This is a genomic window from Pseudomonas sp. NFX1 (genome assembly GCF_051123555.1).
GTDB lineage: Bacteria > Pseudomonadota > Gammaproteobacteria > Pseudomonadales > Pseudomonadaceae > Aquipseudomonas > Aquipseudomonas capeferrum.
The window spans coordinates 3,127,683-3,181,346 of sequence record NZ_CP169366.1; the positions used below are offsets into that span (position 1 = coordinate 3,127,683).

Here is a 53,664-nt window from a genome sequence, read left to right on the forward strand (position 1 = left end):
GCCAGCAACAGCAGCCTGAGCCAGTCCAATCAAGAGCTCGAAGAAGCCCGCCGCCGCGCCCTGGACATGGCTCAGGCACGGGCGGCCTTCCTGGCCAACATGAGCCACGAGATCCGCACCCCGCTCAACGGCATGCTCGGCATGATCGCCCTGGCCCTGGACAGCCCGCTGCCCAGCGAGCAGCGCCAGCAGATGACCATCGCCCACGACTCGGGCAAGGTGCTGGTGGAGCTGCTCAACGATATTCTCGACCTGTCCAAGTTCGATGCCGGCCAGCTGGAACTCGAGCGTATCCCCTTCGACATGGGCTCGATGGTCGAGGACACCGCCAACCTGCTGTCGCAGAACACCGCGCAAAGCGTCGAACTGACCTGCCTGATCGCCCGCAACTTCCCCAGTAGCGTGCTCGGCGACCCGACACGGGTGCGCCAGGTGGTCAGCAACTTGTTGTCCAACGCACTCAAGTTCACCCGTTTCGGCCGCGTCGACATACGCTTGGTAACGATTGTCGGCGGCGTGCGCCTGGAGGTCCGCGATACCGGCATAGGTATCCCGGAAGAGGCCCAGGCGCGGATCTTTCAGCCGTTCACCCAGGCAGGCGCCGGCATTACCCGCCAGTACGGCGGCACCGGCCTGGGCCTGGCCCTGACGCGCAACCTGTGCAAGGCCATGCACGGCCATCTGCATATTCAGTCCGAGCCGGGCTTTGGCAGCCGGTTCAGCGCAGAGTTGCCGCTGACCGTTCACACCGAGGCTATCCCGCCCGCGCCGCTGCAGGGGCGTGTGGTGGCCTTGAGCAATGCCGGCAGCGGGCTGCATGAACTGTTGCAAGACCTGCTACCTGCCTGGGGCCTGGCGTACCAGCGGCATGACAGCAGGGCAGGCCTGGATGCCACGCAGATCGACCTGCTGATCACCGATGATCTGGAGCATCTGTTTGAGCTGCGCCCGGCAATGAAAACGCCCATCCTGCTGGTGACGGCCTATGGCAATTTCCTCTCCAGCGAGCAGTCCGTCAGCCTGGCGCCCTTGCATCAACTGGCCCGGCCACTCGCGCGCAACGCCCTGTACCAGACCCTGCGGCGCACCCTGCAAGGCCATGAGCCCGAGCACCCGCTGGCCAACCCGAGCATGGCCGCGGAACAAGGCCGCGCGCGGATTCTGCTGGTGGAGGACAACCCCGTGAACCAGCTGGTGGCCAAGGGCATGCTGGCCAAGCTCGGCTGCCAGGTGCAAGTGGCCAGCCAGGGTGCCGAGGCCTTGGAATGCCTGGAGCAGGACGATTTCGACCTGGTGCTGATGGACTGCAACATGCCGGTGATGGATGGCTACGAAGCCAGCCGGCGCATTCGCCAGAGCGGCCGCTGGCCTGAACTGCCGATCGTCGCGCTGACCGCCAATGCCATGCCCGAGGAGCGTGAGCGCTGCCGCGCCGCAGGCATGAACGACTACCTGGCCAAGCCGTTTCGCCGCGAAGAGCTACTGGCACTGGTCGATCACTGGGTGCCTGTCAGCGGCTGAGCAGGCGCTCGATATCCGCTTCCAGGGCCTGCGGCTTGGTGGTCGGCGCATAGCGCGTGACTTGGCCGCTGGCCGGGTCGAGCAGGAACTTGGTGAAGTTCCACTTGATCTTCTGGCTGCCCAGCAGGCCAGGGGCACGCTGCTTGAGTTCGACGAACAGCGGGTGCGCACCCGGCCCGTTGACCTCGACCTTGCGAAACAACGGAAAGCTCACGCCGAAATTGCGCTCGCAGAACTGCGCGATTTCCCGCGCTTCGCCCGGCTCCTGCTTGCCGAACTGGTTGCAGGGAAAGCCCAGCACCACCAGGCCACGCTCGCGATAGTGCTGCCACAACTGCTCCAGGCCCTTGTATTGAGGGGTGAAGCCGCACTGGCTGGCGGTATTGACCACCAGCAGGGCCTTGCCTGGGAAGTCACCGAGTTTCTTGTGCTCGCCGCCCAATGTCACGCAGGGGATATCCAGCATCGATCCAGCCATGTTCGGGCTCCGGTCAGTCGCGCGGTTGTAAGTCGATGCACACCGAGTTGATGCAGTAACGCAGGCCGGTCGGCGGTGGGCCGTCGGGGAACACGTGGCCCAGGTGGGCGTCACAGCGGGCGCAGGTGACTTCGGTGCGGATCATGCCGTGGGTAGTGTCGCGGATTTCGATCATCGCGCGGTCTTCGATCGGCGCGTAGAAGCTCGGCCAGCCGCAGCCGGAATCGAACTTGGTCTGGGCATCGAACAGCGGCAGGTTGCAGCAGATGCAGTGGTAGATGCCGTCGCGGCGCTCGCTGTTGTACTTGCCACTGAACGGGCGCTCGGTACCTTTCAGGCGGCACACCTGGTACTGCTCGGGGTCGAGCATCGACTGCCATTGTTCAAGTGTCTTGTCGATCTTTTGCATGTAGGGACCTCGGCAGGCTTAATTTCACCCCGCGCCGTCTTTTCCGTAACGCGGGTGGCACGTATATTAGTTGGCTTCGTGTGCCAGGCGTTCAGTCTGGCACCCGCGCCCTGCCCTTTCAAACCTTTCGACGGGGCGTTGCGCGTATTCTCAACCGGGACCCCATCATGCAGTTCAGCAAATCGAACAAGCTCGCCAATGTCTGCTACGACATTCGCGGCCCAGTGCTCAAGCACGCCAAACGCCTGGAGGAGGAAGGCCACCGCATCCTCAAGCTGAACATCGGCAACCCGGCGCCGTTTGGCTTCGAGGCGCCGGACGAAATCCTTCAAGATGTGATCCGCAACCTGCCCACCGCTCAGGGCTACAGCGACTCCAAGGGGTTGTTCAGCGCGCGCAAGGCGGTGATGCAGTACTGCCAGCAAAAAGAGATCGAAAGCGTCACCATCGAGGACATCTACCTGGGCAACGGTGTGTCCGAGCTGATCGTCATGTCGATGCAGGCACTGCTCAACAACGGCGACGAAGTGCTGATTCCGGCCCCGGACTACCCACTGTGGACCGCTGCGGTGAGCCTGGCTGGCGGCAAGCCGGTGCACTACCTGTGCGACGAGCAGGCCGACTGGTTCCCTGACCTTGAGGACATCAAGGCCAAGATCACGCCGAACACCAAGGCCCTGGTGATCATCAACCCGAACAACCCGACCGGCGCGGTTTACTCCAAAGAGCTGCTGCTGGGCATGCTGGAGCTGGCACGCCAGCACAACCTGGTGGTGTTCTCCGACGAGATCTACGACAAGATCCTCTACGACGAAGCCGTGCACATCAGCACCGCCTCGCTGGCACCAGACCTGCTGTGCCTGACCTTCAACGGCCTGTCCAAATCGTACCGGGTGGCGGGCTTCCGCTCCGGCTGGCTGATCATTTCGGGGCCCAAGCACCACGCCCAGAGCTACATCGAAGGCATCGACATGCTGGCCAACATGCGCCTGTGCGCCAACGTGCCGGCCCAGCACGCCATCCAGACCGCCCTGGGCGGCTACCAGAGCATCAATGACCTGGTTCTGCCACAAGGCCGCCTGCTGGAGCAGCGCAACCGCACTTACGAGCTGCTCAATTCGATCCCCGGCGTGAGCTGCGTAAAGCCGATGGGCGCCCTGTATGCGTTCCCGAAGATCGACCCCAAAGTGTGCCCGATTCACAACGACGAGAAGTTCGTGCTCGACCTGCTGCTGTCAGAGAAGCTGCTGATCGTGCAGGGCACGGCGTTCAACTGGCCGTGGCCGGACCACTTCCGCGTGGTGACCTTGCCGCGGGTAGATGACCTGGAGCAGGCAATCGGGCGGATCGGGAACTTCCTCAAGGGTTATTCGCAGTAAATTCCGGCGCGTTCGCGGGGCAAGCCCGCTCCCACAGATGCAACCCCGTACCTGAGGGTTGTGGAATTCCGGTGGGAGCGGCGGTGCGGCGATCCGACTTGCCCCGCGAATGGGCTGCAAAGCAGCCCCCACAATCCCATATGATGTCTCTTACATCCTGCAACGCTCTGCCTCACAGCCCCTGCCTTTTCCTCTGCCATACTCCGCCGTACACAGTTTGAAATAGTCGCCCGATTGAATCGGCACGGCTTGCCCCTTATATACCCCGCAGTAAGCAACACACTCATCCGTCAGGAGAACGTAACAACCATGATGCGCATTCTGTTGTTTGTAGCCACCAACCTCGCGGTGGTGCTGGTTGCAAGCATTACCCTGAGCCTGTTCGGTTTCAACGGGTTCATGGCCGCCAACGGGGTCGACCTCAACCTCAGCAGCCTGCTGGTGTTCTGCGCCGTGTTCGGTTTTGCCGGCTCCCTCGTCTCGCTGTTCATCTCCAAGTGGATGGCGAAAATGAGCACCGGTACTCAGATCATCTCCCAGCCGCGCACCCGCCACGAGCAGTGGCTGTTGCAAACGGTCGAAGAGCTGTCGCGCGAGGCCGGCATCAAGATGCCCGAGGTGGGTATCTTCCCGGCGTACGAGGCCAATGCCTTCGCCACCGGCTGGAACCGCAACGACGCGCTGGTAGCCGTATCCCAGGGCCTGCTGGAGCGTTTCTCGCCCGATGAAGTGCGCGCCGTGCTGGCCCACGAGATCGGCCACGTGGCCAACGGTGACATGGTCACCCTGGCACTGGTGCAGGGCGTGGTGAACACCTTCGTGATGTTCTTCGCCCGCATCATCGGCAACTTCGTCGACAAGGTCATCTTCAAGAACGAAGAAGGTCAAGGCATCGCCTACTACGTGGCGACGATCGTTGCCGAACTGATCCTGGGCATCCTGGCCAGCATGATCGTCATGTGGTTCTCGCGCCGCCGCGAGTACCGCGCCGATGAAGCCGGTGCGCAACTGGCCGGCACGGCCGCGATGATCGGCGCCCTGCAGCGCCTGCGCGTGGAGCAAGGCCTGCCGGTGCACATGCCGGACACCATGAAGGCCTTTGGCATCAATGGCGGCCTCAAGCACGGCCTGGCAGGCCTGCTGATGAGCCACCCGCCACTGGAAGACCGCATCGAGGCGCTGCGTCGCCGCGGTTGATCCACCCGCTAAAAACAAAGGGCGACTTCGGTCGCCCTTTTTTTACACGGCTACCCATCAGAGCTGTATGCGATACACCCGCTCAAGCAGGCTCGTGGCACCCGCCTGAACGAACTTTGCGCTCTGCTCGATAATCTCCACGGCCTCCAGCGCCTGCACCTCGCAACCCGCAAACCCCTGCCGAACTTCAGCGTCCGCCACTGAAAACGGCGGGCCGGGCAACAGCGCCTGGTCATAATCCAGCGTCACCAACAGCCCTTGGCTTCCCGACGGCAACCCTTCAGCCAGCAACTGCATGTACCGCAAGCGCATCTCCGGCGGCAAGGCAATCAACGCCGCGCGGTCATAGAACCCCGCGCAATCGGCCAGGTCCTGCGCCTGCAGGGCGAAGAAATCGCCGCACCACACTTCTACCCCGCCACTGCGCCAAACCTCGAAGGCGCCCCTGTGCAGCACCTCGGCCTCAAGCCCGTGCTCACGGAAAAAGCCCTTCACCGCCCGCCGCGACAGCTCCACCCCCAGCACGCGATAGCCCTGCCCTGCCAACCAGGCCAGGTCCAGGCTCTTGCCGCACAACGGCACCAGCACCTGGCTGCCAGGCGCCAACGCCAGCGCTGGCCAGTGCGACAGCAAGTAGGGATTGACCTGCGCTTGATGGAAGCCGATCTGGTTGTCGGCCCACCGCTTGTGCCAGAACGCTGGCTCCATGACTGCTCCTATACTGATCGAGCGCTTCGATAGAAAGCGCAGAAAACTTGGTTTGGATTTCGATCGGTAACTGATCGAAGATGACAGCATCTTAACCCTCAGGACCTCACCATGCTGCCCAGCCTGTTCATTTCCCATGGCTCCCCCATGCTTGCCCTGCACCCGGGCGCCAGCGGGCCGGCGTTGACCGGGCTGGCCAATGCCTTGGCGCAGCCCAAGGCAATCGTGGTGGTGTCGGCGCATTGGGAAAGCCGCGAGCTGCGGGTGACCGGCAGCAAGCAGCCCGAGACTTGGCACGACTTCCACGGCTTCCCGCCGGCGCTGTACGCCGTGCAGTACCCAGCACCGGGCGAGCCTGCACTGGCCGAACAAGTGTGTGCGTTACTGGGCGCTGCCGGCCTGCCGGCACGTACCGATACGCACCGCCCCTTCGACCATGGCGCCTGGGTACCGCTGAGCTTGATGTACCCGAGCGCCAACATCCCGGTGATTCAGGTTTCGCTGCCCAGCCAACAGGGGCCTGCCTTGCAGTTAAAGGTCGGCCAGGTGTTGGCCGAGTTGCGCCGGCAGGGCGTACTGCTGATTGGCTCGGGCAGCATCACCCACAACCTCGGCGAGCTGGACTGGCATGCCGGGCCGGACGTGATCGAACCTTGGGCATTGGCGTTTCGGGATTGGATAGTGCAGCGGCTGGCCGAGGATGACCGTGCGGCGTTGCTGGATTACCGACGCCAGGCGCCATTTGCGGTGCGTAACCACCCCAGCGACGAGCATTTGTTGCCGCTGTTTTTTGCGCTGGGGGCTGGGGGCGGGTTCGGCGTGGTGCACCAGGGGTTCACCTTGGGCGCACTGGGGATGGATATCTATCGGTTCGATTGACGAGTCTCTTCGCGGGGCAAGCCCGCTCCCAAAGATGGATAGTGCTTTCAAGCCCAATGCCATACCTGTGGGGCTTGCCCCGCGAAGCAGCCGGTACAGGCAAAAAAAATCCCCAGCGCATGCCGGGGATTTTTTTATTACGCCAGGATCAATCCTCGCGGTAGCGACGCAGCTTCAGCTGCTTGCCAGCCACACGGGTATCCTTGAGCTTGGTCAGCAAACGCTCCAGGCCGTCTTCCGGCAGCTCGACCAGGCTGAAGCTGTCGCGTACCTGGATACGGCCGATAGCGTCACGGGCCAGGCCGCCTTCGTTGAGGATCGCACCCAACAGGTTCTTGGCAGCGATGCCGTCACGGGCACCCAAGGCAGTACGGCAACGCACGCGGCCTTCGGCCAGCGGCATTGGCGCGCGACGCTCACGGTCACCGCGGTCACCACGATCGCTGCGCTCGGCACGTTCACCAGTACGCTCACGCGGAGCACCAACGCCCGGTACCAGCGGCTGTTCACGCTCTACCGCAGCCAGGTCCAGCGCCTGACCATTGGTTGCTTTGCGCAGCAAGGCCGAAGCCAGGGCACGCGGGCTGCAACCCAGGTCGGCGGTCAGACGGTCGAGCAGGTCGCCATGAGTGGCTTCCGATTCGGCCACCAGCGGCGCCAGGCTCGAAGTCAGCTTCTTGATGCGTGCATCCAGAACGGCCTGGCCATTCGGCAGGCGAGCTTCGGCAACCTTCTGCCCGGTAACACGCTCGATCACCTGCAGCATGCGGCGCTCACGCGGGGTGACCAGCAGCAGCGCACGGCCTTCGCGACCGGCACGGCCAGTACGGCCAATACGGTGTACGTAGGACTCTGGGTCGTACGGCATGTCGACGTTGAACACGTGAGTGATGCGCGGTACGTCCAGGCCACGGGCAGCGACGTCGGTTGCGACGACGATGTCCAGGCGGCCATCCTTGAGCGAGTCGATGACGCGCTCACGCTGGTTCTGGGCGATGTCACCGTTCAGCGCAGCAGCCTTGTAGCCTTTGGCTTCCAGCGCGGCGGCCAGGTCCAGGGTGGCTTGCTTGGTACGCACGAAGGCGATCAGCGCGTCGAACTCTTCGACTTCCAGCAGACGCAGCACAGCCGGGATCTTCTGGTCGGCATGCACCATCAGGTGAGCCTGGTCGATCGCGGTAACGGTCTGGGTCTTGCTCTGGATCTTGACGTGCTTGGGTTCGCGCAGGTGACGCTCGGCAATCGAACGGATCGACGACGGCAGGGTTGCGGAGAACAGTACGGTCTGACGGCTGGCCGGGATGGCATCGAAGATCACTTCGAGGTCGTCCATGAAGCCCAGCTTGAGCATCTCGTCGGCTTCGTCCAGTACCAGGTACTGTACGGTCGACAGGACTTTTTCGTCGCGACGCAGGTGGTCGCACAGACGGCCCGGGGTAGCAACGACGATTTGTGCGCCGTTACGGATGGCACGCAACTGTGGGCCCATCGGGGCACCACCGTAAACAGCGACCACGTTAACGCCCGGCATCTGCTTGGCGTAGGTTTCGAAAGCGGTAGCAACTTGCAGCGCCAACTCACGGGTTGGCGCCAGGATCAGGGCTTGCGGTTCGCGCTTGCTCACGTCGATCTTGTTGAGGATCGGCAGGGCGAAGGCAGCGGTCTTGCCGGTGCCAGTCTGCGCCTGGCCGATCATGTCGTGACCGGCGAGGATGATCGGGATCGACTGATGCTGGATGGCGGACGGCTCTTCATAGCCGGTAGCCAGCACAGCAGCAACAATATTCGGATTGAGTTCGAGAGCGGCGAATCCGCCGGTTTCCTGGGTCATGGGTCTGCCTCTAGGTGCATCCGCAAAGACCCATGCTCCAAAGCTGCACATGCCTTGAAAGACCGAAAGGTCACCCAGGCAGCTTTGGCGGCGGGGATTTGCGAAAACGATTGAAAAAGAAAAACTTGGGAAGGTCCGCCTAGCGGACGAACAGCCGAAGCTGGACTCGGAGGATTTGCACCACCTGATTTTGAGGTCCGCTAAAAGACCGGCGCGTACTATACCCGAATTAACGGGTTACGTGAGGAAAATTTTCGCGGGCAAGGGCCAGTATCGCGCCATCAGCCAACCGCAGGCTGAATCGATTCCTGCCTGCCCTACGCGACCGGCCTTCAGGTCGCCGACCGGATCTCACGGATCAGGCTGGCCAGGCTATACCCCAACTGCGGCGCCAGCGCCTCGGCCCGCGCCCGCAGCCCGTCCAGGTCCAGCATCTGTTCCAGGTCCGCGGGCACCAGCAGGATCACATTGCCCTCCTTCACCGGCAGCTCCCAGTAATGGCGGTGGTACAACCCGCGCAACAGCGCCGCGCCCAGCGGCTTGCCGTCATCGCAGGCCCATTGGTTGATCACCAGCCAACCGCCCGGGTTGAGCTGCTTCTGGCAGTTTTCCAGGAATGTCCAGGCCAGGTGCCCGACACCCGGGCCGTGGTCGGTGTAGAGGTCGACGAAGATCAGGTCGGCCTTTTCGGCGCTGGGCAGCAGCTCGAGGGCATCTCCCACCCGCACGTAAAGGCGCGGGTCATCGTCCAGGCCCAGGTATTCCATGGCCAGGCGCGGCACGTCCGCGCGCAGCTCGATGGCCTCGATGTCCTCCAGCGGCAGGAACTTCATGCACGCCTGGGTCAGCGTACCGGCGCCAAGGCCCAGAAACAGTGCACTCTCAGGCTGCTCATGGCACAGCGCACCGACCAGCATGGCGCGGGTGTAGTCATATTCCAGCCAGCTCGGGTCGGCGGTGAACACGCAGCTCTGCTCGATGGCATCGCCGAATTCGAGAAAACGGTAGTCGTCCACCTCGTACACGCTGATGACGCCAAAGGCATCTTCGACCCGTGCCAGTAGCCGCTCTTCCCGTTCCGCCGTCATGTTCGCCACTCGCCCGTGCAAAAACGCGCATTGTCCGCCAACACCCCCGATGCAACAAGCACGACGGCAACTGTTACCATGGCCAAAAGCCTATAACCGACAACATCGAGCCCGAGATGAACGCACCGTGGAGCCCTGACAGCTGGCGTGCCCTGCCGATCCAGCAGCAACCGACCTACCCCGACGCCGCGCACTTGCTCAAGGTCGAGCAGACCCTGGCCAGCTACCCGCCACTGGTGTTCGCAGGCGAGGCGCGCGAGCTGCGCCGGCAGTTTGCCGAGGTGACCGAAGGCCGCGCCTTCCTGCTGCAGGGCGGCGACTGCGCCGAGAGCTTTGCCGAGTTTTCGGCGGCGAAGATCCGCGACACCTTCAAGGTGCTGCTGCAGATGGCCATTGTCATGACCTTTGCTGCCGGCTGCCCGGTGGTCAAGGTCGGGCGCATGGCGGGGCAATTTGCCAAGCCACGCTCCTCGGGCGACGAGACCATTGGCAACGTCACCCTGCCCGCCTACCGTGGCGACATCGTCAACGGCATCGGTTTCGACGATAAAAGCCGCATCCCCGACCCGGACCGCCTGCTGCAGGCCTACCACCAGGCCACCGCCAGCCTCAACCTGTTACGCGCCTTTGCCCAGGGCGGCTTTGCCGACCTGCACCAGGTGCACAAATGGAACCTGGACTTCATCGCCAACTCGGCGCTGGCCGACAAGTACCATCAGTTGGCCAACCGCATCGACGAGACCCTGGCCTTCATGCGGGCCTGCGGGCTGGACAGCGCGCCGCAACTGCGCGAGACCAGCTTCTTCACCGCCCACGAAGCGTTGCTGCTCAATTATGAGGAAGCGTTCGTGCGCCAGGACAGCCTGACCGGCGACTACTACGACTGCTCGGCGCACATGCTGTGGATCGGCGACCGCACGCGCCAGCTCGATGGCGCCCATGTGGAGTTCCTGCGTGGCGTGCATAACCCGATCGGGGTCAAGGTTGGCCCAAGCATGAACCCCGAGGAGTTGATCCGCCTGATCGATACCCTGAACCCGAGCAACGACCCTGGCCGCCTGAACCTGATCGTGCGCATGGGGGCCAACAAGGTTGGCGACCATCTGCCGGGGTTGATCCGCACCGTCGAGCGCGAAGGCCGCAAGGTGCTGTGGAGCTCCGACCCGATGCACGGCAACACCATCAAGGCCAGCAGCGGCTACAAGACCCGCGACTTCGCGCAGATTCTCGATGAGGTGAAGCAGTTCTTCCAGGTGCACCAGGCTGAAGGCAGCCATGCCGGTGGTATCCATATCGAAATGACCGGGCAGAACGTCACCGAGTGCATCGGTGGTGCCCGGCCGATTACCGAGGATGGCTTGTCGGACCGCTACCATACCCATTGCGACCCGCGGATGAACGCCGACCAGTCGTTGGAATTGGCGTTTCTGATTGCCGAAACCCTCAAGCAGGTTCGGCGCTGAGGTTCGGGCGCCGTCATTTACGCAGCGGATCATCCCAGAAATGCCGTTCGGCCTCTTGCTGGATATCCGCCCGGCTCAACCCCAGATCGTGCAATGTCGCATCGCTGAGCCGGGCCAGTTCCCGACGCTGACGGTACAGCTCGAGCCAGCGCGCCGGGCGCTGCAGCGCTGCATGCCACAGGTGGTTCAGTGAGACGACCGGTTGCTGAATGCTGCTGATATGACCTTTCATCGTGAAGCCCTCCGTGTTGATGGCTCCAGTCTCACGCCGGGCTTAAGATCAATCCAACGAATGTTTCTGATGCCATGCATCTCGGAGATTGATGCTATGTCACAGTATCAAAGCCTCGATGCCGACGTATTGCGCACTTTCGTCGCCATTGCCGAACAAGGCGGCTTCACCCGCGCCGGAGAAGTGGTCAACCGCACCCAGTCGGCGGTGAGCATGCAGATGAAACGCCTGGAGGAAGATATCCTGCAGCGCCAGCTGTTCGAGCGCGATGGCCGCCAGGTACGCCTTACCGCCGAGGGGCAGGTACTGCTCGGCTACGCCAGGCGCATCCTCAAGCTGCACGGGGAGGTGTTCAACACCTTGCGTATGCCGCACATGGTCGGGGTAGTGCGCATCGGCACGCCGGACGACTACGCCATGCGCTTCCTGCCGACCATCCTGTCGAGTTTTGCCCAGGCCTACCCGCTGGTGCAGGTGGAGGTGCATTGCGACTCGTCGAAGCAGTTGATGCTGCGCCAGGACCTGGACCTGACCATCGTCACCCGCGAGCCGGGCAACGAAGTCGGCCAGTTGCTGCGCCAGGAGCGCCTGGTGTGGGCCGCGGCCGAAGGGTTTTGCCCACAGGAGCAACGGCCCATGCCGGTGGCGCTGTTCAATACCGACTGCTTCTGCCGCGCCTGGACCTGCAATGCGCTGGAGGCACAGGGCATCGACTACCGCATTGCCTATACCAGCCCCAGCCTGGCGGCGATCTTTGCCATCGTCACGGCGGGGTTGGCGGTAACGGCGCAGTTGCAGAGCCTGGTGGGCGGCAATATCCGGATTCTTGGCAAAAACGATGGGTTGCCGCAGTTACCGGTGGCCAATGTGATGCTGGTGCGCAGTACGCAGAACCCTTCGCCGATCACCGATTGCATGGCCGATTACATCGTCGAAGGTTTCAAGTAAGCCCAGGCTGCTCCAAGGTATCGCGCAACCCTGTAGGAGCGGCCTTGCGTCGCGAAAGGGCCGCAAAGCGGCCCCCAAAGCCCAAAGCTCAAAGCTCAAACCCCAGCATCACCGCGCACACCACCAGAAACACACAAAACATCGCCCGCAGCACTTTCTCTGGCAAGGCATGCGCCAGCCTCACCCCCCAGCTGATGCTGAGCAACCCTCCCACCGCCAAGGGTATCCCCACTGCCCAATCGACACTCTGGTGCACGCCATATGTCAGCAGAGTCACCGCCGTACTGGGCGCCGCCAATGCCAGCGAGAGCCCTTGCGCCACCACCTGCGTAGTGCCGAACACACTGGTCAGTATCGGCGTCGCAACCACCGCGCCCCCCACCCCGAACAGCCCGCCCATGGTCCCGGCAAAGCTGCCCAGCACCCCGAGCCATGGCCAGGCATAGCGCATTTCAGGGCTTGGCGGCGCAACCCTCAAGAACATCCGCGCCACGTTCCAGATGGCCAGCGCCACCAGAAAGCCGACAAACCCCAGGCGCATGGCCTGGGCATCGATGCCCACCGCCCAGATCGAACCCAGCCAGGCGAACAGCAAACTGCACAACGCCAACGGCAGCGCATGGCGCAGTTCGATGCGATTGCGCTGGTGGTAGCGCCACAGCGCCAGCAACACATTCGGTACCACCATGACCAACGCAGTGCCCTGCGCCAGCTGTTGGTCCAGCCCGAACAACACGCCCAGAGCCGGGATGGCAATCAGCCCACCGCCGATGCCGAACAAACCGCCCATGGTGCCCAGGGCTGCGCCCAGCACGATATACAACAACCACTCGATCATCAGGGCCTCTTCTGCCGTTCTTTAGCAATGGCCGCATGCTACCGAGTCGGGGCTGGTGGGGAAACGCACAGCAGCGCACAATGGCTGTGCGTTTTTTGCAAAGCCGAGCCGCCATGAGCCCTGACGTCCTCACTGACCAACTCAGCCTGTTCCTCGATGTGCTGGAAACCGGCAGTTTTTCCGCCGCCGCACGGCGCCACCCGCTGACGCCCTCGGCCGTGGCCCGGCGCATCGACAACCTGGAAAACGCGGTGGGCAGCCGCCTGTTCACCCGCAGTACTCACGCGGTGCGTGCCACACCGGCCGGCAATGCCTTTGCCGAGCGCGCACGACGCATCATCGAGGAGCTGCGCCTGGCCCGCGCCGAAGCCGTGTCACTGAGCAGCGCCCCGGAAGGTTTGATCCGCATCGACGCCCCCGCCGCGTTCGGCCGCCGCCACCTGGCCCCGGCCATCGCCGATTTTCTGGTGGCGTACCCCGGGCTGGACGTGCAACTGCGCCTGATCGACAGCTTCGTCGACCTGCACGGCAGCCATCTGGGCGAGGTCGACCTGGTGTTGCGCGCTGGCCCCCTGGCCGACACTCGCCTGGTGGCCACGCCGCTGGCGTACATGGTGCGCATCGCCTGCGCCAGCCCAGCCTACTTGGCCAGCCGTGGCGTACCGGCGTGCCCCAGCGAACTGCCTGAGCACGACGGCCTCGACTGGGACGGCCTGGCACCGCCTTTCGCCTGGCGCTTCAACGTGGCGGGCCAGGCCCGACTGTATCGGCCAACACGCATGCGCATGGCCGCCAACAACGCCGAAACCCTGCTGTTTGGCGCCCTGGCCGGTTTAGGCGTCGCCCACCTGCCCACCTGGCTGATCAGCGAATACCTGCTGCGCGGCGAACTGATTGCGCTGTTCTGCGACGGCGGCCTGCCGGCAGCCGAGAGCAGCGGTATTTATGCGCTACGCCTTGCACATGAAACGAACTCTCGCAGCCGTTTGCTGCTCGAATTTCTCAAGAGCCGTTTCAGCCCCATTCCACCCTGGGACCTGGCGCTGCGCAGTGAACTGCGCTGGCAGTGAACGCACTGATGATCAGCGTGCTAGATTTTCCCATTGATGACTCCAAGGACCTGCATGAACGCCGACACCCAAGCCTCCTGTGACGAGCTGCTGCTGGACAACCAGGTCTGCTTCGCCCTGCATTCGACCTCGTTGCTGATGACCAAGGTCTACAAACCGCTGCTGCAGGCGCTGGGCCTGACCTACCCGCAATACTTGGCGATGCTGGTGCTATGGGAGCGGGACGGCCTGACCGTGGGCGAGATCAGCCAGCACCTGCTCACCGACCCTGGCTCGCTGACCCCGCTGCTCAAGCGCCTGGAAAGCGAAGGCCTGCTCAAGCGCACCCGCAGCCGCGAGGACGAACGGGTGGTATTGGTGCAGTTGACCGACAAGGGCCGCGACCTGCAGCAACAGGCCAAACAGGTGCCACCGTGCATCCTCAAGGCCAGCGGGCGCAGCTTGCAACGCCTGCAACAACTGCAAGCCGACCTGCTGGACCTGCGCGACAACCTGCAGAAAAACCTCTGAGCGCTATGCTGTGAGATGGCCGTTCGGATGAGCGGTGATTATTTATCTTGCGCGCAAACTAATTGCGCGCTAATTTAAATCCCACACCCACCCAGCGCCACCTCAACCCAGGTCGCGCGCAGCAGATTAGCGAGGCTCAAGATGCAAAAGGTCACTCCGCTGTACATCGCCGAAGCCACCTCCACCGGCGGGCGCGACGGCAAATCCCACTCCAGCGACGGCAAGCTGGAGGTCAAGCTGAGCACCCCCAAGGAATTGGGCGGCGCGGGGGGTGAAGGCACCAACCCAGAGCAGCTGTTCGCTGCCGGCTACTCGGCCTGCTTCATCGGTGCCCTGAAGTTTGTTGCCGGGCAAGAGAAGAAAGCCCTGCCAGCAGATGCCTCGATCACTGCCAAGGTGGGCATTGGCCAGATTGAGGGTGGTTTCGGCCTGGACATCGACCTGCACATCAACCTGCCAGGCCTGGCCCAGGCCGATGCCGAAGGGCTGGTGGAGAAGGCGCACAAGGTCTGCCCTTACTCCAATGCCACCCGCGGCAATGTGGATGTAAGGCTGCATGTGACGGTCTGAACACAGGCATAAAAAAACCCGGCCGAGGCCGGGTTTTTTGCTGCTCTCAAGAACACTTACTTCTTGGCGCGGCCTTTGTACGAACCGCCTTCGCGGGTATCGATCTCGATCAGGTCGCCGATTTCGATGAAGTCAGCAACGCTCAGCTCAGTACCGTTCTTCAGCTTGGCAGGTTTCATGACCTTGCCCGAAGTGTCGCCGCGCGCGGAACCTTCGGTGTAGTCAACCTGACGCACGATGGTGGTCGGCAGTTCTACCGACACCAGGCGGCCTTCGAAGAAGACGGCTTCGCAGATGTCTTCCATGCCTTCTTCGATGAACGGCAGAACGGCTTCGATATCCTCGGCGTTCAGCTCGTACATGGAATAGTCGGTGGTGTCCATGAAGGTGTACGTGTCACCGCTGATGAACGACAGGGTCGCTTCTTTGCGATCCAGGATCACGTCGTCCAGCTTGTCGTCCGCACCGTATACGGTTTCGGTCTTGTAGCCGGTCAGCAGGTTCTTCAGCTTGGTCTTCATGATCGCGCTGTTACGGCCCGATTTGGTGAACTCAGCTTTTTGCACCAGCCACGGGTCGTTGTCGATCCGCAGTACGGTACCGGGTTTCAGTTCTTTACCAGTTTTCATTGCGAAGTATCCGAATCTGGATGGATTTATAAAAATCGAGGCCGCATATCATAGCCAATTTCGGTAAAACTGTACCAGCGCCATGGCAAGGTCTGGCCGAGCGGCCTGACGGGCCGCCCAATCGCGGGCATGCTGCTGCAGTTCTGGCCAGTGTTGCTGGGCCGCTTGCCACGCCTGGCCGACGTCACGGTCCATGTTCCAGGCACGCCACAATGCCACCAGTGCGGCAGAGGCATCGGCTGACAGGCCGTGTCGATAAAGCTCAAGGAACGCTTCGAGTTTTTCCCAATGGGCGTTCTCGTCCTGCACGTAGATGTGCCACAGCATCGGGCGCCCGGCCCATTGCGCACGCACGAACGAGTCTTCGCCGCGTACGGCGTTGAAATCGCAGCTCCACAGCAGCCGATCATAATCGTCCTGGCTGACGAACGGCAAAATCTGCACAGTCAGCGCACCACGTACGCGCACATCGCCCACCTCCAGCCGGGCATGGCCCAGCCAGGTGCCGACGTCGGCCAGAATGCGCCCTTGCGGCACCAGCAGGTGGGTCGGCTGGCTACCTGCCGCCAACGCATCCAGCCAATTGCCCAGCTGGGTGTTTTCATAGGCGAACAGCGAGATCAGCCGCGCCTGCACTTCGGGGTACACACCAAGCCGTTGCAAGAACGCCTGGCGGGCCACGGCGGACTGTTCGAAGGCCTGGCGCCGCGCCAACAACGTGCCCTCGCGCAACAGGCCGCCGGTTTTCTCGGTAAAGCCGGGGAAAAAGAACACCTTGCGCAAGCCGTTGGCCTGGGGGGACGGCAAGCCGTGGCAGCCTTCCACCCAGTGCTCGGCGCTGAGGTATTCGAGGTTCAACCACAGCGGCGGCTTCGCCCGGGCGCGCATGGCCTCGACATAGTGCACCGGCAACTGGCAGGCGAAGGCGCCGATCACCACCTCTGCGGGCTCAATCGGCACCCATTCGGCCGGCCACTGGCGCACATCGACGCCCTGCTGCCACTGTTGCAACGCTGCGGCATCGGCCCCGGGGCACATCGGCACGAAGGCATTCAGGTCGTCCACCCACAGGCGCACTGCGATTTCGTGCTCGTCCACCAGTTGCCGCGCCAGGCGCCAGGTCACGCCGATATCGCCATAATTGTCGACGACGGTGCAAAAGATGTCCCAGGTGGCCTTCATGTGCCCTCCCCCTCATGGTGCGGAAAACCGCGGATTCTGCGGATAAATTGTCGTCGACAAAAGCACCTGCGGGTAAAATTCGCCAGCAGCGTGCGACAATGCACGCCGCCCCACCCTGCCAGGAGGCCGCCATGCCCCGCCACCGCGAACTGAAGATCACCCTCAAGCCGTTGCAACTGACCCTGTGCGTGGCCATTGGCCTGTGGCTGGGCGCCGTGGCTATCGCCGTGAGCCTGTGGCTGGCGGTGCAACTGTGGCCCGAGCAGGTGCAGCCGGTTGCTCAGGCCCTGGCCCCTGCCCTCGGCCAACCCGCCGCGCCCCCGGTGGATGCGCAGGGTGAGATGTTCGAGCGCTACAAGGGCATCTTGCAACAACAGGAACGGCAACAGGCCGCCGAGGCCGCCCAGGGTAACCCGCGCAACCTCAACAGCCCCAAGTGCCAGTTCTGGCTGCAGCAGAACCGCACCGCACCTACCGATAAAAGCCAGGCCAATGTGCTGGAGTTCTGTTACTGAAGATGGATAAGCCCCTGCTTCTCACGCGCATCGTCGCGACCCTCGAACATGACGTGGACGTACTGAGCCGCGCGGCGCAGACCGCGTACGAAGCCGCCACCGCCGAAGAGAACATCGCCGAGAACAAGTACGACACGCTAGGCCTGGAAGCCTCGTACCTCGCCACCGGCCAGGCGCGCCGCACGGCCGAGATTCGCCAGGCGCTGCAGATCTACCAGCAACTGCTGCTGCGCGACTACGACCCGCTGCGGGGTATACAGGTGAGCAACCTGGTGACCCTTGAGGATGAGGATGGCCAACAGCGCCGGCTGTTTCTCGGGCCCGAGGCGGCGGGGTTGAAGATTGGCGCCGGGGACGAGCTGGTGACGGTGATTACACCGCGCTCGCCGCTGGGGCAGCAGCTGATGGGCAAGCGGGTCGATGATGAGGTGAGCCTGGGGGCACAGGTACTGTTCATCAGTGAGGTCGTCTGAGCTTGCCCCGCGAAAAGGCCGGGCTAGGCGACATTCATCTAAAGGCGCTGCAACGCATCGAATTGCCCCGCCAACCCCTGCTGCGCAAACTGCTCCACGACAAAATCGATGAACGCCCGCGTCTTCCTCGGCAACAGTTTGTGCTCGGCGTAATACAAGCTGATATGCCCATCGTCCACATACCAGTCCGGCAACACCCGCTGCAGTCGCCCTGCCTGCAGGTAAGGTACCGCAAACGGCAAACTGACCAATGCGATGCCCAAACCCTGCTGCGCAACCGCACAAGCCGCATCCGAATCACTCATGGTCATGGCCTGACGCAGCAGCAACGGCTGCTGCTCCTGCCAGCGGCTGGTCAGCGGCCAGGAGCGCACCCGGCCGGTCTGGGGTGAGCGAATCAGGATTCCGTCATGGCGCTGCAACGCCTGCGGGCCATCGATGGGTGGGCGCTGGTCCAGATAGCCAGGCGCCGCCACCAGCACCCGATGGGCGGGGGTCAACTTGCGCGCCACCACGCCCAGTGGCAGCTCGAAACCACCGCCAATGGCCGCATCGAAACCCTGGCCGATCAAATCGACCTGGCGATTGTCGAAATGCCAGTCCGGGGTAATGGCGGGGTAACGACGCAAGAACTCCCCCAGCAGCGGCAACACATAGAGCCGCCCAAACACCGTGCCCATGCTCACCCGCAGCAACCCGGCCGGCTGGCCTTCGGCACTGGCCAGGTTGGCCACGGCATACTGGATGGTGCGAAAGCTGTCACTCACCTCCCCCAGAAAGCGCTGGCCCGCTTCGGTCAGGGTCAGCTTGCGGGTACTACGCTGGAACAGGCGCACGCCCAACCGGGCCTCCAGCTGGGCCACATGCTTGCCGACTGCGGCAGGCGTGAGGCTCAGACGGCGGGCAGCCTCGGCAAAACTGCCAACCTCGGCGCTGCGGATAAAGCACTCGAGGGCGTTGAAAGACTCCATGGCCATAATTCACAACCAAAGGTTTACTCTGCTGATAGTGATTGCCATCTTATCAGCAGGTAATTAGCCACCGATACTGCGCCCATCCAAGGCATTCGGCCTTGCTTCCCAGCAGGAGATCAGCATGTCCAAACAACTTCCACTCGACGGTAAAGTAGCCCTGGTCCAAGGCGGTTCCCGCGGCATTGGCGCGGCCATCGTCCGCCGCCTGGCCCGCGAAGGCGCAGGGGTTGCCTTCACCTACGTGAGCTCGGCAGGCCCGGCCGAACAGCTGGCACAGGAAATCATCGGCAACGGCGGCCAGGCCCTGGCCCTGCGGGCCGACAGCGCAGACGCGGCAGCCGTGCAGTTGGCGGTGGATGACACCGCCAAGGCCTTCGGTGGGCTCGACATCCTGGTCAACAACGCCGGCGTGCTGACCGTGGCGCCGATTGCCGAGTTCGACCTGGCCGATTTCGACCGCATGCTGGCGGTGAACGTGCGCAGTGTGTTCGTCGCTAGCCAGGCGGCCGTGCGCTACATGGGCCAGGGTGGACGCATCATCAATATTGGCAGCACCAACGCCGAGCGCATGCCGTTTGCGGGTGGCGCACCCTATGCCATGAGCAAGTCGGCACTGGTGGGGCTGACCCGGGGCATGGCCCGCGACCTTGGCCCGCAGGGGATCACTGTCAATAACGTGCAGCCCGGGCCGGTGGATACCGACATGAACCCGGCCAGCGGCGAGTTTGCCGAAAGCCTGATACCGCTGATGGCCATCGGGCGTTATGGGCAGGTGGATGAGATTGCCAGTTTTGTGGCCTACCTGGCGGGGCCAGAGGCGGGGTATATCACAGGGGCCAGTTTGACGGCCGATGGTGGCTTTGCGGCTTGATGTGGTGAAGGCGGCGGGGTGCAGGGCGCTAAAAATCAACTGCCCTACCCCTACCGGCCCTAGAATAAAGCTCCCTGCCCCTCGAGACCCCCATGAACACCCCAACCCTCAGTCGCGCCCTGATCCTGCTGATGGCCACCGCCACCGGCCTGGCCGTGGCCAGCAACTACTATGCCCAGCCGTTGCTGCACAGCATCGCCCAGCAATTCGGGCTGAGTACCGCCAGTGCCGGCAGCATCGTCATCGCCGCCCAGCTCAGCTACGGCGCCGGCCTGCTGTTGCTGGCACCGCTGGGCGACCTGTTCGAACAGCGCCGCCTGATCACTGTGATGACCGCCATCGCCACCCTCGGCCTGGTCATCAGCGCCTGCGCGCCGAACCTGCCGTGGTTGCTGCTGGGCACCGCGCTGACCGGCCTGTTCTCGGTGGTGGCGCAGATCCTGGTACCCATGGCCGCGACCTTGAGTGAGCCGCATCAGCGCGGACGCGCGATCGGCACCCTGATGAGCGGCTTGTTGCTGGGTATCCTGTTGGCCCGCACGGCGGCCGGCTTCATGGCTGAACTGGGGGGCTGGCGCAGCATCTACGTACTGGCCGCCGTGCTGATGGCCATCACCGCCCTGGCCCTTTACCGCAGCTTGCCGCAGCATCACAACCCTGCCGGGCTGAAATATCCGGCGCTGATCGGTTCGGTATTCCGCCTGTTCTTTGAAGAACCGGTGCTGCGCCTGCGGGCGCTGCTTGGCCTGTTGGCGTTCAGCCTGTTCGCGCTGTTCTGGACACCGCTGGCATTTTTGCTGGCACAAGAGCCTTACTTTTACTCGGATGCGGTAATCGGCCTGTTCGGCCTGGCCGGCGCGGCGGGGGCATTGTCGGCCAACTGGGCCGGGCGCCTCGCTGACCGCGGCAAGGGCTCGCTGGGCACCACGGTAGGGTTGGTGGTACTGCTGCTGTCGTGGGTGCCGCTGGGCTTTGCCGAATACTCGCTGCCGGCCCTGCTGCTGGGGGTGCTGATGCTCGACCTGGCAGTGCAACTGGTGCACGTCAGCAACCAGAATGCGGTGATCGCGCTGCGGCCAGAGGCACGCACGCGGCTCAATGCCGGCTACATCACCTGTTACTTCATCGGCGGTGCGCTGGGGTCGCTGCTGGGCACGCAACTGTTCCAGCGCCAAGGCTGGATCGGCATCGTCGTTGCCGGGCTGGTGATCGGTACAGTGGCGCTGCTGGCCTGGGCGCTGGCCGAGCGCAAGCGCTTGAGCCGCGACACTGCAACGCACTACCCTCCGTCGCTTGGCCGTTGACTTGCCAGGGCGGGCAGCGCTCAGTAGGCGCTGGACAATGCCCTTCTGACAGGACGACCCAATGACAAGACTCACGGTGCAATCCGGCGATTTCTTGCAAGGTGAAGGCGAGTATCGCAACGGATCGCTCACACTCAAGACCCCGCGCAGCCCTTCGCCAGGCGAGCGGATCTCCCTCACGCGCATCAGCGACCTCAGGTTGGCCAGCCTGGAGTCCAGCCGCAGCCTGGGCACAGCCCTCGGCTGGGGTGTAGCGGGTGCCCTGGTGGCCGGCCCGGTGGGGCTGCTGGCCGGGCTCTGGCTGGGCGGCAAGGAGCAAGAAGCCACCTTCCTTGCCACCTTCAAGGATGGGCGCAAACTGTTGGCCGTCACCGATGGCAAGACGTGGTCGAAGATCGACGACAGTTGGCGTCAGCACAAGCGCCCGGCCAGCAACCACTGAATATCGCGGGGCCCTGATCGTTTCAGGGTGAAGGCGGCTGTTAAGATGCCGCCTTTTTCACGGCCTGTACCGGCCTCCAGGAGCCCCCGCATGCCCCCGCTTCGCCCTCGCCTGCCCCTGAGCTTGCTCAGCCTGGGCTTGGCCTTGCATTGCCCTCATGGTCTTGCCGAAGACGGCATCGTGCTGGACCCACTGCAGGTTTCCGACCGCTATGGCGACGACGGCTATCAGGTACGCGAGGCGTCGGTAGCAGGCTTGCAGGCCGCGCCACTGCTCGACACCCCGGCCTCGGTCAGCGTGTTCAGCCAGCAACTGCTGGAGGACCGCCAGGTGCGCAAGCTCAGCGAAGTGCTGCAAAGCGATGCTTCGGTGGGTGAAAGCTATGCGCCCATCGGCTATTACGAAAACTTCAACGTACGCGGCTTCGCGCTCAATGCCGCCAGCAGCTACCGGATCAATGGCCAGACCCTCGCCGGCGAGCAGAACGTGGCCCTGGAAAACAAACAGCAAGTGGAGCTGCTCAAGGGCTTGTCCGGGCTGCAGAGTGGCGTTTCGGAGCCTGGCGGGCTGATCAACTACGTGACCAAGCGCGCCGAAGACGTGCGTAGCGTGACGGTGTCGACCAACGAACAGGGCGAGCGCTACCTGGCCACCGACCTGGGCGGCTGGTTCGGCAGTGAGCGGCAGTTCGGCCTGCGCGCCAACCTGGCCCATGAGGACATCCGCAGCTATGTCGACCATGCCGACGGCAAGCGCGACTTCGCCTCGCTGGCCTTTGACTGGCAGATCAGCCCGGATGCTACCTTGCAGCTGGACGCCGAGTACCAGCACCGCGAGCAGCGCTCGGTTCCCGGTTACCAGTTGCTCGGCGGCACGCAGGTGCCCCACGGTATCGACCCGGATGATCGCCTGGCCTACCAACAGTGGGCCAAGCCGGTGCAGAACGATTCGCTGAACCTGGGCGGGCGCTTCGAATACCGCTTCAATGAGGCATGGACCGGGACGTTGAGTGCGTCGCGCAGCAAGGTGGTGATCGACGATTACAGCGCGTTTGCGTGGGGCTCGAGCGAGGGCGCGTTCTTCGCCAGCAATGGCGACTACGACATCTATGACTACCGCAGCCCGGATGACACGCGCCGCACCGATGAGGCACAAGCCACGCTCAATGGCCGCTTCGATGCCTTGGGCGTGGGGCACGACCTGACAGTCGGCAGCAGCGCCCAACGCCGTACCGTGGATCAACGGCCCTATTACAACGAGTGGCTGGGCACCGGCAACATCTACACCGGCGCGCCAGCCCTCGCCCCCTCCGACAAGCCGATCGGCTCAAGCGAGCGACGCCTGGACAGCCGCCAGTACGGCCTGTTCGTCAATGATCGCATCAGCTTCAACGAACAGTGGCAGACCGTGATCGGCGCTCGCGAAGTGCGCCTGGACGAAAAAACCTGGGACGAAACCGGTGTTGCCGGGCGCCATACCCGTCAGTACCAATTGCTGCCCAATGCCGCGCTGATCTACAAGCCGAGCCCGGACACCACGCTGTACGCAAGCTACTCAAAAGGCTTGTCGGCCGGTGGCACCGCCCCCTGGTTCGCCAGCAACGCTGCCGAGATCCTCGCCCCGACCTTGTCGCGCCAACTGGAGCTGGGCATCAAGCGTGACTGGCAGGGCTTAAGCTTCACTGCCGCGCTGTTCCAGATCCGCCAGGCGTACCAATACGCACGGCCGGATGGCGAGGGTAACTTCACCTACGTCCAGCAAGGCCAACAGAAGAACACCGGCCTGGAGCTGGGTGCCAGCGGCTGGGTGACCTCGAACCTGCAGGTTCAGGCCAGCGCCGCCGCCATCCGCGCGCGGGTAAAAAACAGCGGGACCGATGCTTACGAAGGCCACCAGGCCATCAACGTGCCCAAGCTGCGTGCGGCCCTGCAGGCCGAATACAGCCTGCCGGTACCGGGCCTGGCATTACTCGGAGGTGCGCGCTACAGCGCCAGCAAATATGCCAGCCAGGCGGGCAATGTCGAGGTGGGAGGTTATACCGTCTTTGATGTGGGTAGCCGTTACCGCACGCGCATCGGGGGGTATGACACGGTGCTGCGGTTGACCGTGGATAACGTGTTCGACAAACGCTACTGGCGCGATGTGGGGGATTACCTGGGGGACAACTACCTGTTCCAGGGCGCGCCGCGTACGGCACGCTTGTCGGCATCCGTGAGCTTCTGATCAATCGTCTGTGGGGGCGGGGTTACTCGCCCCCACAGAGTGACAAGGGGCCACGGAGCAGCGCCGTTAGCGCTGTGAAAACAAAAAGCCCCCGAACTTTTCAGCGCGGGGGCTTTTTGTAGAATGTGGCGGTGAAGAAGGGATTTGAACCCTTGATACGATTTCTCGTATACACACTTTCCAGGCGTGCTCCTTCGACCACTCGGACACTTCACCGTTTCTCTTCAAGCCTTTCAGCCTGTCGAGGCGCGCTAATTTAGTGGAAGAGCTTTTCTTTGGCAAGCATTTTTTTCAGAAATTTCATGCGTTTATGCAAATTCACTGAAAACCCGAGGCCGCCAGGGCAATGCTGCCAATCTCGCCTGCGCTTTTACCGCCTGCATAGGCCCTGCCCCGGCGCGCCAAGGCATGCCGGGCAAACGCTGACCGGCCAGTCAGCCTTGCTGCTTTACCTGGCAGGCAGTGCTGGGTAACGTCGCAAGCACGCCACCCAAAGGACTCTGCCATGAGCGAGCTGATTACCTACCATGCCGAAGACGGCATCGCCACCCTGACCCTGAACAACGGCAAGGTCAACGCCATCTCGCCGGATGTCATCATCGCCTTCAACGCCGCCCTCGACCGCGCCGAGCAGGAACGTGCAGTGGTCATCATCACCGGGCAGCCGGGCATACTCTCTGGCGGCTACGACCTCAAGGTCATGACCGCCGGCCCCAAAGAAGCGATCAGCCTGGTGACCGCCGGCTCCACCCTCGCCCGCCGCCTGTTGTCGCACCCGTTCCCGGTGATCGTCGCCTGCCCCGGCAATGCCGTGGCCAAAGGTGCCTTCCTGCTGCTGTCGGCCGACTACCGCATCGGCGTCGAAGGGCCGTACAAGGTCTGCCTGAACGAAGTGCAGATCGGCATGACCATGCACCATGCCGGCATCGAGCTGGCCCGCGACCGCCTGCGCCGCTCGGCCTTCCACCGCTCGGTGATCAATGCCGAGATCTTCGACCCGCAAGGGGCGCTGGACGCCGGCTTCCTCGACAAAGTGGTGCCGGCCGAGCAACTGCACGAAGCGGCGCTGGCCGCTGCCCGTGAATTGAAGAAGCTGAACATGCTGGCGCACAAGAACACCAAGCTCAAGGTGCGCAAGGGGCTGCTCGATGCCCTGGATAAAGCCATCGAGCTGGACCAGAACCCGATGGGTTAAGCCCAAGACCCACGCCGACATTTGCCTCTTCCAGTGTACAGTCGTACACTGGAATTCGACTGTCTGGTGTGAGTCTCGTCATGCTTTATTCGTTGCGCATGCTCCTGTTAGGCCTGCATTTTCTGCTGGTGGGCGGCATAGGCCTGGTGATCGGCCTGTGCCGCCCCTTCAACCCCGACAACAGCCGGCTCTTCGCCCGGCTCTATAGCGTGCCGGCCACCTGGCTGATGCGTATCCGGCTAAAGGCCGAAGTCGGCCCGCTGTTCGATCACCCTCCCGGGTGCGTCATCGTCGCCAACCACCAGTCCAATTTCGACCTGTTCGTGATCGGCCAGGTGGTGCCGAAGCGCACCGTGGCCATCGGCAAGAAGAGCCTGGGCTGGATCCCGTTGTTCGGCCAGCTGTTCTGGTTGGGCGGCAACGTATTGGTCGACCGCAAGAACCCCTACCAGGCGCGCAAGGCACTGCAAAAGACCACCCACGTTCTGCACAACGACACCTCGATCTGGATCTTCCCGGAGGGCACCCGCAACCCGGACGAGCACCTGCTGGCCTTCAAGAAAGGCGCCTTCCACATGGCCATCGAAGCCGGCGTGCCGATCGTGCCAGTGTGCGTCAGCCGCTATGCCCGGCGCCTGAGCCTGAACAGCTGGCGGCGGCGAACGGTGATCGTGCGCTCGCTGCCACCGATTGCCACGGCAGGCATGAGCCAGCGGGACATCCCCGCACTGATCGAGCAGTGCCGCAGCCAGATGCAGCACTGCATCGACCGCATGGAAGCTGAACTGGCGAGCCACTAGGTTGCCCTCAAGCGCCTTACAGCCCAAGCTGTAAACCGTGTTCAACCGAATAAGTGGACAACCATGGGTCGAGTCGTGGCATCGGCGGTGTACAGCGCCGGCAGAAAAGTCACCAATATCAGCATCGACGAAGGCAGCGAATGGGCATGCAAGCCTGGCCACTTCGTCTGGATCGGCCTGGAGGAGCCCAACGCCGAGGAGTTGGCCACCCTGCAGCGCCAGTTCAACCTGCACGAGCTGGCCATCGAAGATGCCCTGGAAAAACACAGCCGGCCCAAGCTTGAAACCTTCGGCGACGCGCTGTTCATCGTCACCTATTCGCCGGTGCGTCATGAGGGCAAGCTGGAGTTCATCGAAACCCACATCTTCGCCGGCAATGGCTACATCATCACCTGCCGCAACGGCCACTCCAAATCCTATGCCCTGGTGCGCCAACGCTGCGAGGCGCGGCCTTTGCTGCTGGAACACGGCGAGGACTTCGTGCTGTACGCGCTATTGGATTTCGTGACCGAGAACTACCAACCGGTCAGCGAAGCCATTCATGGCGAGATCGAGGAGCTGGAGCAGAGCGTGCTCGGTGGCTCGCTGCAGGAGGATGACATCCGCCGCTTGCACAGCCTGCGCCGCGATATTTTGCGCTTACGCCGCTACGTGGCGCCGATGGTGGAGGTGAGCGAGGAACTGCAGCGTTTGAGCTTCCCGTTCATCGACAAGAACATGCGCCCTTACTTTCGCGACGTGCAGATTCACGTTACGCGGCAGATGGAGGACCTGGCTGGCATTCGCGATATCGCCAGCCAGACCATCGAGATCGGCATGTTGCTGGAGTCGTCGCGCCAGAGCATCGTGCAGCGCAAATTCGCGGCCTGGGCAGCGATACTGGCCTTCCCCACGGCGATTGCCGGGATCTATGGGATGAACTTTCAGAACATGCCGGAACTGGGGTGGCAGTACGGGTATTTTGGCGTGCTGGGGGTGATTGGGCTGGGGTGCACGGGGTTGTATGCCAGCTTCAAGAAATCGGGTTGGTTGTGAGATTGCCGGGGCCGCTTGGCGACCCCAAACCCTCACGCCAGGTTACCCTTGTTCACCGGCTGTTCGATAAACCGCAACATCCACTCCCCCACCAGATCGCCCTGATGCTCGGTGGCCAGGCTGGCCACGGCCTTGTGGTAAACCTCATCGCCCAGATACGCCTGGCGCGCATCCAGTAATGCCCTGGAGTAATCGTGCACGAACTCCGGATGCCCCTGGAAGCACAGTACCTGGTCACCAATGTGGTAGGCGGCGTTCGGGCAGAAGTCGCTGGAGGCAATTACGGTAGCGCCTTCCGGCAACTCGGTCACCTGGTCCTGGTGGCTGATCAGCAAGGTCAGCTCGGACACCTTCGGGTCCATCCACGGCGCATGTGCCGCCAGTGAGTAACGGTGGATACCCACCCCCCAGCCCTGCTCGGCACGCTCAGCCTTGCCACCCAGAGTCAGGGCCAGCAGTTGATGGCCGAAACAGACGCCCAGCAGCTTCTCGCCGCGTGCGTAAAGCTTCAACAGGTAGGCCTTGAGTTGCTGGATCCACGGATCGGAACCGAACGAATCGGCCTTGCTGCCGGTTACCAGATAGGCATCGAACACTTCATCGTCGGCGGGATAGTCGCCGTTCATCACGTTGTACACACGAAATTCGGCGGCGATCGACTGACGCGAGAACAGCTGCTCGAACATCCTGCCATAGCCGTGGTACTGCGCCGTAAACTCCGGTCGCAGGACATCGGTTTCCAGGATGCAGATGCGTAACGACATAGGGATAGTCCTGAACGACATGGGTGGGAATCTGCTGTAGAGACTGCCGCGAAAGGCACGTACAAGCAAGTAGGCCGCACTGACGAACGGTCATATTTTGCCGGCGTATCGTTGGCGTCAACGCAGCGGTCTAGTGAGAGCATGCCAGCCGCATGGCAATTGGCCTCATAACGCAATGAAATTAAACAACCTTACAATTAGAACAAAGGGTTCTCAAACATGGATGACGCACACCCTACTGTTGGTTGTATATGCACTTTCAAGAGGCAAGCAGACTTGGCGTCAACCTACGCCACTGCGATCGACCCGAGACGCGACATGGAAGCCAACGGGTATTCAGGAATAACAACAAGAAGGCGGTCCGCCATGTTCAGACAATCGAAAATACGCCAAGCGGGGCTCATTGTCTTTGCCACGACTTTACTGCTGATCCTGCCGAACCTGACACGTTTGTTCGGCTGACGGCGGATGTGGCGCCAACAGGCAACGCACAGGTAACCTGCCGGCCTTGATGGTCGGAGATTAACCATGCGCCAATGCCTTGCCCTACTCGCCTTGCTACTCAGCCTGCCACTGTCGGCGGCGCAGCTGCACCTGGAGCTGGGTGCACACTCGCGCCAGTGGAGCAGCGCTGAACTGCTTGGCCACCCGCAGGCCCAGGACATCCGCATCGAGCAGGACGTTTCCTATAAGCGCCCCATGCACTATCGGGCCATACCTTTGGCTGCGCTGATGCAGGGGGTAGCTGCCAGCGACCACCTGCAAGCCGTGGCCCTGGATGGTTTTGCTGCCGAAATGCCCGCCGCCCCGCTGCTGCAAGAAGGGCCGGCACGTGCCTGGCTGGCGATCGAAGACCCCGCCAAACCGTGGCCAGGGCTGGGCAAAGGCAAACCCAGTGCCGGGCCGTTCTACCTGGTATGGACGGCACCGCAAGCCAGTGGCATACGCCCGGAACAGTGGCCGTTTCAGATCGCCACCATCCGCCGCCTGGCCTCGGTCGAACAGCGTTTCCCCGCGCTATTGCCAGACCCGAAGCTGCCAGCCGACGACCCGGTGCGCCAGGGCTTTGCGCTGTTTCAGCAAAATTGCCTGGCCTGCCACCGCCTCAATGGTGCAGGTGACGCCCAGCTGGGGCCGGACCTGAACCTGCCGCACAACCCAACCGAGTACTTCCAACCGGCGTTTCTGCGCCAGCTGATACGTGACCCACAGAGCCTGCGGCGCTGGCCACAGGCGAAGATGCCGGGGTTTACAGAGGATGTGCTGAGCGACCAGGAGCTGGATGCGCTACTGGCTTATCTGGGGCATATGGCTGGGCGCAAGCCCTGAGATGCTGGGGCTGCTTGGCAGCCCCCGGTCCATGAGTGTCAGGCGCACAACCGCTCGTGCTTGACACCCCACCCTTCGACTTCGCCGCCGTAGGGTGACACGAGTTGCTCGAACCATTCTTCGAAGTCGCCAATCCCTCCATAAGTGGCATACATGACCTTGCTCAGTTCAAGGTGCCAGGCGCCGTCTTTCATTTCGCGCACCTGGGCGTTGAGGGACTCGCCACGAAATTGCCCGGCTGCACGACGTGCGCCGGCTTCGTCTGGGAATACTGCGTAGAACTCGATGGGATGGATACGGGTGAAATCGAAACCGCCAGCTTTCATCTGGCGCAGGACATTGCTGCTGATATCGTCGTTCTGGCTGCTCATGAATCGTCCTCCTGCAAAGCAATGGATAGACTTTCCGGGCACTACGTACCTGCCGGCGGTGCCGGGCAGATCGAGTTGTATAGAGCTGATGCAAGACGCGAATTGAAAGGTGCCGGCCCGCAGAAAAGGCTGGCACCTGGCTCCAGCGTAGTGCCTGGGCAGGCACCACGTCAACGCACGGATCAGGGCGCTTCGTGAATATCGGTGATGGTCACGCCAGTTTGCTCCTTGAGCCAGCGTGCCGTGGGGGATACTGCGCGGTCCTGGAAGTCGTTGAGGTCCAGCTCATCCATGACCGGAAACAGCTGCGAGCGAATGGCACGGGCCGCGTCTTCTTCGCTGGGGCACTGCTCGGCCCGCAGCTTCAATGACGTCGGTTCGCCTTTCTGGTCGGCAAAGATGACTTCCCACTCTTTCATTGGACGAGCCCTCTCAATCAAACAACGCCGGGTGTGTGACGTCTGTATAGCTTGACCTTGGGCGGGGGCAATTGTTCAGTTGGCAGGACTCTGTGGTGGCGTTCGGGTCGCCTCCACACTTGCCGACGAGGGGCCGCACGGCGGCCCCTGTTGCAGCGTTACTTCGGTGTGCCGTGCACGACACCTGCGGTGTTGTCCAACAGGCTCTTGGTCGCGGTCTGGATGTACGCTTCAAGCTTTTTCAGCATTTCCGGCTGGTCCGGGCTTTCGATCAGCTCGGCCTTGAACTCGCTGCCCAGCTGGTAGCGGTACATGCGCGGGCTCATGTCCTTGGACTCGATGAGGATGCGGTCACCCTGCACCAGGCCCACGATCTGCTCGCTGCCCGACGGCTTGATCATGCCAACGCCCTGGTCGCCTTCAGGCAGGTTGAGCAGGTCGCGGCCCCAGCACTGATGGCGGGTCTGGCCACCCAGGCGGCCCATGATGGTCGGCACGATGTCGACCTGGGTACCAACGGTGTGGTCGACCGCACCGAACTTCTCCTGGATGCCCGGGGCAATCAGCAGCAGCGGCACGTTGAAGCGGCCCAGGTCCAGCTCGGTGACCTGCTGGTGGTTGCCGAAGCCGTGGTCACCGACGATGACGAACAGCGTCTCCTTGAAGTACGGCTGTTTGCGCGCCTTCTCGAAGAACTGGCCCAGCGCCCAGTCGGAGTAGCGCATGGCGGTCAGGTGCTCGTCCAGGCGGCCCTGGCCGGTGACCGGCTCTACCGGCAGGTCCTTGGGCAGCGCGTATGGGGTGTGGTTGGACAGGGTCTGCAGCAGCGCATAGATCGGCTTCTTGCCGTCGTGCTTGGCCAGCTCCTCGGCGCCACGGTCGAACATGTCCTGGTCGGACACACCCCAGGTCGGGTCGGAGAACACCGGGTTGACGAAGTCGTTACGGCCAATGAAGGTGGTCATGCCCTGGTTGCCGAAGAAACCGGACTGGTTGTCCCAGGCGAAGTCACCGTTGTAGACGTACACATCGTCGTAGTCGCGGGCGCTGAGCAGCGCCGGCAGGCCAGACAGCTTGTGGCCGCCTTCCGGGGTCTGCATCAGGTATTCGAAGCCTGGCAGGTTGGGGAAGCAGGCCATGGTGGCGAACATGCCCTGGTGGGTATGGGTGCCGTTGGAGAAGAAGCGGTCGAACAACAACCCTTCTTTGGCCAGCTTGTCAAAGTACGGGGTGATGTTGTTGGGGCTGCCCAGGGCGCCTACCGAGTGGCCGGCGAAGCTCTCCATGAGGATGACCACGACGTTCTTGATCGGCAGGGTGCGCTCGGCTGGCGGTACGAAGTCACGGCGGATCGCAGCCTCGTCGGCGTCGACCAGGGTATCGTGGGCGGTCAGCAGTTGCTCGCGCACGGTCTGCGTGGCAAGCGGCTGGTCCAGCACAGGCTTCCAGATATTGGCGCGGTCTTCGCCGAAACGGCTCTTGGCGGCGTCGATCAGGGTCAGGGTGCCATTCAGGCCAAGCTGGTTGACGAAGTTGGAGTCGGTGGTAAAGGCATCACCCCAACGCATCGGCGGGCCCTGGCGCAGGGTGCCACGGGCAGCAACCACGGCCACCAGCAGGATCACCATGAACACTGCCAGGCGGTTGTACCACTTTGCTGCGGGACGCTGCAGGGTAGCGCCGGCCGACTGGCCGCCACGGGTCATGCGGTCGACGCCCTTGAACAGCAGGCTCAGCAGCCAGGTACCAACGACCCAGGCCAGCAGGTAGCGGACCACCGGGAAGCCGTACCAGAGCATGCTCATGACGGTCTTCGGGTCTTCCTTGATGTACTGGAACACCAGCCCGTTGAGGCGCTGGTGGAACTCGCGGTAGAAGTCCAGCTCCATCAGGCCGAGGAACATCACCACGCTCGAGGCGATGGTCAGCCACAGCCGGAACACGCCACGGCGGGCCATGGCCCAGGGGCTGAGAATGGCCAGCAGCAGCGGAATGCTGATGTACACCACCACCCGCAGGTCGAAGCGCAACCCGTTGAGGAAGCCTTCGGCGACGGTCGCATAGGGCGTATCGCCGATCATGTCGCTGTTGTAGACCAACAACGCCAGGCGCACGAGGCTGAGCATCAGCATGATGACCAGGGCGCTGAGCAGCGTGTAGGCCAGGTGGGATTTCAGGGTCGGCGCGAACGACGCTCGCGCGCCCTGTCTCAAGGCATCCGTGTTAGCCATGAATGGGAAGGTCCTAGGATTGCGGGTTTGCGGAGATGGCGCTGGCTTATACCAACGCAGCATTGTGCGGGTGCGGATTCTGTTTAAACCAATGTGAAAATTTTGTCACGGCCGCATTTCTGCTTATTTCACAACCGTTGCCTGTGTGTGTGTGTGTGTGTGTGTGTGTGTAGGAGCGGCCTTGCGTCGCGAAAGGGTCGCGCAGCGGCCCCAGGTTCTGTGGCGCAGCAAAAATCGCCGGGGCCGCTGCGCAGCCCGTTCGCGACGCAAGGCCGCTCCTACACACAGGGCGTCAGATGCGTATATTGCCCCTGGGCCCGGCAATCGCCCAGATCACCAGCCCGATCACCGGCAGCAGCGCGATCAGCAAAATCCACAGCACCTTGACCCCCACTTCGCTACCGCTCTTGATCACATTGAGGATCGCCCAGATATCCAGCGCCAGAATGATCAGCCCAACCAGGCCATTGAATGTGGACCCCATGCCCGTTACTCCCTGCAAAGACGTTGCAGCACAGCATAGCCAGCTATCACGTCGATAGAAGGGAATCCTTGGCCGATTGCGCGGGTCCTTGCTTAGACTGCCTGTATTCACTGATTCGAGGCTCGCATGCCACCCGCCCATACCGAAACGGCCACTCCCCCTTCGTTGCTGAGCGCCTGGCGACAACAGGTGGTGAACACCCCCTGGCTCAGCGCCGGCCTGGGCTTGAGCCTGCTGGCGGTCATCGTGCTGCTGGCGGCGAGCCTGTGGAACGCGGTCAGCGGTGACCATGCCGACAACCTGCACCTGGCGTTGCTGGGCGGCCTGTCCGGTTTTGCTGCCACCGCCCTGGGGGCAGTCCTGGCCGTGGTGCTGCGCGATGTCAGCGCGCGTACCCAGGATGTGATGCTCGGCTTTGCTGCGGGCATGATGCTGGCAGCCAGTTCATTCTCGCTGATTCTGCCGGGCCTGGACGCCGCCCGCGAGATCACCGGCAACGGCCCGGCGGCGGCCTTCACCGTGGTGCTGGGCATGGGCCTGGGCGTGCTGCTGATGCTGGGCCTGGACCGTTTCACCCCGCACGAACATGAAAGCACTGGCCGATGCGGCCCAGAGGCAGAACGCATCAACCGGGTGTGGCTGTTCGTGCTGGCAATTACCTTGCACAACCTGCCCGAGGGCATGGCAATTGGTGTGAGCTTCGCCAATGGCGACATGAACATCGGCCTGCCGCTGACCAGCGCAATCGCCATCCAGGACATCCCTGAAGGCCTGGCCGTGGCCTTGGCCCTGCGGGCCACGGGGCTGTCGAACATGAAGGCGGCGCTGGTGGCGATCGGTTCGGGCTTGATGGAGCCGCTGGGCGCAGTCATCGGCCTGGGTATTTCCACCGGCTTCGCCCTGGCCTACCCGATTAGCATGGGGTTGGCGGCGGGGGCGATGATCTTCGTGGTGTCCCACGAGGTGATTCCAGAAACCCACCGCAACGGCCACCAGACGGCGGCGACCCTGGGGTTGATGGGTGGGTTCGGGGTGATGATGTTCCTGGATACCGCGCTGGGCTGAAGCGCTCGGTTGTCTGGGCCGGCCTCTTCGCGGGACAAGCCCGCTCCCACAAGTCTGAAGGTGCACTTAAACCTGTGGGAGCGGGCTTGTCCCGCGAAGAGGCCGGTACAGCAAGCGATCAGGTCAAACGTGAACCGCGACCTTCAAAGCCTCCAAAGCCGGCTCGACCTTGATCCCGACTTCGGCCCCCAGCTCCTGCACCCGTGCCAAGTCGTGCTGGCCCACCATCACCATCTGCAACTCATCATCCAGCAACTGGCTGAAATTGAGCAGCACATAACCACCAGCCTCCTTGTTCAAGGCCCCCATCTGCACCTGGATGCGATTGAGTGCAGTCAGCGGCTCAGTGCGCGCCAGCTGCTTGGGTTTGAGGGTGAACGGCACGCTCTTGTCGAACGAATCAGTGATGTTCTGGAACAATTCCTGATAGCTGTCTGCCTGGAACAACACGGTGTCCGGCAGGCTGCCGAGCACGACCCACTCACCCAAGGCAATGGGGAAGCTGTCGTCGTAGTTGATGTCCGGATTGGCCACCAGGAAGGCGGCTGGGTCGGCGTAGGCCTGGGCGGCCTCGTCGGCGATGCGCTCGATGTCTTCCTCGCGCATGCAGCCGGCGCCAATGAGGGTGATGAGTTCGAGCAACTGGTTTTTCATGTAGGGGGCCTGCGGCGGGTGAAAAGTCGCCAAGGATAGCCGCAAACGCCCCCTCAGGGTTAGCCGACCAGCGCCTGCAAGCGCGCCACGGCATCGACTGCGCCCATGGTCTGCGCGGCCATCAGCGCGGTGGCGCCACGGGCATCCTGGCGCGCCGGGTCGGCACCTTGGGCCAGCAAGTAGTCGATGATCTCGCGGCGGTTGAACATGGCTGCCAGCATCAGCGCGGTGCGCCCGTCCTGGGCGGCGGCATCCACCGGCACGCCATGCTCCAGCAGCAAGCGGATCATCGCCAGGTCGCCTTTGAACGCAGCGCCGGCAATCGGCAATTGCCCATTGTCATTGGCAAGCAGCGGGTCGGCGCTGTGTTCCAGCAGCACGCGAACCGCGTCGTGGTGGCCGTGATAACTGGCCAACATCAGCAGGGTGTCACCCTTGTGATTGCGCAGGTTGGCCGGCAGACCGCTGGCAAGCAAGCGCCCGAGCATGTCGGCATCGCCTTGGCGGGCACGCTCGAAGACCTGCTCGGCAAAGGCCGCTGTTTCGTCATCGGTCATGGCGGCGGGCGCGGGTTGGGTGGACATGTTGAACCTCCTGGCAGAAATGATTGCCTAATTTTTTGTCAGGCAAGCACGGTGGGTCAAAGGTTCAGATTCTATCGAGCCGATAGTTAACTCAGGGCTCGTGCAAAATGCACTGTGCAAAATGCACGACCATGCAGGTTGCACGAAGCAGCCTTGGCGAAATAAGCTCAACACATTGATTTTAAAGGATTTTTAGCTATAAAGTTTTTTGGCACGGTCGCTGCAACCATCAACTCACGTCTGCCACACAACAGTCAGGAGTTGATATGGACCTCATCCAGGAAAAGTTCGTCTCGGTGTTCTCGGCCTACCAGGTCGCTACCCAGCCCCGCCCCGATGGTGGTGTGTTGCTGACCCTGCGTGCCGCTGATGGCAAGGTTACCCGCCGCGTGTTGACCTACGGGCAACTGCACAGCGCCGAGCAGCTGTCCTGGGCGATCAGCGCCATTCGCCGTGACCTGGCCGAACAGGCGAGCGAACTGCCCGTCATTACCATGCTGCAGAGCCAACAACGGTTTGCATTGCCGACCTATCGCTGATCCTTTTTACCGGTTTCTTCGCGGGGCGGACTTGCCCCGCGAAGAAACCGGTACACGTATCACAGCTCGTCGATACCCAAGAACGCTCGGGCAGTCTCATCCCCGGTAAACCGCGCCTGCATCCCCTGCTCACTGCCAAACAACCGCAACGCCACGCAGAACGGCGTCTCCCCCAGCTCTACCCAGCGCCGCGTGCCGGCCGGGACCACCAACTGGTCACCCTTCTCGCACAGCACCGAATACACGAACCCACCCAGGCGCAAGCCCACCTGCGCCCGCCCGCTGACGACCGCAAACACCTCTTCGGCGTCATGCACGTGTTCATCACGCACATCGGCCTGCAGCGGGTCTGCGCCGTCACGGTTGAGTACCGCGAAGACCGTACTGCCATGGCCGGTCATCAGTTGATCGAGGTAGTCGCCGCACGCGGCCATGACCTCGTCTGCGGCGCTGCCGGGGCGAACCCGTAGCTCAAGCGGGCGGTGGACGAAACGCACGCCCTGCTCGGCCAGCGTGGCCTGTATATCATCGTGGTGGGTCAGCAGCTTGTTCGGCAGCTCCGGGCTGGACGGGTGGAAAACGCTGAGGATACTCATCAGTGGCGGGTCCTGGTCGATTGCGAACAAAGGGCAATGATAACGGCTGCGGCCAAGGCTGCGGCACTGGCCATACCAAAGGTGAAGGCTGGCCCCAGCAGGTTCCAGCTGTAGCCCGAGTACAAGGCGCCGAGCGCACCGCCGGTGCCCGACAGCGCCGCGTATAACGCCTGGCCCTGGCCTTGCTGGCGCGCGCCGAAGCTGGCCTGGACGAACGCAATGCAAGCGGCATGAAAGCAACCGAAAGTAGCCGCGTGCATCACCTGGGCCAGCACCAGCACTGCCGGGTCATCCGCCAGGTTGCCAAGCAACAGCCAGCGCACGGCGGCCAACAGGAAGCTGGCCAGCAGCACCCGCTGCACGGAAAACCGCGCGAAGAGCCGGCTCATGGCCATGAACACCAGCACCTCGGCCACCACTCCCAGCGCCCACAACAGGCCGATGGCGCCACGGCTGTAGCCCAGGTGCTCCAGGTGCAGGGTGAGGAAGGTGTAGTACGGCCCGTGGCTGAGCTGCATCAGCGCCACGCATACATAGAACGCGATAACCCCAGGCGCCCGTAGCTGCTGCACGAAGCCCCCCGCGCCGCTGCGCTCGCCCTGCTCTACCGGCTGGGCATTGGGCACCCACAGGCTGGCGGCGACGATGCCGGCCATGATCGTGACGAGGGCTACCGGGTAGATGTCCAGGCTCAGCCACTCGAACAACCGGCCCAAGCCGACCACGGTCAGGATGAAACCGATCGAGCCCCACAGGCGTACCTGGCTGTAGCGGGACGTTTGCCCGTGCAGGTGGGCCAGGGTGATGACCTCGAACTGCGGCAGCACCGCATGCCAGAAAAACGCATGCAAGGCCATGACCAGCGCCAGCCAGGCGTAGCTCTTGCCGAAGAAGATCAGGGCAAAGCTGGCCAGGGTGGACAACGCCCCCAGGCGCACGATCAGCAGGCGCTGGCCGGTACGGTCGCCCAGCCAGCCCCACAGGTTGGGGGCGATGCAGCGCATCAGCATGGGGATGGCCACCAGCTCGCCGATGCGCGCCGGGGAGAAACCCAGGTGGTCGAAGTACAACGCCAGGAAGGGGGCGGTGGAGCCCAGCAGGGCGAAGTAGAAAAGGTAGAAGCTGGACAGGCGCCAGTAGGGAATCGGGGGCATGGTGGCTCAGCCAGTTTTGTTGTTGCCTTTACCAGCCTCTTCGCGGCTAAACCCGCGAAGAGGCTGGTACCGACGAATCAGACCTGGCCCAGCACCGGGGTACTGACCTTCACCTCGGCATTCTGCGCACGGTGACGCAGCAGGTGGTCCATCAGCGCAATGGCCATCATCGCCTCGGCGATCGGCGTGGCGCGGATGCCGACACACGGGTCATGACGCCCCTTGGTGATCACTTCGACCGGATTACCATTCACATCGATCGAGCGGCCCGGCACCGTGATGCTCGACGTCGGTTTCAGCGCCAGGTGCGCAACGATAGGCTGCCCCGAGGAAATACCGCCAAGAATGCCGCCAGCGTTGTTGCTGAGGAAGCCTTGCGGGGTCATTTCGTCACGGTGCTCGGTACCGCGCTGGGCGACACTGGCAAAGCCCGCGCCGATTTCCACACCCTTGACCGCGTTGATGCTCATCAGCGCATGGGCAAGTTCCGCGTCGAGGCGGTCGAAGATGGGCTCGCCCAGGCCCGGCATCACCCCTTCGGCGACCACGGTGATCTTGGCCCCAACCGAATCCTGGTCGCGGCGCAGCTGGTCCATGTAGGCCTCGAGCTCCGGCACCTTGTCCGGGTCGGGGCTGAAGAAGGCGTTCTGCTCTACCGATGCCCAGGTCTTGAACGGGATCTCGATCGGGCCGAGCTGGCTCATGTAGCCGCGCACGGTGATGCCCTGGGTGGCCAGGTACTTCTTGGCGATGGCCCCCGCCGCCACGCGCATGGCGGTTTCGCGGGCCGAGCTGCGCCCGCCGCCGCGGTAATCACGTTCACCGTACTTGTGGTGGTAGGTGTAGTCGGCGTGCGCCGGGCGGAACAGGTCCTTGATCGCCGAATAGTCCTTGGACTTCTGGTCGGTGTTGCGGATCAGCAGGCCGATCGAGCAGCCCGTGGTACGGCCTTCGAACACGCCGGAGAGGATTTCCACCTCGTCCGGCTCTTGGCGCTGGGTGGTGTGCCGGCTGGTGCCGGGCTTGCGCCGGTCGAGGTCATGCTGCAGGTCGGCCAGGGAGATCTCCAGGCCCGGTGGGCATCCATCGACAATGGCGACCAACGCCGGGCCATGGCTTTCGCCAGCGGTGGTGACAGTGAACAGCTTGCCGTAGGTATTGCCGGACATGGACGCTCCGCGAGTCTGCCTGAGGTGAACGAAAGCGGCAGTATACGGAAAATTTCAACAGGAATGGTTGTCTGTACTGGCCTTGCGAACCTTCACGCAAACATTAGGTCATATTCATCACCTCCCCACCGTAGTACCCCATGATGCCGCGCCTCGTCGCCTTGCTTTTCATGCTCTGCGCCAGCCTCGCCCAGGCCGCCTCCCCCACCGTCCTGCAACGCCCCATCGACCTGGACACCGGCCAGGGCGTGCTGCACGGCAGCCTGCTGTTGCCGCAGCAGGCCACCCCGCCCCCCGTGGTGCTGATCATCGCCGGTTCCGGCCCGACGGACCGCGACGGCAACAACCCGGCCTCGGGGCGTATCGACAACCTCAAGCGGCTGGCCCTGTTGCTGGCCGGCGACCACATTGCCAGCGTGCGCTTCGACAAACGTGGCGTAGCCGCCAGCCAACCGGCCACGCCCGATGAGCGTGACCTCAGCGTCGAGCGCTATGTCGCCGATGTGGTGGCCTGGAGCCGCAAGCTCAAGGCCGACCCGCGTTTCGGCCCACTGATTCTGGTCGGCCACAGCGAAGGCGCGCTGATCGCCAGCCTGGCCGCCGAGCAGGCCGGCGCCAGCGCGGTGATCACCCTGGCCGGCAGCGGCCGGCCGCTGGCCGAGGTGCTGCGAGAACAGCTGGCCCAGCGCCTGCCGCCCGCCCAACTGGCCCGTGGCAGTGCCTTGCTCGACCGCCTGCAGGCCGGGCAGACCAGCCTGGACGTACCCGCTCCGCTGCGCCAGGTGTTCCGCCCCAGCGTGCAGCCCTACCTGATTTCGCTGTTCCGGCAGAACCCGGCGGCGGCGTTCGCGCAACTGCCGATGCCGGCGCTGATCGTCCAGGGCCGCAACGACGTGCAGGTAGACGTGACCGATGCCGAACGCCTGAAGGCCGCTAAACCTGATGCGCAACTGGTCTTGATCGATGGCATGAACCACATGCTGCGCATCAGCCCCAAGGGCATGAGCCAGCAACGTGACAGCTACCTCAACCCAGAGCTGCCGCTGGCCCGTGAGCTGGGGGAGCGGATCGTGACGTTCATCCAGCATTTGCCATCGGCCTGACCCTCAGGTCTTGATCGCCGCTGCCGATAACGTGGGTGGTGGCGAGAATCCGGGGCCGCTGCGCAGCCCTTTCGCGACGCAAGGCCGCTCCTACAAAAAAGCACGCGATGCCCTGTAGGAGCGGCCTTGCGTCGCGGAAGGGGCACGCAGTGCCCCCTCAGGCTGCCAGCACGTACATAAGGACAGCCCTGATGACCATTGCCCCTACCGCCGCAGACACGGCCGAACAGCCACAACCCGAGGACGGCGCCACGCTGCCTTGGGCAGACCTTGCCGTCGAACACTTCCAGCTGTTGCGCCTGGCGCCCCTGCCCACCGACCGCGCCACGGGCGCCCGCCCGCTGCGGTTCGTGCAGTTCGGCTATGCCGAGCGCCACGACAAGGCGCACAGCCTGCTGCGTATGGAAATCCAGGTGCCTGGGCAAAAAGTGCGCAAGGAGCAGAACCACCTGGACATCCGTGTCGACCACGCCGAGCGCCGGGTGCGCATCGGCAGCGAACAGGGTCTGCAACTGGAGCCGCTGAACCGCGGCATCGGCCGCTACATGCTGGCCCATGCCGTGCAATGGTTGCAGCGCAAGTGGTCGCACTACCAGGTCGAAGGCATGGCACTGCCGAACAAGGATGCCCTGAGCGAAGACTCACGCCTGCGCCGCGACCAGTTCCTGCATGGGGTTGGCATCAAGGTCGAATATGAAGACCCTCAGCACCTGAAAGGCCGCACCGTGGAAAGCACGGTGGGCCAGCTCAAGGGCGCCTGGAGCAACGAGCGGTTGCAGCGGGTCGAGATTCTCGACGCGGCCAACCTGCTGCAGCAGGCCGACCAGCAGTTGCAAGAGAAGGAAGGCCAACTGCGCGAGCGGGATGAGCGGGTCGCCAAGTACCGGCGCGAAGACGGCGGGTTGCGCTTTACCATCACCTGCCTGGTGGCCTTTGCGGTGTTTCAGGCCGGGTTGCTGATCTGGATTGCAACCCGCTGAAAGGGTGGCTGCAGCCCCAAGTCAAACGCGGGCTTTGAACAGTTCCTGATGCTGGCGGCACTGCTCGGCCGTCAGCATGAACACCCCATGCCCGCCACGCTCGAACTCCAGCCAGGCAAAATCCACCTCGGGGTACAGCGACTCGACGTGCACCTGGCTGTTGCCCACTTCGACGATCAGCAAACCCTTGTCGTTGAGGTGGTCAGCCGCCTCGGCAAGCATGCGCCGCACAAGGTCCAGGCCATCGTTACCGCAGGCCAGGCCCAGTTCGGGCTCGTGGTGATACTCGGCCGGCATGTCATCGAAGTCTTCGGCGTCGACGTACGGCGGGTTGGACAGGATCAGGTCGAAGCGCTGCCCTGGCAGGCCATCGAAGCCGTCGCCCTGCACGGTGTAGACACGCATGTCCAGGCCATGCCGTTCGATGTTCTGGTTCGCCACCTCAAGGGCATCGAACGACAGGTCACCCAACACCACTTCGGCTTCGGGGAACACTTCGGCCGCCACGATGCCGATGCAACCGGAGCCGGTGCACAGGTCGAGAATGCGCGCAGGCTCTGACGCCAGCCACGGTTCGAAACGTTTTTCGATCAGCTCGCCAATGGGCGAACGGGGCACCAGCACCCGCTCGTCGACGATGAACGACATGCCGCAGAACCACGCCTCGCCCAGCAGGTAGGCGGTTGGCACACGCTCTTCGATGCGCCGCTTCAGCAGGTGCTGCAGGCGCACGCGCTCGTCGTCCTCGAGCATGCAGTCCAGGTAGCTGTCGGCCACCTCCCATGGCAGGTGCACGGCGCCCAGCACCAGCAAGCGGGCTTCGTCCCAGGCGTTGTCGGCACCGTGGCCGAAGAACAGCTCGCGCTCGTGGAAGCGGCTGACCGCCCAGCGGATGTAGTCGCGCAGCGTGCGCAGACGGGATGTGATCACGGGGTACTCCTAATTCAGACCGTACAAAAGTCTAACAGCCCAACCCGCACAAATGTTCCTTCGGGTTGCTCAAAGGCTAGCCACAGGCCAGTAACTACGCCGCTTGCGATGTCAACCATTCCCATTGACGCCAAGGCAAGGGACAATAGGTATACAAAAGCCCTTCCAAGGAGCCCTTGATGTCCGTTCCAACCACGATGTTCCGCCTCACTGGCCGCGACTACCCGCCGGCCAAGTTGAGCCACGCCAGCCTGATCATCATCGATGCGCAGAAGGAGTACCTGAGTGGTCCCCTGGCGCTGTCGGGCATGGACGAGGCCGTGGCCAACATCGCCCGGTTGCTCGACGCTGCGCGCAAGAGCGGCCGCCCGATCATCCACGTCCGCCACCTGGGCACTGTCGGTGGCCGCTTCGACCCACAAGGCAGCGGCGGCCAGTTCATCCCCGGGCTGGAGCCGCACGATGGCGAAATCGTCATTGAAAAGCGCATGCCCAACGCGTTCAAGAACACCAAGCTGCACGACACTTTGCAGGAGCTTGGCCACCTGGACCTGATCGTCTGCGGTTTCATGAGCCATTCCAGCGTCAGCACCACCGTGCGCCGCGCCAAGGACTATGGTTATCGGTGCACCCTGGTGGAGGACGCCTCGGCGACCCGCGACCTGGCGTTCAAGGACGGGGTGATCCCGGCCGCGCAGATCCACCAGTGTGAAATGGCCGTGATGGCCGACAACTTCGCCTGTGTCGCCCCTACCGCCAGCCTGATCTGATCCAAGGCCGGTAACTACCGCCCGGCAGCCGGGCGGAACCCAACGGGCGAGCGCAGGTCGAATTCCGGATATCCACAGAGGAAATCGGAATGAAGCTCAAAGGCAGTTTCGACGCCAAGCGCCTGCGCCCGCGCGAACCACGCAACTGGGGCGCTCGCCTGGCCGCCGGCCTGTCGGCCCTGCTGGCAACGCTGGGTGTGCTGCTGGCCATGGCCGGCATCGCCGGCCTGCTGGGCAATTACCCGGCCCTGGCCGAACTCAATGCCAACCGGCCGCTGTCGGCTACCCTCACGGCAGGGGGGTTGTTATTGCTGTGGCTGGGCGTGAGGTTTTGGCGGCGTAGCCGCATTCGCCTGCGCCGTGGGCGTGAGCTGAACCTGTCGCCGCACTTGATGAAAAAGCACGACTGACGTTTCCACTGATGCCGCGAAGAAGCCCGCGCAGACTACACATGGCTGCACTGCCGCCCACAGTCGCGTAAACTACGCCGCCCACGTGGAGGCATCATGCAAGACAACGACTTTTCCCTGTTCCATGCCGAAGTGCGCGGCGTCAAGCCGATCAAGCACGACCGTGCCGAGGTCGGCAAACCCAAGGCCGACCGCAAGCAACTGGCCGGCCTGCGGCAGGCGGCCACCGTGCGCAGCGACAAGGCACTGGTGATCGATGGCATGTCCGACCAGTTCGTCATCGACGTCGGCGCCGAAGACGAGTTGATGTGGCGCCGTGACGGCGTGCAGGAAACCCAGCTGCGCAAACTCAAACTCGGCCAGATCGCCTTCGAGGGCAGCCTCGACCTGCACGGCATGACCGTCGAGAAAGCCCGTGAGACCCTCTGGGACTTCATCGCCGAGGCCACCAAGCTGGAAGTGCGCTGCGTGCGCGTCACCCACGGCAAGGCCGCACGCCTCGACGGCAAGCGCCCGATGATCAAGAGTCACGTCAACACCTGGCTGCGCCAGCACCCGCAAGTGCTCGGCTTTGCCTCGTGCAATGCGCGCCATGGCGGCACCGGCGCAGTCTACGTGATGCTCAAACGAACCATGCTTGAAGGACGCGACGAGTAACGCCGCGCTTGCAGCGCCGCCCTTGCCGCCGTACCCTTCGTTTTTGCGATTTTTCCCACAGGTAGATACATGTCCCTGGAACAGAACTACACCGAGATTCTCAGCCAGATCGGCGAGGACGTCTCCCGTGAGGGCCTGCTCGACACGCCCAAGCGGGCTGCAAAGGCCATGAAGTACCTTTGCCGCGGTTATGAGCAGACGCTGGAAGAAGTCACCAACGGCGCACTGTTCACCTCCGATAACAGCGAGATGGTGCTGGTCCGGGACATCGAGCTGTACTCGATGTGCGAGCACCACATGCTGCCTTTCATCGGCAAGGCTCACGTTGCCTACCTGCCCAAGGGCAAGGTTCTGGGCCTATCGAAAGTTGCCCGCATCGTCGACATGTACGCCCGTCGCCTGCAGATTCAGGAAAACCTCAGCCGCCAGGTCGCCGAAGCTGTCGAGAAGGTGACCGGCGCCGCTGGCGTGGCCGTGGTGATCGAAGCCAAGCACATGTGCATGATGATGCGCGGTGTCGAGAAGCAGAACTCGAGCATGATCACCTCGGTGATGCTGGGCGAGTTCCGCGAAAACGCGGCCACCCGCAGCGAGTTCCTCAGCCTGATCAAGTGATCGGCTGGTGATCCCGAGCCGACCCTGCGGGGTCGGCTTTTTCTTTTCAGGAGTTGCCCATGATCGTCAAAGCCCTGCGGGTTGGCCTCGGCCAGCTCATCGTGTTCGGCGACTGGATCAGCCGCCCGGCCAAGCGCAAGCGCGATGCCGCCGCCCAGGCGCGCGTCGAGCAAGCGGCCAGTAGCCTTGCGCTGTACCAGTTCCATGCCTGCCCATTCTGCGTCAAGACCCGCCGCACCCTGCACCGCCTGAATGTGCCGGTTGCGCTGCGTGACGCCAAGAACGACCCGGTGCATCGCCAGGCGCTGCTCGAAGGCGGAGGCAGGGTCAAGGTGCCGTGCCTGCGCATCGAGGAAGACGGCAAGGTGAGCTGGATGTACGAGTCCAAGGCGATCATTGCCTACCTGGACAAGCGCTTCGCCTGACCTCTAGGCACGGGCCGGCTCAGCCCACCATCGGCACATGCCGAGGGTGGCTGGCCACCCGCTCGAGCCAGGCCCTGACCGCCGGGTAGTCCGCCAGGTCGAACCCACCCTGCTGGGCCACATGGGTATAGGCATACAGGGCCACATCGGCAATCGAATAGCGCTCGCCGACCAGGTACGGCGTCATCTGCAACTGCCGCTCCATGACCTTGAGCGCCTTGTAGCCACCTTTGTGCAGCTTGCGGTATTCCTCCAGCCGGTCATCCGGCAGCCCCAGGTAGAACTGGATGAACCGCGCCACGGCGATGTACGGCTCATGGCTGTACTGCTCGAAGAACTGCCACTGCAACACCTGCGTGCGCAAGCGCGGCTCGGTAGGCAGGAAGTCGCTGCCATCAGCCAGGAAGTTGAGGATGGCGTTGGACTCCCACAGGTACGTGCCGTCTTCCAGCTCCAGCACCGGCACCTTGCCATTGGGGTTCATCGCCAGGAACTCGGGGGTCTCGGTCTCCCCCTTTAGAATATCCACCGGGTGCCACTCATACGGCCGACCCAGCAGGCTCAACATCAGCTTGACCTTGTAGCAGTTGCCCGACTGGTAGTCCCCATAGACCTTGTACATCGCCCTCCCCTCCCATGCAGTTGTGCATTCGTGCCCAATAGTTGGCGACTGTACGGCTAAAAGCAATGGCCGCTGTATGGCAAGGATCAACCTTGCTCGCGTTAGTCTGAAAAAACTGCTTACACCTTTACAAGGATTTTTTCATGACCGATGCCACTTCCGCACGCCTGCGGCCCCTGGCAGACAGCTCCCCGTCGGCGGTTGTCGCCGGCTTCATTGCCATGCTCACCGGCTATACCAGCTCACTGGTGCTGATGTTCCAGGCCGGCCAGGCGGCCGGGCTGACCAGCGCGCAGATCTCATCCTGGATCTGGGCGCTGTCGATCGGCATGGCGGTGTGCAGCATTGGCCTGTCGCTGCGCTATCGCACGCCGATCACCGTGGCCTGGTCGACCCCCGGCGCCGCGCTGCTGATCACAAGCCTGGGCGGCGTCAGTTATGGTGAGGCCATCGGCGCCTACATCACCTGCGCCGTGCTGGTGCTGATCTGCGGCCTGACCGGCAGTTTCGAGCGACTGGTCAAGCGTATTCCGGCCTCGTTGGCCTCGGCGCTGCTGGCCGGCATCCTGTTCAAGATCGGCAGCGAGATCTTCGTCGCCGCCCAGCACCGCACGCTGCTGGTGCTTGGCATGTTCTTCAGCTACCTGCTGGTCAAACGCCTGTCGCCGCGCTACTGCGTGCTGGCTGCACTGCTGGTCGGCACCGCGCTGTCCGGCGCCCTTGGCCTGCTGGACTTCAGCGGGTTCAGCCTGGAAGTGGCAACGCCGGTATGGACAACGCCGAGCTTCTCGCTGGCGGCGACCATCAGCATCGGTATTCCGCTGTTCGTGGTGGCCATGACCTCGCAGAACATGCCCGGCGTGGCCGTGCTGCGTGCCGACGGCTACCAGGTGCCCGCCTCGCCGCTGATCTCGGCTACCGGGTTTGCCTCGTTGCTGCTGGCACCGTTCGGCTCGCACGGGGTCAACCTGGCGGCGATCAGCGCGGCGATCTGCACCGGGCCGCACGCCCATGAAGACCCGAGCAAGCGTTATACCGCGGCAGTGTGGTGCGGGATTTTCTATGGCATTGCCGGGGTGTTCGGGGCGACCTTGGCGGCATTGTTTGCCGCGCTGCCGAAAGAGCTGGTGCTGTCGATTGCGGCCTTGGCGCTGTTCGGCTCGATCATGAACGGGTTGACCGTAGCCATGGGTGAGGCGCGTGAGCGTGAGGCGGCGTTGATCACCTTCATGGTCACAGCTTCAGGGTTGACACTGTTCTCCATTGGCTCGGCGTTCTGGGGGATCGTGGCGGGGGTGTTGACCTTGTTGATCCTCAACCCACGTAGAGCCTGAAGGTTTTTGTAGCCTGTACCGGCCTCTTCGCGGGGCAGCCCGCAAAGAGGCCGGTACAGGCAACAGAGATCGGGGCCAGGCTCACAACCTGAAATGCCCCACCATCCCTTTCAAATCAGTGCCCAACTGCGCCAGCTCGACACTCGACCTGGCGTTGTCCTGCATCGCCAACGCCGCCTGATCGGCACTGCCGCGGATCTGCGTGACGCTGCGGCTGATCGCTTCGGCTACCGAGCTCTGCTGCTCGGCCGCCGCCGCAATCTGCTGGTTCATCTGCTGAATCAATGAAACCGCCACGGCGATGCTGCCCAGCGCGCTTTCGGTCTGCAACGCATCGGCCACCGCCAGGCGCACCAGCTCGGTGCTGCCGCGGATCTGCGCCACCGACTGCTGGGCATTGCCGCGCAGGCTGGCGACCAGGGTTTCGATCTGCTCGGTCGATTGCCGGGTACGTCGGGCCAGCGCCCGTACCTCGTCGGCCACCACCGCGAACCCACGCCCCTGCTCGCCGGCACGGGCCGCCTCGATCGCGGCGTTGAGCGCCAGCAAGTTGGTCTGTTCAGCGACGCTCTTGATCACTTCGAGCACATCACCAATGGTGTGGATCTCTGCGCTGAGGCTGTCGATGCCGGCACTGGCCGCCTCTGCGGCTGTCGCCAACTGTTCGATACGCTGCATGCTCTGACGCACCACCAGCTGCCCGGACTCGACCTTGTCGTCGGCCGACTGGGCCGCCTGCGCTGCCTCCTCGGCATTGCGCGCCACATCGTGCACAGTGGCGGTCATCTGCTGCATGGCGGTCGCCACCTGCTCGGTCTCCTCCTTCTGGCTGCCCACCTCGCGGTTGGTCTGTTCGGTCACCGCTGACAACGCCTGCGCGCTGCCGGCCAGTTGCTCGATGCCCTGCTGCAACCCGCTGACAATGCCCGAGAGGCCGGCCGCCATCTGCTGCATGGCCTGCAGCAACTGCCCAACCTCATCGCTGCGCGGCGCTTCTGCCTCCAGGCCTAACTCCCCGCCAGCAATGCGCTGGGCGCGGGCGATGACGCGCTTGAGCGGGCCAACCACCGCGCGCGTGATCAGCCAGGCGGCCAGCACGCCGGCCAACAGTGCCAGCCCCGTGGCCAGGGCAATGGCCAGGGCATTGCGCGACAATTCACCCTGCAAGGCCTGCTCCTGCCCCAGGTAGGCCTGGTCGACCCGGCCGGTGACCTGCTCGGCCCGCGCCTGCAACTCGGCCTTGAGGCCCTGCTCCTTGGCCAGCAGGTCGGTGTATTCGTTGAGCTTGTCGGAGAAGCTGCCGATGTGCCCGGCCACTTCACCCAGCACACTCTGGTAGCCGGCATCGCTGACGGCGCCCTTGAGCTGTTCGACCAGGTTCGCGGCTTCGAGGGTCTGGGCGATGCGCGCCTGGCCGACGCCCTCTTCACCCTTGCGGCTCTTTTCCAGGCGCACGCGGGCTTCGTCCATCGCCTGCAGCATCAGCCGTGAAACCTGCGCCACTTGCCCAGCCTGCTCAAGAAACTCACCGCCCTGCTGGCCCTGGGATTGCTTGAGGGTGTAGGTGCCGTCATCGGCCAGCCCGGCCTGCAGCACATCAAGGTTGTTGGCCACGCTGGACACCGACCAACTGGCCATGTCCAGCGCCAGCTCCTTGGCCTGCACCGCCTCGACAAAGGCCTCGAACGCCTGCCCGTAAGCGCCCAGCTCAGCCTCGGCCGCCGCCAGCACCGGCAAGCCACGGGCGCGCTCGGCCAACCCCTGCAAACCGCTGCGCAACGCCTCGGCCTGCTTGATATCAGAGCTCAGGGCAAAGGTTTGTTCGTGTTGGCGCAACCTGAGCAGGTCGGTATTGAACTGGGCCAGCTGGCGCAAGCCGTCAAAGCGCTGGCCCACACTGTGCAACGCGGCGATGCCAATGGCCGCCACCGCCAGGGTCAGCAACAGCACCAGGGTAAAGCCCAGGCCCAGTTTGCGGGCCATGCCCAGGTTGGCCAGAACACCGTGCTTGGTCGCACCCATCGCCGATTCCCCTTCACCTTGTCAGGTTTGCCGAAGGCCAAGCGTGGCAACGATGCCAGTCCACTCACAAGGGCCTGACGCCAGAATAGTGTCAAATAGCCATGAGCGTGTCGCTATCAGTGTGCTGGGGGTCGCCCTGCGTATTTCAAGAAGGCCTGGGCGCGAGAATCCTGCCCGTAAGCGACATTGATGCGCAGCCAGGCGCTGGCGGCGCCCTGGTAATCGAAGGCGCTACCAGGGGTGAGCAGCACCGAATGTTCCAGCGCCAGTTGCTCGAGGCTGGCGAAGTCACGCCCCGGTACCCGGGCCCAGACGAACATGCCGCCATAGGGTTCACAGAACACCTCCCAGCCTGCTTGCTCCAGTTGCCCAAGCAGCTTGGCCATGTGCTGGCCCAGGCGCAGCCGTAAGCGTTGCACGCTTTTGCGGTAACTGCCGTTGGCCAGCATCTGCCCGACCACCTGCTCGGCAAACCGCGATGTGCCGATGCCGCTGACCATTTTCAGTTCTGCCAGCCGCGCCAGCAAGAAGGGCTCGGCAACCAGGTAGCCGACCCGCAACGAGCTGCTCAGGGTCTTGGAGAAACTGGCCATGTAGATCACCCGCTGCTCGCTGTCCAGCGTGGCCAGGCGCGTTGCCGGGCCCTCCTGGAAATCGGCGTAGATGTCGTCTTCGATGATGCGCAGGTCGTGCTCGCGGGCCAGTTCCAGCAGGCGGTAGGCCACTTTGGGGGTGAGACTGGTGCCCGTCGGGTTGTGGTACAGGCTGTTGATGAACAGGCATCGTGGGCGATGTTCGGCAAGCAGGCGCTCCAGCGCAGCTAGGTCTGGGCCCTCGGCCAGCCGCGGCACGGGCAACATGCGCACCTGGTGCTGGCGCAGCAGGTTGAACAGGTTGTAGTAACCGGGGTTTTCCACCAGCACCGTATCGCCTGGGCGCAGCAGCGTGCGTACCAACAGGTCGAGGCCATGGCTGGCGCCCTGGGTAGTGAGGATGCGCTCGGGGCCGGCGGCGATATCCAGGCGCGCCAGGCGCTTGTGCAGTTGCTGGCGCAAGCTGGCCAGGCCCAGGGGTGGGCAGTAGTCCAGCAGGTCTTGCGGGTTGCCGCGGCTGACCTGGCGTACCGCCTGGGCCAGCTCGGTGGTGGCACGCCAGCTGTTGGGCAACCAGCCACAACCGAGCTTGAGCAGTTCGTCATGGCCCTCGCGAAATTGCCGCCAGTGACCATCGCCGGCCTCGCCCCAGGGCTGGCCATCGTCGGCCCCGCCCCCTGGTTTGCGCTCGGCGACGAAGAAACCGGTGCCGTGCCGCGCCTCCAGCCAGCCGCTGGCGACCAGGCGATCATACGCCTCGATCACACAAGACGCGCTGACCGCCTGGCTGTGCGCCAGCGCACGGATCGACGGCAGGCGGGCACCGGGGCGCAGGCGTTGCTGGTCGATCCAGGTTTGCAGGTGGTCGGTGAGTTGCTGCACCAGGGGGGTGCTGCTGGAGCGGTCCAGGGAGAAGTGCATGGTAAGTGTTCGCGGATTCTGAGCGAACAGTTAAGCATAAATGGGCGGTGGGTGTGTCTGGTTGCGGCGGCGGATAAAGGTCAGTGTGGGCAGAGCCTCTTCGCGGGGCAGATACATAAACTTCAGGATCCCACCCATGCCCTGCGCTTCCACCCGATTGGCCTTCGCCCTGTGCCTGATCACCCTGGCGGTGAACCTCCAGGCCCCGCTCTACATCACCTACGCCGACCTCTCCGGGCAAGGCGCCGCCGCCACCGCAGTGGCCTTCTCCGGCTACGTGCTGGGCGTGCTGCCAGTGCTGCTGGCCCTGGGCGGGCTGGCCGACCGGGTCGGGCGCCGGCCGCTGATAATCGCCGCGCTGTTGCTATCGATGGTCGCCACCGTGCTGATGCTGCTGGCCCCCAGCCTGCAAACCCTCGGCCTGGCGCGGCTGTTCCTGGGCCTGGGCACCGGCCTGGCCTCGGCCACGGCCACCGCCTACATGAGCGAGCTGATGGGCAGCGACGGCAGCAGCCGCGCTGCCAACTGGGTTACCGCCAGCACCTCGCTGGGCTTTGGCCTGGGCGCCGCGCTTACCAGCCTGTTCCTGTTGCGCGGCCCAAGCCTGACCCCTGGCAGCTTCCACCTGCAACTGCTGCTGGCCGTCGTTGCCCTGGTGCTGGTGTGGCGCCTGCCCGACCCACGCCCGGCACAACGCAGCGCCATGCTGCGCCTGCCGTACTACCCGCGTGGCAGCGTTGCCTATGGCCTGGCCATTCTGCTGGCCTGGGCCTGCGTGGGTCTGGTCATCGCCCTGCTGCCGGGGATCTTGCGCCAGCATGGCCTGAGCGCGTGGTCAGGGTTCTCGACCTTCTGTGTGATCAGTTGCGGCTTGTTGTTCCAGCCGATGGCCCGTCGCCTTTCGAGCCTGAAGGCCACACTGCTGGGGCTGGTGATTTTGCCGTGCAGCTACGCGGTGCTGGCCTGGGGTGCCGACAGCGGACAACTGGCTGCGGTATTGCTGGGCGCCGTGGCGGCCAGCAGTGCGTGTTATGGATTTATCTACCTGGGCGGCCTGGCGGCGGTCAACCAACTGGCCGGCAGCGAGAAAACCCGGGCCAGTGCCGGGTTCTTCTTGCTGGCGTACCTGGGGTTCAGCTTACCGGTGATCTTTACCGGGTTGCTGAGCGACCGGCTGGGCGCGCGGGTGGCCTTGCTGGTGTTTGGTGGGGTGCTGGTGCTGGGGTGTGTGCTGGTTGGCCTGGCACTGGTGGTGTCTGCCCGAGCAGCTTTGCCAGAAAAGCCGTTGGTGCAGGTACGCCACTGATTGTAGGAGCGGCCTTGCGTCGCGAACGGGCTGCGTAGCGGCCCCGCGGTCTCAGCTTCGCCGCATAGATTGCTGGGGCCGCTACGCGCCCCTTTCGCGACGCAAGGCCGCTCCTACACACACACACCGCAAGTCAGATCGCCGTTGCTCCGCCGTCCACAGTCAGGCTATGCCCGGTGGTGAAGGCCGCGCCATCGCTACACAGGTACAGCACCGCACTGGCAACTTCCTCGACCTTGCCGATGCGCCCCACCGGGTGCATCGCCGCTGCGAACTCTGCCTTGCGCGGGTCCGCCTCATACGCACGGCGGAACATGTCGGTGTCGATCACCGCCGGGCACACCGCGTTCACCCGGATGCCTTTCTTGGCGTATTCGATGGCCGCCGACTTGGTCAAGCCGATCACCGCGTGCTTTGACGCACTGTAGATGCTCATCTTCGGCGCCGCGCCCAACCCTGCCACCGATGCGGTATTGACGATCGCCCCACCGCCCTGGGCCAGCAGCAGCGGCAGCTGGTACTTCATGCACAGCCACACACCCTTGACGTTGACGCCCATGATGGCGTCGAACTGCGCCTCGCTACCCTCAGCCAAACGGCCCTGCTCGATCTCGATGCCGGCGTTGTTGTAGGCGTAGTCCAGCCGGCCATAGGCGGCTATCAGCCGCTCATGCAGCTGGCGCACATCGGCCTCCCGGGTCACGTCGCAGGCGATGAACATCGCATCGCCGCCCGCATCGTGGATCAGGCCCACCGTGGCTTCGCCGCCGACCGGGTCGAGGTCGGCCACCACCACTTTCAAGCCTTCACGGGCAAAAGCCAACGCCGTCGCCCGGCCAATACCCGCAGCGCCGCCGGTGACCAGGGCTACCTGGCCGGAAAAGGTCATGCTCATCGTTTGCTCCTGACGCGGCCATTTGTGATATCGCAGCCAAGCATAGTCAGCGCCCAGCCAAGCTGGGCAGCATCATCAGGCCAACGGTTGGTCTACCATGCTTACCAGTGATGTTACCCACCTGGCTGCATCAGCAAGGTAGATTGAATGCACTTCACCCTTCACTGCCCACAAGGACCCGACATGACCCAGACCAACCGCCGCTTCCTGCTCGCCAAACGCCCCGTCGGCGCCGTGCGCCGTGACGATTTCAGCTTCGAGCAAGTGCCCGCCGAACAGCCCGGCGAAGGCCAGGTCCTGGTGCACAACCTGTACCTGTCCCTCGACCCCGCCATGCGCGGCTGGATGAACGAAGGCAAGTCCTACATTCCCCCAGTGGGCCTCGGCCAGGTAATGCGCGCCCTCGGCGTCGGCGAAGTGGTGGCCTCGAACCACCCCGACTACAAGCCCGGCGACCACGTCAGCGGCGCGCTCGGCGTACAGGACTACTTCACCGGCGAGCCCCAAGGCCTGCACAAGATCGACCCCAACCTCGCGCCCCTGCCCCGCTACCTCTCGGCCCTGGGCATGACCGGCATGACCGCCTACTTCGCCCTGCTCGAAGTCGGCCAGCCCAAGGCTGGTGACACCGTGGTCATCTCGGGCGCCGCCGGTGCGGTGGGCAGCATCGTCGGGCAGATCGCCAAGCTCAAAGGCTGCCACGTGGTCGGCATCGCCGGTGGCGCCGAAAAATGCCAATACCTCAAGGACGAACTGGGCTTCGATGGTGTCATCGACTACAAGGCCGAAGACGTACTCGCCGGCCTCAAACGCGAATGCCCCAAAGGCGTAGACGTTTACTTCGACAACGTCGGTGGCGAGATCCTCGACGCCGTGCTCACCCGCATCAACCTCAAGGCCCGCATCGTCATCTGTGGCGCCATCAGCCAGTACAACAACAAGGAAGCCGTCAAAGGCCCGGCCAACTACCTGTCGCTGCTGGTGAACCGTGCACGCATGGAAGGCTTTGTGGTGTTCGACCATGCCAAGGACTATGGAAAGGCCGCGCAGGAGATCGCCGGCTGGCTGGCCAGTGGCAAGGTGAAGAGCAAGGAAGATGTGGTGGAAGGGTTGGATACCTTCCCAGAGACGCTGCTCAAGCTGTTCAGCGGGGAGAATTTTGGCAAGCTGGTGTTGAAGATCTAACCCCTGTAGGCGCGGCCTTGCCGGGGCGCCGGACCGGTCGTAAAGGGCTGCGCAGCAGCCCCAGCACTCTCGGCATCAGCCGGAAATGAAAAAGGCCAACACGCTCGTGTCGGCCTTTTTCATTAACGCGGGCGTTTACCCTCGAATCTCCGCCACCACCGCAGCCAGCGCCTGCGCCGGGTCCGCCGCCTGGCTGATCGGCCGGCCAATCACCAAATAGTCCGAACCTGCATGCAGTGCCTGACGCGGGGTGAGGATACGGCGCTGATCATCCTGGGCGCTGCCGGCCGGGCGGATGCCCGGGGTCACCAGTTGCAGCAGCGGGTGTGCAGCCTTCAGTGCCGGTGCTTCCAGCGCCGAGCACACCAGGCCGTCCATACCCGCCTTCTCGGCCAGCGCCGCCAGGCGCAGTACCTGCTCCTGCGGGTCGACGTCCAGGCCGATGCCGGCCAGGTCTTCACGTTCCATGCTGGTCAGCACGGTCACGCCAATCAGCAATGGCTGGGGGCCACTGCGCTTGGCCAACTCTTCACGGCAAGCCGACATCATGCGCAGGCCACCGGAGCAATGTACGTTGACCATCCACACCCCCATCTCGGCGGCGGCCTTGACCGCCATTGCCGTGGTGTTGGGGATATCGTGGAACTTGAGGTCGAGAAACACTTCGAAGCCCTTGGCACATAGGGTCTCGACGATGCCGGAGGCACTGCTGGTGAACAGTTCCTTGCCCACCTTTACCCGGCACAGCGCAGGGTCGAGCTGGTCAGCCAGCT

56 protein-coding genes, 1 tRNA gene and 2 pseudogenes (2 of these 59 running past the window's edge) are annotated in these 53,664 nt (G+C 63.5%); 31 read left to right on the plus strand and 28 right to left on the minus strand.

Annotated elements, in window-relative coordinates:
* Nucleotides 1-1,521, plus strand: the 3' portion of a protein-coding gene (locus DJ563_RS14005; RefSeq protein ID WP_434517902.1) for a response regulator. 837 nt of this gene lie to the left of the window's left edge; 1,521 of the gene's 2,358 nt are visible here — the last part of the coding sequence; the start codon falls outside the window, past its left edge; it ends in the stop codon at nt 1,519-1,521.
* On the opposite strand, the gene DJ563_RS14010 is transcribed toward DJ563_RS14005, so the two are convergent.
* Together DJ563_RS14010 and msrB are read right to left on the minus strand one after the other, a co-directional pair.
* On the minus strand, nt 1,511-1,999 hold the full coding sequence (locus DJ563_RS14010) for a glutathione peroxidase (protein ID WP_033700606.1): 489 nt from the start codon (nt 1,997-1,999) through the stop codon (nt 1,511-1,513). The genes DJ563_RS14005 and DJ563_RS14010 overlap by 11 nt on opposite strands.
* Nucleotides 2,000-2,012: 13 nt before the next feature.
* A complete protein-coding gene (msrB, locus tag DJ563_RS14015; RefSeq protein ID WP_033700607.1) occupies nt 2,013-2,408 on the minus strand; it encodes a peptide-methionine (R)-S-oxide reductase MsrB in 396 nt (131 codons plus the stop codon).
* Nucleotides 2,409-2,575: 167 nt separating this feature from the next.
* Here msrB and DJ563_RS14020 point away from each other — a divergent pair, with 167 nt between their 5' ends.
* The gene (locus DJ563_RS14020; protein WP_274098643.1) at nt 2,576-3,787 is read left to right on the plus strand and encodes a pyridoxal phosphate-dependent aminotransferase; all 1,212 of its coding nucleotides are present in this window, start codon (nt 2,576-2,578) and stop codon (nt 3,785-3,787) included.
* A 309-nt stretch (nt 3,788-4,096) separates the two neighbouring features.
* Nucleotides 4,097-4,984, plus strand: coding sequence for a protease HtpX (htpX, locus tag DJ563_RS14025; RefSeq protein ID WP_016715101.1), 888 nt, complete (start codon nt 4,097-4,099; stop codon nt 4,982-4,984).
* 57 nt (nt 4,985-5,041) lie between these two features.
* Here the strand turns inward: htpX and DJ563_RS14030 are convergent, their stop codons facing one another.
* On the minus strand, nt 5,042-5,692 hold the full coding sequence (locus DJ563_RS14030) for a thiopurine S-methyltransferase (protein WP_434517903.1): 651 nt from the start codon (nt 5,690-5,692) through the stop codon (nt 5,042-5,044).
* A gap of 111 nt (nt 5,693-5,803) precedes the next feature.
* Between DJ563_RS14030 and DJ563_RS14035 the strand changes: the two genes are divergently transcribed.
* Nucleotides 5,804-6,571, plus strand: a complete 768-nt coding sequence (locus tag DJ563_RS14035) for a DODA-type extradiol aromatic ring-opening family dioxygenase (protein WP_434517904.1) — start codon at nt 5,804-5,806, stop codon at nt 6,569-6,571.
* Between the two features lie 148 nt (nt 6,572-6,719).
* Here the strand turns inward: DJ563_RS14035 and DJ563_RS14040 are convergent.
* Nucleotides 6,720-8,436, minus strand: a pseudogene (locus DJ563_RS14040) (DEAD/DEAH box helicase).
* Nucleotides 8,437-8,734: 298 nt separating this feature from the next.
* Nucleotides 8,735-9,490, minus strand: coding sequence for a spermidine synthase (locus DJ563_RS14045; protein ID WP_274098640.1), 756 nt, complete (start codon nt 9,488-9,490; stop codon nt 8,735-8,737).
* A gap of 116 nt (nt 9,491-9,606) precedes the next feature.
* Between DJ563_RS14045 and DJ563_RS14050 the strand changes: the two genes are divergently transcribed.
* On the plus strand, nt 9,607-10,953 hold the full coding sequence (locus tag DJ563_RS14050) for a class II 3-deoxy-7-phosphoheptulonate synthase (RefSeq protein ID WP_274098639.1): 1,347 nt from the start codon (nt 9,607-9,609) through the stop codon (nt 10,951-10,953).
* Between the two features lie 13 nt (nt 10,954-10,966).
* Here DJ563_RS14050 and DJ563_RS14055 read toward each other — a convergent pair whose 3' ends face one another.
* The gene (locus tag DJ563_RS14055) at nt 10,967-11,185 is read right to left on the minus strand and encodes a DUF1127 domain-containing protein (protein WP_274098638.1); all 219 of its coding nucleotides are present in this window, start codon (nt 11,183-11,185) and stop codon (nt 10,967-10,969) included.
* A 96-nt stretch (nt 11,186-11,281) separates the two neighbouring features.
* On the opposite strand from DJ563_RS14055, the gene DJ563_RS14060 reads away from it, so the two are divergent.
* Entirely contained in the window at nt 11,282-12,133 is an 852-nt protein-coding gene (locus DJ563_RS14060; protein ID WP_434517905.1) for a LysR substrate-binding domain-containing protein, read from the plus strand.
* Nucleotides 12,134-12,221: 88 nt separating this feature from the next.
* On the opposite strand, the gene DJ563_RS14065 is transcribed toward DJ563_RS14060, so the two are convergent.
* Nucleotides 12,222-12,971, minus strand: a complete 750-nt coding sequence (locus tag DJ563_RS14065) for a sulfite exporter TauE/SafE family protein (protein ID WP_274098637.1) — start codon at nt 12,969-12,971, stop codon at nt 12,222-12,224.
* Between the two features lie 113 nt (nt 12,972-13,084).
* On the opposite strand from DJ563_RS14065, the gene DJ563_RS14070 reads away from it, so the two are divergent.
* The 3 genes from DJ563_RS14070 (at nt 13,085) to DJ563_RS14080 (ending at nt 15,121) form a co-directional block, all read left to right on the plus strand.
* The gene (locus DJ563_RS14070) at nt 13,085-14,041 is read left to right on the plus strand and encodes a LysR family transcriptional regulator (protein ID WP_274098636.1); all 957 of its coding nucleotides are present in this window, start codon (nt 13,085-13,087) and stop codon (nt 14,039-14,041) included.
* 54 nt (nt 14,042-14,095) lie between these two features.
* Nucleotides 14,096-14,551, plus strand: coding sequence for a MarR family winged helix-turn-helix transcriptional regulator (locus DJ563_RS14075; protein ID WP_274098635.1), 456 nt, complete (start codon nt 14,096-14,098; stop codon nt 14,549-14,551).
* A 141-nt stretch (nt 14,552-14,692) separates the two neighbouring features.
* Entirely contained in the window at nt 14,693-15,121 is a 429-nt protein-coding gene (locus tag DJ563_RS14080; RefSeq protein ID WP_274098634.1) for an organic hydroperoxide resistance protein, read from the plus strand.
* 56 nt (nt 15,122-15,177) lie between these two features.
* Here the strand turns inward: DJ563_RS14080 and DJ563_RS14085 are convergent, their stop codons facing one another.
* The gene (locus tag DJ563_RS14085) at nt 15,178-15,750 is read right to left on the minus strand and encodes an elongation factor P (protein WP_033700622.1); all 573 of its coding nucleotides are present in this window, start codon (nt 15,748-15,750) and stop codon (nt 15,178-15,180) included.
* A 48-nt stretch (nt 15,751-15,798) separates the two neighbouring features.
* Nucleotides 15,799-16,932 (minus strand): elongation factor P maturation arginine rhamnosyltransferase EarP, encoded by a 1,134-nt coding sequence (earP, locus tag DJ563_RS14090; protein WP_434517906.1) that lies wholly within the window; start codon nt 16,930-16,932, stop codon nt 15,799-15,801.
* A 131-nt stretch (nt 16,933-17,063) separates the two neighbouring features.
* Between earP and DJ563_RS14095 the strand changes: the two genes are divergently transcribed.
* Both DJ563_RS14095 and DJ563_RS14100 read left to right on the plus strand, forming a co-directional pair.
* On the plus strand, nt 17,064-17,447 hold the full coding sequence (locus DJ563_RS14095) for a hypothetical protein (protein WP_033700624.1): 384 nt from the start codon (nt 17,064-17,066) through the stop codon (nt 17,445-17,447).
* Nucleotides 17,448-17,449: 2 nt separating this feature from the next.
* The gene (locus tag DJ563_RS14100) at nt 17,450-17,920 is read left to right on the plus strand and encodes a GreA/GreB family elongation factor (RefSeq protein ID WP_434517907.1); all 471 of its coding nucleotides are present in this window, start codon (nt 17,450-17,452) and stop codon (nt 17,918-17,920) included.
* Nucleotides 17,921-17,958: 38 nt separating this feature from the next.
* Here the strand turns inward: DJ563_RS14100 and DJ563_RS14105 are convergent, their stop codons facing one another.
* Nucleotides 17,959-18,897: a LysR family transcriptional regulator gene (locus DJ563_RS14105; RefSeq protein WP_047583830.1), complete on the minus strand. Its 939-nt coding sequence runs from the start codon at nt 18,895-18,897 to the stop codon at nt 17,959-17,961.
* 118 nt (nt 18,898-19,015) lie between these two features.
* Between DJ563_RS14105 and DJ563_RS14110 the strand changes: the two genes are divergently transcribed.
* The 4 genes from DJ563_RS14110 to DJ563_RS14125 all read left to right on the plus strand — a co-directional run bounded on the left by DJ563_RS14110 (nt 19,016) and on the right by DJ563_RS14125 (nt 23,734).
* Nucleotides 19,016-19,765: a 3-oxoacyl-ACP reductase family protein gene (locus DJ563_RS14110; RefSeq protein WP_434517908.1), complete on the plus strand. Its 750-nt coding sequence runs from the start codon at nt 19,016-19,018 to the stop codon at nt 19,763-19,765.
* A gap of 92 nt (nt 19,766-19,857) precedes the next feature.
* Nucleotides 19,858-21,069: an MFS transporter gene (locus DJ563_RS14115; protein ID WP_274098630.1), complete on the plus strand. Its 1,212-nt coding sequence runs from the start codon at nt 19,858-19,860 to the stop codon at nt 21,067-21,069.
* A gap of 61 nt (nt 21,070-21,130) precedes the next feature.
* Nucleotides 21,131-21,511, plus strand: a complete 381-nt coding sequence (locus DJ563_RS14120; RefSeq protein WP_033700629.1) for a hypothetical protein — start codon at nt 21,131-21,133, stop codon at nt 21,509-21,511.
* A gap of 90 nt (nt 21,512-21,601) precedes the next feature.
* Entirely contained in the window at nt 21,602-23,734 is a 2,133-nt protein-coding gene (locus DJ563_RS14125; RefSeq protein WP_274098629.1) for a TonB-dependent siderophore receptor, read from the plus strand.
* Nucleotides 23,735-23,860: 126 nt separating this feature from the next.
* Here the strand turns inward: DJ563_RS14125 and DJ563_RS14130 are convergent.
* Nucleotides 23,861-23,950 (minus strand) — tRNA-Ser (locus DJ563_RS14130).
* A 289-nt stretch (nt 23,951-24,239) separates the two neighbouring features.
* Between DJ563_RS14130 and DJ563_RS14135 the strand changes: the two genes are divergently transcribed.
* The 3 genes from DJ563_RS14135 to DJ563_RS14145 all read left to right on the plus strand — a co-directional run bounded on the left by DJ563_RS14135 (nt 24,240) and on the right by DJ563_RS14145 (nt 26,764).
* A complete protein-coding gene (locus tag DJ563_RS14135; protein ID WP_047583832.1) occupies nt 24,240-24,929 on the plus strand; it encodes a crotonase/enoyl-CoA hydratase family protein in 690 nt (229 codons plus the stop codon).
* 80 nt (nt 24,930-25,009) lie between these two features.
* Nucleotides 25,010-25,729: a lysophospholipid acyltransferase family protein gene (locus tag DJ563_RS14140; protein WP_274098628.1), complete on the plus strand. Its 720-nt coding sequence runs from the start codon at nt 25,010-25,012 to the stop codon at nt 25,727-25,729.
* A 63-nt stretch (nt 25,730-25,792) separates the two neighbouring features.
* On the plus strand, nt 25,793-26,764 hold the full coding sequence (locus DJ563_RS14145; RefSeq protein ID WP_033700634.1) for a magnesium and cobalt transport protein CorA: 972 nt from the start codon (nt 25,793-25,795) through the stop codon (nt 26,762-26,764).
* A 32-nt stretch (nt 26,765-26,796) separates the two neighbouring features.
* Here the strand turns inward: DJ563_RS14145 and DJ563_RS14150 are convergent, their stop codons facing one another.
* Nucleotides 26,797-27,528 carry an amidotransferase gene (locus DJ563_RS14150; protein WP_274098627.1) on the minus strand — a complete coding sequence of 244 codons (732 nt, stop codon included), beginning with the start codon at nt 27,526-27,528 and terminating at the stop codon, nt 26,797-26,799.
* Between the two features lie 528 nt (nt 27,529-28,056).
* On the opposite strand from DJ563_RS14150, the gene DJ563_RS14155 reads away from it, so the two are divergent.
* On the plus strand, nt 28,057-28,857 hold the full coding sequence (locus tag DJ563_RS14155) for a c-type cytochrome (protein WP_434517909.1): 801 nt from the start codon (nt 28,057-28,059) through the stop codon (nt 28,855-28,857).
* Between the two features lie 38 nt (nt 28,858-28,895).
* Here DJ563_RS14155 and DJ563_RS14160 read toward each other — a convergent pair whose 3' ends face one another.
* From DJ563_RS14160 to DJ563_RS14175, 4 genes are all read right to left on the minus strand, one after another.
* Nucleotides 28,896-29,228, minus strand: coding sequence for a ribonuclease E inhibitor RraB (locus DJ563_RS14160; RefSeq protein ID WP_274098625.1), 333 nt, complete (start codon nt 29,226-29,228; stop codon nt 28,896-28,898).
* A gap of 182 nt (nt 29,229-29,410) precedes the next feature.
* Nucleotides 29,411-29,647 carry a hypothetical protein gene (locus DJ563_RS14165; protein WP_186659366.1) on the minus strand — a complete coding sequence of 79 codons (237 nt, stop codon included), beginning with the start codon at nt 29,645-29,647 and terminating at the stop codon, nt 29,411-29,413.
* A gap of 158 nt (nt 29,648-29,805) precedes the next feature.
* Nucleotides 29,806-31,878: an LTA synthase family protein gene (locus DJ563_RS14170; RefSeq protein WP_274098624.1), complete on the minus strand. Its 2,073-nt coding sequence runs from the start codon at nt 31,876-31,878 to the stop codon at nt 29,806-29,808.
* A gap of 292 nt (nt 31,879-32,170) precedes the next feature.
* Nucleotides 32,171-32,362, minus strand: coding sequence for a PLDc N-terminal domain-containing protein (locus DJ563_RS14175; RefSeq protein ID WP_033700642.1), 192 nt, complete (start codon nt 32,360-32,362; stop codon nt 32,171-32,173).
* 126 nt (nt 32,363-32,488) lie between these two features.
* Here DJ563_RS14175 and DJ563_RS14180 point away from each other — a divergent pair, with 126 nt between their 5' ends.
* The gene (locus DJ563_RS14180) at nt 32,489-33,427 is read left to right on the plus strand and encodes a ZIP family metal transporter (protein ID WP_434517910.1); all 939 of its coding nucleotides are present in this window, start codon (nt 32,489-32,491) and stop codon (nt 33,425-33,427) included.
* 123 nt (nt 33,428-33,550) lie between these two features.
* On the opposite strand, the gene DJ563_RS14185 is transcribed toward DJ563_RS14180, so the two are convergent.
* Entirely contained in the window at nt 33,551-34,081 is a 531-nt protein-coding gene (locus DJ563_RS14185; protein WP_434517911.1) for a hypothetical protein, read from the minus strand.
* A 59-nt stretch (nt 34,082-34,140) separates the two neighbouring features.
* Nucleotides 34,141-34,665 (minus strand): ankyrin repeat domain-containing protein, encoded by a 525-nt coding sequence (locus DJ563_RS14190; RefSeq protein WP_434517912.1) that lies wholly within the window; start codon nt 34,663-34,665, stop codon nt 34,141-34,143.
* A 266-nt stretch (nt 34,666-34,931) separates the two neighbouring features.
* Between DJ563_RS14190 and DJ563_RS14195 the strand changes: the two genes are divergently transcribed.
* A complete protein-coding gene (locus DJ563_RS14195) occupies nt 34,932-35,204 on the plus strand; it encodes a DUF3509 domain-containing protein (RefSeq protein WP_033700646.1) in 273 nt (90 codons plus the stop codon).
* Between the two features lie 59 nt (nt 35,205-35,263).
* Here DJ563_RS14195 and DJ563_RS14200 read toward each other — a convergent pair whose 3' ends face one another.
* From DJ563_RS14200 to aroC, 3 genes are all read right to left on the minus strand, one after another.
* A complete protein-coding gene (locus tag DJ563_RS14200; RefSeq protein WP_434517913.1) occupies nt 35,264-35,800 on the minus strand; it encodes an oxidase in 537 nt (178 codons plus the stop codon).
* Nucleotides 35,800-36,954: an MFS transporter gene (locus DJ563_RS14205; protein WP_186659356.1), complete on the minus strand. Its 1,155-nt coding sequence runs from the start codon at nt 36,952-36,954 to the stop codon at nt 35,800-35,802. Before DJ563_RS14205 ends, DJ563_RS14200 begins: the two co-directional genes overlap by 1 nt.
* Nucleotides 36,955-37,031: 77 nt before the next feature.
* Nucleotides 37,032-38,123, minus strand: coding sequence for a chorismate synthase (aroC, locus tag DJ563_RS14210; RefSeq protein ID WP_434517914.1), 1,092 nt, complete (start codon nt 38,121-38,123; stop codon nt 37,032-37,034).
* Nucleotides 38,124-38,263: 140 nt separating this feature from the next.
* On the opposite strand from aroC, the gene DJ563_RS14215 reads away from it, so the two are divergent.
* Together DJ563_RS14215 and DJ563_RS14220 are read left to right on the plus strand one after the other, a co-directional pair.
* Nucleotides 38,264-39,226 (plus strand): alpha/beta hydrolase, encoded by a 963-nt coding sequence (locus DJ563_RS14215; RefSeq protein WP_033700650.1) that lies wholly within the window; start codon nt 38,264-38,266, stop codon nt 39,224-39,226.
* Nucleotides 39,227-39,417: 191 nt separating this feature from the next.
* Nucleotides 39,418-40,206: a hypothetical protein gene (locus DJ563_RS14220; RefSeq protein WP_274100047.1), complete on the plus strand. Its 789-nt coding sequence runs from the start codon at nt 39,418-39,420 to the stop codon at nt 40,204-40,206.
* Nucleotides 40,207-40,227: 21 nt separating this feature from the next.
* Here DJ563_RS14220 and prmB read toward each other — a convergent pair whose 3' ends face one another.
* Nucleotides 40,228-41,136: a 50S ribosomal protein L3 N(5)-glutamine methyltransferase gene (prmB, locus tag DJ563_RS14225; protein WP_033700652.1), complete on the minus strand. Its 909-nt coding sequence runs from the start codon at nt 41,134-41,136 to the stop codon at nt 40,228-40,230.
* Between the two features lie 179 nt (nt 41,137-41,315).
* On the opposite strand from prmB, the gene DJ563_RS14230 reads away from it, so the two are divergent.
* The 5 genes from DJ563_RS14230 to DJ563_RS14250 all read left to right on the plus strand — a co-directional run bounded on the left by DJ563_RS14230 (nt 41,316) and on the right by DJ563_RS14250 (nt 44,013).
* Complete coding sequence (locus DJ563_RS14230) at nt 41,316-41,906, plus strand: cysteine hydrolase family protein (RefSeq protein ID WP_033700653.1); 591 nt, start codon at nt 41,316-41,318, stop codon at nt 41,904-41,906.
* A gap of 89 nt (nt 41,907-41,995) precedes the next feature.
* Nucleotides 41,996-42,316 (plus strand): hypothetical protein, encoded by a 321-nt coding sequence (locus DJ563_RS14235; protein WP_033700654.1) that lies wholly within the window; start codon nt 41,996-41,998, stop codon nt 42,314-42,316.
* A 96-nt stretch (nt 42,317-42,412) separates the two neighbouring features.
* Entirely contained in the window at nt 42,413-42,973 is a 561-nt protein-coding gene (locus DJ563_RS14240; protein ID WP_033700655.1) for a Smr/MutS family protein, read from the plus strand.
* A gap of 69 nt (nt 42,974-43,042) precedes the next feature.
* Nucleotides 43,043-43,588, plus strand: coding sequence for a GTP cyclohydrolase I FolE (folE, locus tag DJ563_RS14245; RefSeq protein WP_033700657.1), 546 nt, complete (start codon nt 43,043-43,045; stop codon nt 43,586-43,588).
* Nucleotides 43,589-43,647: 59 nt separating this feature from the next.
* A complete protein-coding gene (locus DJ563_RS14250; RefSeq protein ID WP_274100048.1) occupies nt 43,648-44,013 on the plus strand; it encodes a glutaredoxin family protein in 366 nt (121 codons plus the stop codon).
* A gap of 19 nt (nt 44,014-44,032) precedes the next feature.
* On the opposite strand, the gene DJ563_RS14255 is transcribed toward DJ563_RS14250, so the two are convergent.
* The gene (locus DJ563_RS14255) at nt 44,033-44,635 is read right to left on the minus strand and encodes a glutathione S-transferase family protein (protein WP_033700660.1); all 603 of its coding nucleotides are present in this window, start codon (nt 44,633-44,635) and stop codon (nt 44,033-44,035) included.
* 143 nt (nt 44,636-44,778) lie between these two features.
* Between DJ563_RS14255 and DJ563_RS14260 the strand changes: the two genes are divergently transcribed.
* Nucleotides 44,779-45,969 (plus strand): benzoate/H(+) symporter BenE family transporter, encoded by a 1,191-nt coding sequence (locus DJ563_RS14260; RefSeq protein ID WP_033700661.1) that lies wholly within the window; start codon nt 44,779-44,781, stop codon nt 45,967-45,969.
* Nucleotides 45,970-46,050: 81 nt separating this feature from the next.
* Here the strand turns inward: DJ563_RS14260 and DJ563_RS14265 are convergent, their stop codons facing one another.
* The 3 genes and pseudogenes from DJ563_RS14265 to DJ563_RS14275 all read right to left on the minus strand — a co-directional run bounded on the left by DJ563_RS14265 (nt 46,051) and on the right by DJ563_RS14275 (nt 49,505).
* Entirely contained in the window at nt 46,051-46,923 is an 873-nt protein-coding gene (locus tag DJ563_RS14265) for a methyl-accepting chemotaxis protein (protein WP_434519727.1), read from the minus strand.
* Nucleotides 46,924-46,959: 36 nt separating this feature from the next.
* Nucleotides 46,960-47,991: pseudogene (locus DJ563_RS14270) on the minus strand (methyl-accepting chemotaxis protein); the annotation flags it as partial.
* Between the two features lie 116 nt (nt 47,992-48,107).
* On the minus strand, nt 48,108-49,505 hold the full coding sequence (locus DJ563_RS14275; protein ID WP_434517915.1) for a PLP-dependent aminotransferase family protein: 1,398 nt from the start codon (nt 49,503-49,505) through the stop codon (nt 48,108-48,110).
* 136 nt (nt 49,506-49,641) lie between these two features.
* On the opposite strand from DJ563_RS14275, the gene DJ563_RS14280 reads away from it, so the two are divergent.
* Complete coding sequence (locus DJ563_RS14280; protein WP_274100051.1) at nt 49,642-50,811, plus strand: MFS transporter; 1,170 nt, start codon at nt 49,642-49,644, stop codon at nt 50,809-50,811.
* A 133-nt stretch (nt 50,812-50,944) separates the two neighbouring features.
* Here the strand turns inward: DJ563_RS14280 and DJ563_RS14285 are convergent, their stop codons facing one another.
* Nucleotides 50,945-51,706 (minus strand): SDR family oxidoreductase, encoded by a 762-nt coding sequence (locus DJ563_RS14285; RefSeq protein WP_258714506.1) that lies wholly within the window; start codon nt 51,704-51,706, stop codon nt 50,945-50,947.
* Nucleotides 51,707-51,889: 183 nt separating this feature from the next.
* On the opposite strand from DJ563_RS14285, the gene DJ563_RS14290 reads away from it, so the two are divergent.
* Entirely contained in the window at nt 51,890-52,891 is a 1,002-nt protein-coding gene (locus DJ563_RS14290) for an NADP-dependent oxidoreductase (RefSeq protein ID WP_434517916.1), read from the plus strand.
* A 135-nt stretch (nt 52,892-53,026) separates the two neighbouring features.
* Here the strand turns inward: DJ563_RS14290 and pyrF are convergent, their stop codons facing one another.
* Nucleotides 53,027-53,664, minus strand: partial view of an orotidine-5'-phosphate decarboxylase gene (pyrF, locus tag DJ563_RS14295; protein WP_434517917.1) — the 3' portion only. It continues 64 nt past the right edge of the window; 638 of the gene's 702 nt are visible here — the last part of the coding sequence; its start codon lies beyond the right edge, outside the window — the gene reads right to left on this strand; the stop codon is at nt 53,027-53,029.

Excerpts from the sequence above, each read along its gene's own strand:
- DJ563_RS14010 (WP_033700606.1), bottom strand. The coding sequence starts at position 1,999 with ATGGCTGGATCGATGCTGGATATCCCCTGCGTGACATTGGGCGGCGAG.
- msrB (WP_033700607.1), bottom strand. The coding sequence starts at position 2,408 with ATGCAAAAGATCGACAAGACACTTGAACAATGGCAGTCGATGCTCGAC.
- DJ563_RS14020 (WP_274098643.1), top strand. The coding sequence starts at position 2,576 with ATGCAGTTCAGCAAATCGAACAAGCTCGCCAATGTCTGCTACGACATT.
- htpX (WP_016715101.1), top strand. The coding sequence starts at position 4,097 with ATGATGCGCATTCTGTTGTTTGTAGCCACCAACCTCGCGGTGGTGCTG.
- DJ563_RS14030 (WP_434517903.1), bottom strand. The coding sequence starts at position 5,692 with ATGGAGCCAGCGTTCTGGCACAAGCGGTGGGCCGACAACCAGATCGGC.
- DJ563_RS14035 (WP_434517904.1), top strand. The coding sequence starts at position 5,804 with ATGCTGCCCAGCCTGTTCATTTCCCATGGCTCCCCCATGCTTGCCCTG.
- DJ563_RS14045 (WP_274098640.1), bottom strand. The coding sequence starts at position 9,490 with ATGACGGCGGAACGGGAAGAGCGGCTACTGGCACGGGTCGAAGATGCC.
- DJ563_RS14050 (WP_274098639.1), top strand. The coding sequence starts at position 9,607 with ATGAACGCACCGTGGAGCCCTGACAGCTGGCGTGCCCTGCCGATCCAG.
- DJ563_RS14055 (WP_274098638.1), bottom strand. The coding sequence starts at position 11,185 with ATGAAAGGTCATATCAGCAGCATTCAGCAACCGGTCGTCTCACTGAAC.
- DJ563_RS14060 (WP_434517905.1), top strand. The coding sequence starts at position 11,282 with ATGTCACAGTATCAAAGCCTCGATGCCGACGTATTGCGCACTTTCGTC.
- DJ563_RS14065 (WP_274098637.1), bottom strand. The coding sequence starts at position 12,971 with ATGATCGAGTGGTTGTTGTATATCGTGCTGGGCGCAGCCCTGGGCACC.
- DJ563_RS14070 (WP_274098636.1), top strand. The coding sequence starts at position 13,085 with ATGAGCCCTGACGTCCTCACTGACCAACTCAGCCTGTTCCTCGATGTG.
- DJ563_RS14075 (WP_274098635.1), top strand. The coding sequence starts at position 14,096 with ATGAACGCCGACACCCAAGCCTCCTGTGACGAGCTGCTGCTGGACAAC.
- DJ563_RS14080 (WP_274098634.1), top strand. The coding sequence starts at position 14,693 with ATGCAAAAGGTCACTCCGCTGTACATCGCCGAAGCCACCTCCACCGGC.
- DJ563_RS14085 (WP_033700622.1), bottom strand. The coding sequence starts at position 15,750 with ATGAAAACTGGTAAAGAACTGAAACCCGGTACCGTACTGCGGATCGAC.
- earP (WP_434517906.1), bottom strand. The coding sequence starts at position 16,932 with ATGAAGGCCACCTGGGACATCTTTTGCACCGTCGTCGACAATTATGGC.
- DJ563_RS14095 (WP_033700624.1), top strand. The coding sequence starts at position 17,064 with ATGCCCCGCCACCGCGAACTGAAGATCACCCTCAAGCCGTTGCAACTG.
- DJ563_RS14100 (WP_434517907.1), top strand. The coding sequence starts at position 17,450 with ATGGATAAGCCCCTGCTTCTCACGCGCATCGTCGCGACCCTCGAACAT.
- DJ563_RS14105 (WP_047583830.1), bottom strand. The coding sequence starts at position 18,897 with ATGGCCATGGAGTCTTTCAACGCCCTCGAGTGCTTTATCCGCAGCGCC.
- DJ563_RS14110 (WP_434517908.1), top strand. The coding sequence starts at position 19,016 with ATGTCCAAACAACTTCCACTCGACGGTAAAGTAGCCCTGGTCCAAGGC.
- DJ563_RS14115 (WP_274098630.1), top strand. The coding sequence starts at position 19,858 with ATGAACACCCCAACCCTCAGTCGCGCCCTGATCCTGCTGATGGCCACC.
- DJ563_RS14120 (WP_033700629.1), top strand. The coding sequence starts at position 21,131 with ATGACAAGACTCACGGTGCAATCCGGCGATTTCTTGCAAGGTGAAGGC.
- DJ563_RS14125 (WP_274098629.1), top strand. The coding sequence starts at position 21,602 with ATGCCCCCGCTTCGCCCTCGCCTGCCCCTGAGCTTGCTCAGCCTGGGC.
- DJ563_RS14135 (WP_047583832.1), top strand. The coding sequence starts at position 24,240 with ATGAGCGAGCTGATTACCTACCATGCCGAAGACGGCATCGCCACCCTG.
- DJ563_RS14140 (WP_274098628.1), top strand. The coding sequence starts at position 25,010 with ATGCTTTATTCGTTGCGCATGCTCCTGTTAGGCCTGCATTTTCTGCTG.
- DJ563_RS14145 (WP_033700634.1), top strand. The coding sequence starts at position 25,793 with ATGGGTCGAGTCGTGGCATCGGCGGTGTACAGCGCCGGCAGAAAAGTC.
- DJ563_RS14150 (WP_274098627.1), bottom strand. The coding sequence starts at position 27,528 with ATGTCGTTACGCATCTGCATCCTGGAAACCGATGTCCTGCGACCGGAG.
- DJ563_RS14155 (WP_434517909.1), top strand. The coding sequence starts at position 28,057 with ATGCGCCAATGCCTTGCCCTACTCGCCTTGCTACTCAGCCTGCCACTG.
- DJ563_RS14160 (WP_274098625.1), bottom strand. The coding sequence starts at position 29,228 with ATGAGCAGCCAGAACGACGATATCAGCAGCAATGTCCTGCGCCAGATG.
- DJ563_RS14165 (WP_186659366.1), bottom strand. The coding sequence starts at position 29,647 with ATGAAAGAGTGGGAAGTCATCTTTGCCGACCAGAAAGGCGAACCGACG.
- DJ563_RS14170 (WP_274098624.1), bottom strand. The coding sequence starts at position 31,878 with ATGGCTAACACGGATGCCTTGAGACAGGGCGCGCGAGCGTCGTTCGCG.
- DJ563_RS14175 (WP_033700642.1), bottom strand. The coding sequence starts at position 32,362 with ATGGGGTCCACATTCAATGGCCTGGTTGGGCTGATCATTCTGGCGCTG.
- DJ563_RS14180 (WP_434517910.1), top strand. The coding sequence starts at position 32,489 with ATGCCACCCGCCCATACCGAAACGGCCACTCCCCCTTCGTTGCTGAGC.
- DJ563_RS14185 (WP_434517911.1), bottom strand. The coding sequence starts at position 34,081 with ATGAAAAACCAGTTGCTCGAACTCATCACCCTCATTGGCGCCGGCTGC.
- DJ563_RS14190 (WP_434517912.1), bottom strand. The coding sequence starts at position 34,665 with ATGTCCACCCAACCCGCGCCCGCCGCCATGACCGATGACGAAACAGCG.
- DJ563_RS14195 (WP_033700646.1), top strand. The coding sequence starts at position 34,932 with ATGGACCTCATCCAGGAAAAGTTCGTCTCGGTGTTCTCGGCCTACCAG.
- DJ563_RS14200 (WP_434517913.1), bottom strand. The coding sequence starts at position 35,800 with ATGAGTATCCTCAGCGTTTTCCACCCGTCCAGCCCGGAGCTGCCGAAC.
- DJ563_RS14205 (WP_186659356.1), bottom strand. The coding sequence starts at position 36,954 with ATGCCCCCGATTCCCTACTGGCGCCTGTCCAGCTTCTACCTTTTCTAC.
- aroC (WP_434517914.1), bottom strand. The coding sequence starts at position 38,123 with ATGTCCGGCAATACCTACGGCAAGCTGTTCACTGTCACCACCGCTGGC.
- DJ563_RS14215 (WP_033700650.1), top strand. The coding sequence starts at position 38,264 with ATGATGCCGCGCCTCGTCGCCTTGCTTTTCATGCTCTGCGCCAGCCTC.
- DJ563_RS14220 (WP_274100047.1), top strand. The coding sequence starts at position 39,418 with ATGACCATTGCCCCTACCGCCGCAGACACGGCCGAACAGCCACAACCC.
- DJ563_RS14230 (WP_033700653.1), top strand. The coding sequence starts at position 41,316 with ATGTCCGTTCCAACCACGATGTTCCGCCTCACTGGCCGCGACTACCCG.
- DJ563_RS14235 (WP_033700654.1), top strand. The coding sequence starts at position 41,996 with ATGAAGCTCAAAGGCAGTTTCGACGCCAAGCGCCTGCGCCCGCGCGAA.
- DJ563_RS14240 (WP_033700655.1), top strand. The coding sequence starts at position 42,413 with ATGCAAGACAACGACTTTTCCCTGTTCCATGCCGAAGTGCGCGGCGTC.
- folE (WP_033700657.1), top strand. The coding sequence starts at position 43,043 with ATGTCCCTGGAACAGAACTACACCGAGATTCTCAGCCAGATCGGCGAG.
- DJ563_RS14250 (WP_274100048.1), top strand. The coding sequence starts at position 43,648 with ATGATCGTCAAAGCCCTGCGGGTTGGCCTCGGCCAGCTCATCGTGTTC.
- DJ563_RS14255 (WP_033700660.1), bottom strand. The coding sequence starts at position 44,635 with ATGTACAAGGTCTATGGGGACTACCAGTCGGGCAACTGCTACAAGGTC.
- DJ563_RS14260 (WP_033700661.1), top strand. The coding sequence starts at position 44,779 with ATGACCGATGCCACTTCCGCACGCCTGCGGCCCCTGGCAGACAGCTCC.
- DJ563_RS14265 (WP_434519727.1), bottom strand. The coding sequence starts at position 46,923 with ATGCAGCAGATGGCGGCCGGCCTCTCGGGCATTGTCAGCGGGTTGCAG.
- DJ563_RS14275 (WP_434517915.1), bottom strand. The coding sequence starts at position 49,505 with ATGCACTTCTCCCTGGACCGCTCCAGCAGCACCCCCCTGGTGCAGCAA.
- DJ563_RS14280 (WP_274100051.1), top strand. The coding sequence starts at position 49,642 with ATGCCCTGCGCTTCCACCCGATTGGCCTTCGCCCTGTGCCTGATCACC.
- DJ563_RS14285 (WP_258714506.1), bottom strand. The coding sequence starts at position 51,706 with ATGAGCATGACCTTTTCCGGCCAGGTAGCCCTGGTCACCGGCGGCGCT.
- DJ563_RS14290 (WP_434517916.1), top strand. The coding sequence starts at position 51,890 with ATGACCCAGACCAACCGCCGCTTCCTGCTCGCCAAACGCCCCGTCGGC.